We start from the raw sequence: 56,246 nt of genomic DNA on the forward strand, positions 1-56,246 counted from the left end.
ACCGAGGACCACGCCAGCAGGCGTACGGCCGAGCGCTGCCGCATGGCGAGCAGGTTGCCCACGGTCATGGTCAGCGCGGCGATGATCGCCATGATCGGGGCCCAGGTCGCGGCCTGGCCGGACAGGGCGGTGACCAGGACCAGGATCAGCCCGGCGAATCCGGCCGCTTTGGAGATGACCGAGAGAAGGGCGGCCACGGGGATGGGCGCGCCCTGGTAGACGTCGGCCGCCCAGGAGTGGAACGGCACCGCCGCGATCTTGAAGGCGAAGCCGGCCACCACGAGGACGACGCCGACCGTGACGACACTGGCCGTCAGGGCCACGCCCGGTGCCGGTACGGCGCCGGTGAACACCTCCGACAGGCGTGACAGGTAGACCGTGCCCGCGATGCCGTACAGGAGTGAGACGCCGAACAGCATGATCGCCGTGGAGACGACCGAGACGACGAAGAGCTTCACGGCGGCCTCGGAGGCGCGGCCGTCGTAGCGTTTCAGGGCAGTGAGGGCGAAGACCGGGAGTGAGACCAGTTCGAGCGCCACCACCAGCATGATCAAGTCGCGGGAGGCGGGCAGGGTGACGGCGCCGACGAGGGTGCAGAGGAGGAGGAAGTACCACTCTCCGACCGGAATGCCGCCGCCCGCCAGTTCGGTGAACGACATCGCGACCACGACGACGGCGGCCACCAGGACCAGGCCGGCGAACACCAGCGTGAATCTGTCCACGACGAACGAGCACAGTTGCTGGGGTTCGAGGTTGGGTGGGACACAGAACGTGGACCGTGTCCCACCCCTGACCGCCTGGGCGATGACGAAGCCGAGGGAGAGCACGATGCCGGCGAGGGTGATGGCGCCCAGAGCGGTCTTCGTGCGGGAGGCGGCGGGAAGGAACGCGTCGAGCAGCAGCACCAGGCCCGCGACCAGTGCGAGCGCCAGCGGGGGCGCTATCGCGAAATAGTCGATCTGCTGGATCATGAGAAGGCTCCCAGCAGGGTCTGCACGGACGGTGTGGTGAGCGACAGCAGCAGGCCGGGCCAGAGGCCGAAGAGCAGGGTCAGGATCACCAGGGGTGTCCAGGCGAGCAGTTCGTACTGTTTGATGTCCGTCGCGAAGGGGGGTGCCTTGACGGCGATGGCCGCGGACGGGCTTTCGTCCTGGGTGCGGCCGTGGGTGACGCGGGAGAGCATGACCAGGAAGTACGCCGCCGTCAGGACCGCGCCCAGTCCCCCGATCACCATGTACGTGAGGAACAGGCCGCGCGGCAGCCCGCCCGCCGGCTGGAACGCCCCGAACAGCGCCAGCATCTCGCCCCAGAACCCGGCCAGCCCCGGCAGCCCGAGCGAGGCGACGCAGGCGAACGTCAGCACCGAGCCCAGCCGGGGCAGCCTGGCCAGCAGGCCGCCGCCGAGCGAGGGCATGTCGGCGGTGTGGTAGCGCTCCTTGATGGCGCCGGCCAGGAAGAACAGCAGGCCGGTGATCAGGCCGTGGGCGACGTTCGCGAAGAGGGCGCCGTTGATGCCCACGGGGGTCAGCGTGGCGAAGCCGAGCAGGACGAAGCCCATGTGGCCGACGGACGAGTAGGCGATCATGCGTTTGAGGTCGCGCTGGGCCAGGCAGGCGAGGGCGCCGTACACGATGCCGACCACGGCGAACGCGCCCAGCCACGGCGCCACGGCCGCCGCGCCCTCGGGGAGGACGGGGATGGCGATCCTGGCGAAGCCGTACGTGCCCATTTTGAGCAGCACCCCGGCGAGCAGCACGGAGCCGACGGTGGGGGCCTCCGTGTGGGCGTCGGGCAGCCACGTGTGCAGGGGCCACATGGGCGTCTTCACCGCCAGGCCGATGCCGATCGCCACGAATGCCAGGATCTGTACGGACCTGGCCATGCCCGCGCCGTGAGCCGCGCTCAGCGCCACGATGTCGAGGGTGCCGGTCTGGGCCCAGACGAGCAGCAGGCCGAGCAGCATCACGACCGAGCCGAGCAGCGTGTAGAGGATGAACTTGATCGACGCCGCCCGGCGCCCTTCGCCGCCCCAGATGCCGATCAGGAAGTACATCGGGATGAGGACGATCTCGAAGAAGACGAAGAAGAGGAGGAGGTCGAGGGCGAGGAACGTACCGATCATGCCCACTTCGAGCACGAGCAGCGTGAACACGAGCGCCCGTGGCCTGCTCTGCCCGTCTTTGAACAGGTAGACGAAGCACAGGAACGTCAGCAGGGCCGTCAGCGCGATCAGGGGCAGCGAGATTCCGTCGACGCCGAGGTGGAAGCGCAGGCCGAGCCCGGGGATCCACGGCTGGTCGATCTCGAACTGCACGCGCGCGGGCGCGCCGTAGTCGAACGTCGCCAGCATCAGCAGGCTCAGCGCCAGGGTGAGGCCGGACAGGACGAGTCCGTACGCGCGGCTGAGCAACTGTGGGGCGAGGAGAAGCAGGAGCGCGCCGAGCAGTGGTACGGCGAGCAGCGCGGTGGGGAGCCAGCCCGTCACGAGAACACCACCGCCCCGATCACGATCAACAGGACACCGGCGAGCACGCCGCTCACGTAGAGCTGAACATTGCCGTTCTGGGCCAGTCGCAGCACTCCGGACAATCCGCGCGCAGATCTGCCCGAGCCGCGTACCGCGCCGTCCACGACCACGTCGTCGGTCCTGACCACGAGTCTGGCCAGGGCCAGCACCGGGCGTACGAACAGCGCGGCGTACAGCTCGTCCACGTAGAACGCCCGCTCGCAGGGCACTCTCAACGGGCCCAGGAAGCGGGCCGGGTCGGCGACGGGGTCCATGCGCCAGAACGCGTAGACCGCCCCGGCGCCCAGCAGCGCGAGCACGACGCTGATGGCCGCCACACCGAGGTCCAGGTGCGGCTCCACGGCGAAGCCCAGCAGCAGGGCGGGGACGGCGAGGAGGACGACGGGCACGAGCATCGTCCGCGGGGCCTCCCTGACGTCCACGACGTGGGCCATGCCGGGTTCGGGCTCCGGGAGCGCCACGACTCTGGCCTGGCCGAAGAAGGTGCGCAGCCAGGCTCTGGCGGCATAGGCGCCGGTGACGGCCACGGTCGCGAGCGCGCAGCCGTACAGGAGAAGGGCGGCCGCGTCCGTCAGGCCGCCGGTCGACAGCGCCTCGTCCATGGCCAGCAGGACCCCGTCCTTGCTGAAGAAACCGCTGGCCGGCGGGAGGCCCATGAGGGCGGCGAATCCGATCGTCATCGTGACGAACGTGACCGGCAGCTCGCGCCGCAGGCCGCCCATCTGGGTCATCAGGTTGGAGCCGACGTGGTGGATCACCGCGCCCGCGCAGAGGAACAGCAGTGCCTTGAACGCGCCGTGGGTCAGCAGGTGGAAGATGGCCGCCGTGTCGGAGCCCGCGGCCAGGCCGCCGGCCATGTAGGCGAGCTGGCTGACCGTGGAGTAGGCGAGCACGCGTTTCAGGTCGTCCTGCGCGAGCGCGGCCAGCGCGGCGCCGAGCATGCCGAGCGCGGCGATGACGGCCAGGACGTCGAGCGTGGCCGGGGCGCCGAGGAACGCGCCGAACAGTCTGGCCACGATGAAGATGCCGGCGGCGACCATGGTGGCGGCGTGGATCAGGGCGCTGATCGGTGTCGGGCCCGCCATGGCGTCGGGGAGCCAGGTGTGCAGCGGCACCTGGGCGCTCTTGCCCGCCACGCCGGCCAGCAGGAGCATCGTGGCCGTCACCAGGGTGGCCTGCGACATTTCCGGCACCTTGGCCAGAACTTCGGTGATGCTGAAGCTGCCGGCCGCCGTACCGAGGACGAAGATGCCGAACAGGAAGCCGACGTCGCCGAGGCGGGTGACGAGGAACGCCTTGACCGCCGCGCGTGAATTGCTCCGGTCTTCCCACCAGTGGCCGATGAGCAGGTAGGAGCACAGGCCCATGATCTCCCAGCCCACGTAGAGGACCAGGAGGTCGCCCGCGTAGATCACCAGGAGCATGGCGCTGGTGAACAGGCTGATGAACGCGCTGTAGGAGGGGTAGCGCGGGTCGCCTTTGAGATAGCCGACCGAATAGACCTGTACGGCCAGCGCCACGGCGGTCACCAGGACGCCGAGGATGGCGGACAGGTCGTCGGCCTGGATCGTCAGGGAGATCGGGATGCCGCCGGTGACGATCGTGCCGTAGGTCTGGCCCGTGGGGGGCGGCGCGGTCGTTTCTGTGAGATAGGCGAGGCCGTGGTGCCAGGCCAGGTATGTGGCCAGGATCGCTGAGGCCGCGGTGGGGAGGATCGCGATCCAGGCCGCTCTGGTGTTCGGCCGGCTTGTTCGCCGGCGGGAGAGGAGCAGGCCGGCGAAGGCGGCAATGAAAGGGAGGAGGACGGCCAGGAGCGGGAAGGTCGTCATAGCGTGCCACCTCGCTTGGCGGGCTGTTCGTCGCCGCGGCCTTCTTCGGTCTCCGCTCGCTTCGTCTGGTCTGGTGCTTTTGGCCTCCCCTGCCGGTTTTCGGCCGTTTCGGTCGGGGGATGTGGCTGATAGGTCAGGCCGTCGTTGGTGGTTTCGTCCGCCGGGGTGCTTGATGTGATGGCGGGTTCGGCCAGGTCGCGGAGGTGGTCGATGTCGACGGTGCGGCGGTTGCGGTAGAGCGCCAGCACGATGGCCAGGCCGAGGCCCACCTCGGCGGCCGCGATGACGATGACGAAGAGGGTCAGCACCTGGCCGCTGTGCAGGCGGTCTCCCAGCCAGACGTCGAACGCGACCAGGTTGAGGTTGACGGCGTTGAGCATCAGCTCCACCGACATCAGCACGAGGATCGTGTTGCGCCGGGCGAGCACGCCGTAGACGCCGATGGAGAAGAGGAGCGCGGAGACGACCGCCGGGTAGACGATGTGCACTAATGACCCCCGGTCTGGTCGGGCGGCGGGCCGCCCACGGTCCGGTCGGGTGATGCGGTGTTCCCCGGCTGGGGCTTTTCGGGGCGTGCGTTTCCGGCCCGCTCTGAGCTAGGCGCGTTTTCTAGTGCCGTGGTGGCTGCGGTTGTCGTGGGTGCTTCCGCGCTCCCGGTCGCGCCGTTGCCCGTCGTGGTGTTGTCGGCGCCGTTCGGGGAGCCGCTTGGGATGCCTGGGCGGGACGGGTCGTTCGGGGAGCCGCCCGGGATGTCGGTGCGGGACAGGACGATGGCGCCGATCAAGGCGGCCAGCAGGAGGACCGACAGCGCCTCGAACGGGAGCACCCAGGTGGCGAACACGCTGGCGCCGAGCTCCTTCGCGGCTCCCTGGCCGGGGGTGAGCGGGGTGTAGGCCGTACGGAAGCCGTCGATGACCACCGTGACCAGGATGGCCGCCGTCGCCACCGCCACCAGGGCCGAGACCGGTCTGTTGCCGCTGTCGAGGTCGGCGGAGCGGCCGATGGGGGCGCGGGTGAGCATGATGCCGAACAGCATCAGGACCACCACCGCGCCCACATAGATCAGGACCTGGACCCAGGCCACGAACTCCGCGGTCAGGACGAGATAGCCGCCGGCCAGGGCGCCGAAGCAGAGCACCAGCCAGAGGGCGGCGTGGACCAGTTGTTTGGTCGTGACGACGAGCAGCGCTGAACCAACCGCCACCGCACCCAGCAGCAAGAAGACGATCTCTTGCCCGGTGGGTGACAGGTAGGAGGGCACCGCCTCGGTCACGACTCCTCCTCGGACTCCCTCGTGTCATCAGGGCCGAGCCGCCCCGGCGGTCGGATGGACCGTGGATCGGCCATCTTTCGCCTGCGGGGGCTCGCGGCAGAAGTCTGCTCCTCCGCTTCGGGTTCCGGTTGCGGTTCGCCCGAGGCTGTGGACAACTTTTGTGGGGGCGGTCGTCCTGTGGATGAAGTCTGGCTCTGGGGCTGCTCTGGGGTCGGACCGGCGGCCGGCTCGTTGTCGGCGGGCGGGGTGGGGCCGGTCTCCGCGGTGGCGCCGGCATCTCCCTGGCCTGGCCCCGCGTCGCCGGCGTCCGGGCCGGTCTCTGTGGCGGCACCTTCATCGTCCGGGCGGGTCCCGACGGTGGTGTCAGCCTGGCCGGGCTCTGTGGGCTGGGTGTCTGTCGCGGGGGTGGGCTCGTCTCCTGGCTGTTGGGGCTCAGGAGTGGTGGCGGGGGCGTCGGGTGGGAGGGCTCCTGGGGGGCGGATTCCTCGGACGTTCGTCACGGCGCGGCGGGGGCGGCCCGGGGTGCGTGATGGCGTTGCGGGGCCGGTTTCCGGCGCCTCCGTGGTCGGGGACTCGGCTGCGGGCTTTGTCTCCAAGGTGCCGGGCGTGGTGTCCGGCGTTGGTTCCGCGGTGGGAGCCGGGGCGTCGGCGGGAGGGGCCGCTGGGGCGCTGTCCTGCTGCGTGGTGGTCTCTTTTGTGGCCGTACGGGGGCGGGGGGCGGCCGTACGGGCGGGGCGGTCTGCCGCTGGGCGGCGGGGGGCGGCCGTCAGTTCCTTGGGAGGCTCGGCGCCTGGGTCGTGGGGCGGAGGCACGGGGACCGTTTGGGTCCAGGTGGCGAGCTTGTCCTTTTCGTGGAGGAGGTTGCGGATGTCGCCTTCCGCGTACTCGAACTCCGGGGACCAGAAGAGGGCGTCGAAGGGGCAGACCTCGATGCAGATGCCGCAGTACATGCACAGCGCGAAGTCGATGGCGAACCGATCGAGGACGTTGCGCTGGCGGGCGCGGCCGCCTTCAGGGGCGGGGATCGTCTCCTTGTGGGAGTCGATGTAGATGCACCAGTCGGGACACTCTCGGGCACAGAGCATGCAAGAGGTGCAGTTTTCCTCAACCAGGGCGATAACGCCTCGACTGCGGGGCGGGAGGGTGGGCTTGACCTCGGGATATTGCTGCGTGACCGATTTGCGCAACATGTGGCGAAGGGTGATGGACAGCCCCTTTGCCAGTCCGACTCCCGGAATCCGCGCCATGGTTCAACATCATGACGTACTTGGCCGCGCAGGTGAATGAGCCAGGGCGTTGTCCCCAGTTTTTCCACAGTCATCCACAGGTTGGGGGGAGGTTATCCACAAGCTGTGTGCATAGCCGGTACGAAACTCGGCGGGGCGATAGTCTCTCGGCCATGCAGCACAGCCATCAGATCCGTCCCAGTGGCGGGGCGTGGGCGGCCGCGATCGTGTGGGCCATTCTGCCCCTGATCTCGTGCGGCCTGGCGACCCCGTTCACGATCGGGTTCGCGGGTTTCTGGCTGCGCAGCGTCTGGCAGATCATCGCCGCGTCCGCCTACCTGGTCGGCATCGGGTCGTTCGTGATCGCGGCTTTGGCGTACGACAACTTCGACGACATTCCTCAGCCTCTGTCCGGGCTCGTCTCGCTGGGGCTGGTGGTCAGCTGGATCGGCGGCGTGATCCACTCCGGGATTCTGGTGCCCTTCATGGTGAAGGCCCGGCTCAAGGCACCCGCGTACCCGCACCTGAATCCGCACCTGGATCCGCGGGTGGATCTGGGTCAGCGGACCACCGCGCCCACCCACCATCATCGGCCGCGGCCCGGGCAACTGGAGTGGATCGGGCACTATCGGGTGCTGCGGTCGCTGGGGCGCGGTGGACAAGGGGCGGTTTATCTGGCCATGGCGCCCAACGGGGTGCGGGTGGCCGTGAAGGTGCTGCACGATCTGGTCGATGAGACGGCGCGGGCGCGGTTCGCGCGGGAGGTGGAGACGGCCAGGCGGGTGGCGACGTTTTCCACAGCCCGGGTGCTGGACGTGAACATCAACGGGCAGCACGCGTACATCGTCAGCGAATATGTGGAAGGGCCGTCGCTCGAACAGCTCGTCAAGAAGCACGGGCCGCGGGATCAGGACGGGCTGACGCGGCTGGCGTTGTCCACAGCCGGGGCGTTGGCGGCCATCCACAAGGCGGGGATCGTGCATCGTGACTTCAAGCCGAGCAATGTGCTGATCGGGCACGACGGGCCGCGGGTGATCGACTTCGGGATCGCGCGGGCGCTTGATCAGGTGACGATGACGTCCGGGAAAATGGTGGGGACGCCGCCCTATATGTCGCCTGAGCAGTTGACCGGGGAGGCTGTGGGGCCGGCTTCCGATGTGTTCAGCTGGGCTGTGACGATGATGTTCGCGGCTACGGGGCGGCCGGCGTTCGGGGAGGACACGGTGCCCGCGGTGTTCAACCGGGTGCTCACCTTCCACCCGGACTTATCGCCGTTGCCGCCCGGTTTACGAGGGATTGTCGGGGCCTGTCTCAACAAGCGGCCTGATGAGCGGCCTTCAGCTTCGGAAGTGATGTTGGCGATCGTTCGCTGAGGTGGGGTGGGCGTTGGCCGCGGGGCTTGGCTCGTGCGGTTGAGGTTGCGGTACGGGGTGAGGCGGTGCCGAATCTGCGGGCGGGTGATGGCGTCGGTCTGCGGGTGGGTGATGGCCAGGCCTCGGGGTGGGTGGTGCCGCAGGTTTGCGGGTGAGCGTGGGACAGATCTGCGGGTGGATGGTGGCACAGGTCCACGGGTGGGTGGTGGCGCAGGTCTGCACGGTGGGCAGTCCCCTGTCGGCGCGGGGCGAGCCTGCGGCGGGCAGGCCCTTCGTAGGCGCGGGTGAGAGTGCGGCGGACGGGCCCTTCGTAGGCGCGAGGCCGTCGGTGGGCAGTCCCCGGTCGGCGCGGGGCGAGCCTGGGGCGGGCAGGCCCTTCGTAGGCGCGGGGCCGTCGGTGGGGCAGTCCCCTGTCGGCGCGGGAGAGGGTGAAGGCGAGCGGCACCTCCGTCGATGCGGGGAGAGGGTGGCGGCGGTCCTTTGTCGGCTCGGGCCGAGGGTGATGGCAGGCAGCGCCATTGTCGGCGTGGAGAGGGTGACGGTGGGCAGCCCCTCCGGTGGTGCGGGAGAGGGTGACGGTGGGCAGCCCCTTCGGTGGTGCGGGAGAGGGTGGCGGCTGGCGGTTCTTTTCGTTGGCGCGGGGTGAGAGTGGTGGGGAGGTGGTCTTTCCCATGGAGGTAGTTGGGAGGCTGTCTCTCTCCTTGAGCTGAGGTGGAGAGGCTCCTTGGGTTGGGGTGGAGAGGGTTAGGGGGTGGCGTCTTTGCTGCCCTTGGTGAGGGACAGGTATTCCTCGTGTGTTACCCGGTGTACGGCGAGCATGAGGCCGTGGCGGTCGGCGAAGCGGTTGGCTTCCTCTGGGGACCAGCGGCCGGGGAGGTGATGGAGGGAGCGGCCGAATCGGTCGAGGATTAGCAGGCCCGTCAGGTTTTCGTAGCTGTAGAGGAGCAGGCTGAACGCCTGGCCGTGGTTCTCACCTCGGTAGATTTCGGTAATGGCTTCGTTGCCGTACGTTATCTGGAGTTTGGTGGCGGATTTGGCGCTGAGATAAGGGCCGCCCGCAGGGCCGAGGACTGTGCCGCGTTTTCTGCGCCAGCGGTGGGCGCGGGCCATTGCGGGGCGGAGGAACAACAAGGCGGGGCTGAAGGCCACCACCAGCCATTTGGCTTCGAGGATGTCCAGGATCAGGCGGCCGATCGAGGACAGGCCGCGCCAGGCGGCCCACAGTCCGAGTGAGGCCAGGTACGCCATGACGACCACGCCCGCCACGGCCACGCCGATGGCTACGGGTTTGCGCCACTTGGCGATGGAAGGCAAGGGTAGGCCGCGAATGCGTTGCCAACCTGGGGCTCGGGCGGCCAGGACGGCTTTCATTTCGCCTGGTGAGCGGTCGCGGGCGTCCTCCAAGGGGAGGCCGGCCTTGAGAGCGAAGTCGCGCAGGTGGGGTGGGTACCAGTCGCCGGGTAAGTCGGCCAGGACCAGGCCGTCGGTGTCCAGGGCGGCGAGGCCCTCGGTGGAGTCGTGGCGGTAATGGTAAAGGCGTGATGGTGCCAGTCGTACGGATTCGCCGGTGACATTGTTCGTGACCGTCAGCGTGCGGTCATGGTCGCCGGACGTGAGTACGGTTTTCGGGCATGGGCTGTCTTTGGTCGCCCCTGCGCATGGATGGAGTTGATTCACGAGTCATTCCCCCTGAGCCCCGGGCCCCCTGCCCATGCTCAGAAGGACGAATAAGGCGGAATTAAAGTTTCAGGCTAGATGAGGACCTTGACGACGCCGGTGAGTGCCAACTGGACGAGCGCCAGAGGGACGAGTACGGCCCAGGCGAGTTTCTGGAGTTGGTCCTCGCGAAGCCGGGGATAGGTCACGCGCAGCCAGATCACGATGAACGCCAGCACGAAGACCTTGACCAGCGTCCAGAGCCAGCCGGGCAGGAAAGGACCCTGCCAGCCGCCCAGGAACAGCACCGTGGTCAGGAACGACAGGACGACGATTCCGGCGTACTCGGCGAGCATGAAGAGCGCGAAGCGCATGCCGGTGTATTCGGTCATCGGGCCCATGATGATCTCGGACTCGGCGATCGGCATGTCGAACGGCGGGCGCCGCAGCTCGGCCAGGCCCGCCAGGAAGAACACGACGCCGCCGATGGCCTGCCACGGCAGCCACCACCACTGCCACGCCGCGGCGATCCCGGGAAGCGACAGTGTGCCCGCCGCCATGGCCACCGACGAGGCGGCCAGGACCAGCGGCAGTTCGTACGACATGAGCTGAGCCGCCGACCGCATGCCGCCGAGCACGGAGTACTTGTTGGCCGACGCCCACCCCGCCATGATCGAGCCGAGCACCCCGATGCCCATGACGGCGAGGACGAAGAAGAGGCCGAGGTCGAGGTCCACGGCCACGAAGTCGCGGTCGAAGGGGATGGCGATCAGCACGACCAGGTACGGGACCAGCGCCACCCCAGGGGCGATCATGAAGATGCGGCGGTCGGCCGCGGCCGGGATGACGTCCTCCTTCTGCGCGAACTTCACCCCGTCGGCGATGAGCTGCGCCCAGCCGTGGAAGCCGCCCGCGTACATGGGCCCGAGGCGCGACTGCATGTGCGCCATGACCTTGTGCTCGGTCTGACCGATGATCAGCGGCAGGACCAGGAAGGCGACGAGGATGACGGCGAAGCTGAGGATGACGTCAAGCATCGGGCGGCCCCCAGTCGGCTGGTACTCCTGGCGGAAGCGTCTTGCGGCGGCTCGGCGAGCCGTGCCCGGACTCGCCGGGCTCCTTGGCGCCCGGCCACGGCTTGGCCACGCGGGCGGCCAGGATGAAATCCTTGCGGAGCGGGTGGCCCTCGAAGCCGTCGGGCAGGAGCAGCGGCACCAGGTGGGGATGCCCGTCGAAGATCACACCGAACATCTCGTACGTCTCGCGCTCGTGCCAGTTCGCCCCGCGATAGACGCCGACGGCGGTGGGCAGGTGCGGGTCCTCGCGCGGCACCCGGGTGCGCAGCAGCAGGCGCCGGCCGGCCTCCGGGTTGTAGACGTGGACCACGATCTGGAAGGACTCGGGCGGGTCGTCGACGCCGGTCAGCCAGTCGAAGAAGGTGTGGCCGAGGTCGTCGCGGACGTGGGTGAGCAGCTCGATCCAGTCGGCGGGGGCGACGTCGATGGTGGTGTCGCCGTACGACTCGGTGATCTGAGCACGCTCGCCGAACCGCTCGGCAACGCGGTCGGCGGCCGGGCCGGTCATGCCTGGTCCGTGTGGGTGCGGGACCAGACGTAGCGGTCGCTGAGCTTCTCGCCGGCGATCTTCTCCTGGAGTTTCATGATCCCGTACAGGAGCGCTTCGGGTCTGGGCGGGCAGCCGGGTACGTAGACGTCCACCGGGATGATCTGGTCCACGCCGTTGGTCACGCAGTAGGAGTCCCAGTAGGGGCCGCCGGTGTTGGAGCAGGCGCCGAACGAGATCACGTACTTGGGATCGGGCATCTGCTCGTAGAGGCGCTTGACGGCGGGGGCCATCTTGTCGGTGACCGTGCCCGAGACGATCATGAGGTCGGCCTGCCGCGGGCCGTTCGCGAACGGGATCACGCCGAAGCGGATGAAGTCGTGCCGGCTGGTCGAGGTCGCGATGAACTCGATGGCGCAGCAGGCCAGCCCGAAGTTGAAGACCCACAGGGAATAGCGGCGCCCCCAGTTGAGCACGAAGCGCATGGGCTTGGGTGCCAACCTGGAGATGGGGCCCACGGTGGGCATCGGGAGATCCGTTGCTGCCATGGGTCCATTCTGACGCGGATCACATGTCAGGCAAAGGAATCAGTGGTACAGGGCTGATTGGGCGTTTTCTCTGACCGTTCCGGCCACGCGCGCGGCGGGGGCTTCGAGCTCGTGCTCGACGGCCTCCGTCATGTGCACCCTGGCTTCCGGGTACGCCAGCAGCGCCACCCATTCCATCCGCAGGTACGTCGCCGGATGCGTCTGGTCCACCCGCAGCTCTTCCAGGCGGGCGGCGCGGCGGCGGCGTTCGTACTCGGAGTCGGGCACCTCGTTCACGGCCGCCCGCAGCGATGCCCACATGTCCTCGGGTTTCCTGAAATGGGCGCTCGTGCCCAGGAACCTGGCGGCGGAAATCGCCCTGGTGACCAGCCCGTCCAGCAGCGAGTGCATGGCAGGCGCGCCCGCCACCCGCGCGCCCATCTCGTCGGCCCGATATTCGGCACGCTGCGACGAGCGGTACAGCAGCAGTTCCATCACCAGGATGAGCCCGCGCACGGGCAACCCGAGCACCGCCAGCAGGGTCTCGGCGAAGAACCGGGCCACGCCGTCGCCCGATTCCCAGTCGAACCTCGTCACGTCGCGCAGCACGTGGAGCGAGTGCAGCGCGCCGCCCACGACGAGCCCGTGCCGGCCGTCGCCGTTGCTCGAATGGGCCATCTCGTGGGCCAGGAGCGCGACTCGTTCCTGCGGGGTGAGGATCAGCCACAGGGGGTAACCGATCTCGACCAAGCGCCGGCGCCGGCGGCCGTAGGTGCGGAACGAGGCGTTCACCGCGCCGCTGACGGCCACCACGTCGGTCCTGGGCGCTCCGACCTCGGCGCCGATCCGGTCGAGCAGGGCGAACAGGGACGGGGCGTCGTCGCGGGTGAGGCGCTCGGCGCCCTGCGGGAAGGGTACGGGGCGGGGGCGCAGCAGCCAGGCCAGGTCGAGGGCCACGATGGCGGGCAGGATGAGGAAGAGGGTCCAGCGGGTCAGGAGGTACAGGCCGAGGAGGAGGAAGGCGGGGGCGAGAAGGTGGACCAGCCAGGCTAGGGCGAGGCTCGCAACCCTGGCCGAACCCGCCGAAGGGGCGGCGAAAGGTGGGGTGGCGACAGGCAAGGGGGCATTGAGCGGGGAGGTAAAGGCCGGGGCGACAAGGGGCGGGCCGACGATGGGTGATTCGGCGGTGGGCGATTCCGCGCTGGGTGGGGCAACCGCAGGTGATTGCGGGGCGGGTGCGGGTGATTCCGTGGTGAGCCGGTGGGGGCCGGTGATGCTGGTGTGCAGGTCGCGGACGAGGCGGGCCTGGAAGCGGGACACAAGGGCCGACATACGGGACACGCGGACCGGCAGGTGGGACGGGCGCGCGAGTGAAGCGTCCTGGGAAGCGTCACGTGAGACGTCGCGTAAGACGTTCCAGTCGCAGGCTGGGCACCACGCGGGAAAACCAGGTTTGACGGAGTGGCCGCACTCGGGACAGGTGGACATGGCACATCAAGGTGCCAGAGCGCCAAAGCTCAAGTCCAGGTCAGGACCCGTTTGCGCCAGGCGTACACAATGCCCAGCGCGATGAACCCCAAAAAGACGAACATCTCCACCAGCGTCGTCACCCCGTAGCCGGGCGCGTCGAAGACGGTGGCCCAGGGGAACAGGAAGACGGCGTCCACCGCGAACACCACGTACAGGTACGTGAAGACGTAGTAGCGGATCTGTGACTGCGCCCAGCCGTCACCCACCGGATCGACCCCGCACTCGTACGTGGTCAGCTTCTCCGGCGTGGGCCGCGTCGGGCGGAGGAGGCGGTTGGCGAACAGGGCGCCGGCCACGATGGCGACACCGATGGCGAGCAGCGCGGCGACGAGCACGTACGACCCGAAGTAGCCGTCCATGAGAGCGATCGTAACCCAGCGCCGGGTACCCACCCAGGTCAAAGCCTCTGGACCCATCCCCCCAAATCGGGGTAAATAGAAAGATCAACCACATACCCTGACATCCATGCATAAATCGCGATTCTTCGCCGGAATCGCTCTGCTGGCCCTCTCGGCCTCGGGCTGCGGTCTGGCCGCCGCCGCCCCCGGGAGGGACGTCCTGGTCCCGGCAGAGCCGACGCTGATCGACTTCGTCGACCCGGCGACCGTCGTCGGCCTGTCCACCAGGACGCTCACCGAAGGCGACGCCTCCGGCAGCCGATACGTGCACATCAACTATCCCGAGCTGGCCGAGGCCCCCGCGCTCAACAAGGCCCTGCGCGCCCAGGCCGAACGCCAGCTCAAGGACTTCCGCGCCCGCACCAAGGGCGACGACCCCGTCCACCCCCGCCCAGAGCTGAACGTGGACTGGCAGCTCGCCGCCGCCTCCCCCCAGGCGGTCGCGGTACGGCTGCGCACCGGCGAGACCACCGGCGAGAACTGGGGCAACTCCACGCGTACGTACTGGTTCGACCCCCGCGAGGGCAAAGCGTTCGCCTCTACAGGCCTGCTCTCCGGCGAAAAGGCACAAGAACGGCTCGCGGAACTGGTCAAGGACCAGCTCAAGGAGCGCGGATCACAGGTCGAGCGGGACGGCCTGACGGCCGGCGGCGACGCGTTCGACTCGATGGCGTTCAACCGGCGCGGCGACCTGGTCGTCGAGTTCGACGACTGCCAGATCGGCCCCTGCTCGCTCGGCCGCCTCGCCGTGGCGGTGCCGGCCGCGAAAACCTTCCCCCTGCTCTCGGAGCCGGGCAGGCGGGCGCAGGAGAGCGTACGCGAGGCGGCCAAGGTGGCCGTCCCCGACGACACGCCCCACATCGCCCCCACGACCGGCCCCAAGGCCACCAGCAACCGGTCCGGCAGTGTGAACTGCGCCACCACCAAATGCGTGGCGCTGACCTTCGACGACGGCCCGGGACCGCATACCGGGAGATTGCTCGACCTCTTGCTGGAGAAGGAGGCGCGGGCCACGTTCTTCACCGTGGGCAGCAACGCCGCCGCCCAGCCCGGCCTGCTGCGCCGGATGAGCGCCGAGGGCCATCTGGTCGGCAACCACAGCTGGGCGCACCGGGACCTGTCGAAGCAGGCCAGCAGCAAGATCACCGACTCCCTCCAGCGCACCGAGGAGGCCGTGTCGGCCGCCATCGGCCAGACCCCCACGCTGGTCCGGCCGCCCTACGGCGCCGTGAGCCAGGAGTTGCGGGACGTCGCACGCGAAATGGGGCTTTCCCTGGTCACCTGGGACATCGACACCGAAGACCAGCACGGAGGCGACGCCTCTCACATCGCGGACCGGGCCGTGCGCTCGGCCCGTCCAGGTGCGATCATTCTTATGCACGACATTCATCGGGAAACCGTTGACGCTGTTCCGGACATCCTCAACAGGTTGCGCGGGAAGGGTTACAGCTTCGTCACCGTTCCTGAGTTGTACGGCTCTGCGGGGATGCAGGCCGGACGCCTGTACAGGTCAGGGAACGAGCTGCCGGGTAAGCAGCCCCTGACGTAGCGCACGTAGTGGGGGGACGTATAGTTGGCGCTCGTGACCCGAACCGTCCTGTTCGCCCGCCTGCATGTGGACCTCTGCAGGCTCGCGTCCGGGCTGTGTCGTCGTTCTCCCACCTCACCCTGACTGAACTCCGACCGCGTTTACCCGCTTTGCGCGGCGTACAAACGCGTGACCTTCCGAGGATCTAGCATGGATACAGAGAACGCGCCTAAGGCAACCGCGCACTGGCGCGTCGAGGAGGACTGAGCTGTGACAAAGCAGGTCCAGCAACTCGACCGCGTGATCATCAGATTCGCTGGAGACTCCGGCGACGGCATGCAGCTCACCGGCGACCGTTTTACCGCGGGCACGGCGGAGTTCGGCAACGACCTGTCGACTCTCCCCAACTTTCCCGCTGAGATCCGCGCACCCGCAGGCACCCTGCCCGGCGTGTCGAGTTTCCAGTTGCACTTCGCCGACCACGACATTTTGACACCCGGCGACGCGCCGAACGTGCTCGTGGCGATGAACCCGGCCGCGCTCAAGGCCAACCTGGGCGACCTGCCCAGGGGCGCGGACCTCATCGTGAACATCGACGAGTTCACCAAGCGCAACCTGCAGAAGGTCGGCTACGCGGCCAACCCGCTGGAGGACGACTCACTCAGCGAGTGGCGGGTGCACGCGGTCCCGCTGACCTCGCTCACCGTGAAGGCCCTCGAAGGTTTCGACCTGTCCAAAAAGGACGCGGAGCGGTCGAAGAACATGTTCGCCCTCGGCCTGCTGTCGTGGCTCTACCACCGGCCGACCGAGCAGACCATCAGGTTCCTCGAACAGAAGTTCGCCAAGAAGCCCGACCTCGCCAAGGCCAACGTCGCGGCCTTCCAGGCAGGCTGGAACTTCGGTGAGACGACCGAGTCCTTCTCCGTCTCGTACGAGGTCAAGCCCGCTCGCCTGACCCCGGGCGTCTACCGCAACATCTCCGGCAACCAGGCGCTCGCCTACGGCCTGATCGCCGCGAGCGTGCAGTCGAAGCTGCCGTTGTTCCTGGGCTCCTACCCGATCACTCCGGCCAGCGACATCCTGCACGAGCTGTCGAAGCACAAGCGGTTCGGCATCCGCACGTTTCAGGCCGAGGACGAGATCGCGGGTGTCGGCGCGGCGCTGGGGGCCGCGTTCGGCGGCGCGCTGGGCGTGACCACCACCAGCGGTCCCGGTGTGGCGCTGAAGGCCGAGACCGTCGGCCTGGCGGTCACCACCGAGCTGCCGCTGATCATCGTGGACGTGCAGCGGGCCGGGCCGAGCACCGGCATGCCGACCAAGACCGAGCAGACCGACCTGCTGATGGCCATGTTCGGCCGCAACGGCGAGTCCCCGCTGCCGATCGTGGCGCCGATGTCGCCGAGCGACTGCTTCGACTCGGCCGTCGAGGCGGTCCGGATCGCGGTGAAATATCGCACGCCGGTCATGCTGCTGTCCGACGGCTACCTGGCCAACGGCTCCGAGCCGTGGCGCCTGCCCGAGGTCGCTGAGCTGCCCGACATCTCGCAGGAGTTCACGACCGAGCCCAACGGCGCCGACGGCGAGTTCCTGCCGTTCAAGCGCGACACCGAGACCCTCGCCCGCCCGTGGGCCATCCCCGGCACGCCGGGGCTGGAGCACCGCATCGGCGGCATCGAGAAGGCCGACGGCACGGGCAACATCTCCTACGACCCGAACAACCACGACCTGATGGTGCGCACGCGGGCCGCCAAGATCGACGGCATCGACGTGCCCGACCTGGAGGTCGACGACCCCGACGGCGACGCCAGGGTGCTGGTCATCGGGTGGGGCTCGACGTACGGGCCGATCGCGGCGGCCGTCCGCCGCATCAGGAAGAGCGGCGGCAAGGTCGCCCAGGCCCACCTGCGCCACCTCAACCCGCTGCCCGCCAACACCGGCGAGGTCCTCAAGCGCTACGACAAGGTGCTGCTGCCCGAGATCAACCTGGGCCAGCTGGCCCTGCTGCTCCGGGCCCGCTACCTCGTCGACGTGATCAGCTACAACCGAGTGCGCGGGCTCCCGTTCAAGGCCGAGGAGCTGGCCGGAGTCATCCAGGACGTGATCGACAGTGACCAGTGAACCATTGGCCTCCGGCAAGACTCCTGTCAACGGGAAGGGCTTGTCGCTCGTCCCCAGGGCCGAGGGCAAGCAGACCCTGAAGGACTTCAAGTCCGACCAGGAGGTGCGCTGGTGCCCCGGGTGCGGTGACTACGCGATCCTGGCCGCGGTGCAGAGCTTCCTGCCCGAGTTGGGGCTCAAGCGCGAGAACATCGTGTTCGTGTCGGGCATCGGCTGCTCGTCGCGCTTCCCCTACTACCTCAACACCTACGGTTTCCACTCCATCCACGGGCGGGCGCCGGCGATCGCGACCGGGCTCGCGGCCAGCCGGCCCGACCTGAGCGTGTGGGTGATCACGGGTGACGGCGACGCGCTGTCGATCGGTGGCAACCACCTGATCCACGCGCTGCGCCGCAACGTCAACCTGAACATCCTGCTGTTCAACAACAGGATCTACGGTCTGACGAAGGGCCAGTACTCCCCCACCTCCGAGGTCGGCAAGATCACCAAGTCGACGCCGATGGGGTCGCTGGACAAGCCGTTCAACCCGATCTCGCTGGCCATCGGCGCCGAGGCGTCGTTCGTGGCCAGGACCATCGACTCCGACCGCAAGCACCTGCAGTCGGTGCTGCGCGAGGCGACCGCGCACCGCGGCACGTCGCTGGTGGAGATCTACCAAAACTGCAACATCTTCAACGACAACGCCTTCGAGCAGCTCAAGGACCCCGAGGTCCGCGACGACATCACGCTGCGCCTGGAGCACGGGCAGCCGATCGTGAGCAACACGAAGGCGGTCGTGCGCGCCGCGACCGGCGGCATCGAGGTGGTGGCCCGCGAGAGTGCGAGCGAGGACGAGATCCTCACGCACGACGCGCACAACCCCGACCCGTCGGTGGCCTTCGCGCTCAGCAGGCTCGACGAGCCGGCCTTCGAGCACGTGCCGATCGGCATCTTCCGCCAGGTCGACCGCCCGGCCTACGACGTGCTCATGGCCGAGCAGCTCGAAGAGGCCGTGGCGCAGAAGGGCCCAGGCGACCTGAGCGATCTGCTGCTCGGCGGGGACACCTGGCGCATCGGCTAGAACCTGTGACGGCGCCGCGAGGATCGCGGCGCCGTCATATGCGTGAGAGCACCTTGTCGCTCACGAAGCAGTGCATGCCGAACTCCCGGGCCCGCCGCCGCGCGAAGTCGCACAGCTCGTCGTTGTCGGCGTAGTCGAGGGCGTAGAGGTCGATGTCCAGCCCGAGCAGCCGCTCGGCGACCGTGGCGTGCACCTCCAGGACGTCGTCGGGCCACGGCTCGTAACGCTCCGTGCCCACCCAGCGGGCCGAGAACGACTCGAACAGGATGCCGTCGACCAGCTCCGCGATCTGCGGCAGCAGCCCGAACCCCCGGTTGGCCAGCAGGTACGCGGGCCTGGCCTCCTCCCTGATGGCCGCGATGAGGATGAGCAGGTGCGGCAGGTCCTCGGGAAAGGTCTGCTCGATGTTGAGCGTGTCAAGGAACAGCCCGCCGAACCCGCGCGCCATCGCGCCGGTCGCCTGGTCCACCACGTGCGCCACCCAGCGCGGATCCCCCGTGTGCACGAACGCGCCGCCCCAGTCGGGGTTGCGCACCGGGCGGTGCCAGGGGGCGGGCGGGCCCACGTCCTCGGTCAGCGACAGGTAGCCGAGGGTCTGGACGCCGCGCTCGCGCAGCAGGTCGAGCTCCTCCTCGGAGTAGAAGTCGGCCTGCAGCACGACCTTGTCGAACCTGGACAGCCGGTCCAGCTCCCCCGCCCCGTAGTAGAACGCGATGGGCTGCGTCATGGCGTCCACGACTCCCGATACCACTCGTACGTCCTGCGTACCCCCTCCTCCAGGGCCACCCGCGGCTCGAAACCGGTCAGCTCGCGCAGCAGCGTGAGGTCGGGGCAACGGCGGGCCACCGAGCCGGCGGGCGCGGGCACGTGCCGGATGGCGGGCGTGACCCCCGCGACGCGCAGGACGAGCTTGGCCAGGTCGCCGATGCCGGTCTCGGCGTCGTTGCCGATGTGCACGATGCGCCCGGCGGCCGCCGGTGTGGCCATCAGGCGCAGCACGGCCTCGACGGCGTCGTCCACGTAGCAGAACGCGCGGCTCTGGTCGGCGCCGTACAGGGTGAAGGGGTCCTCTCCGCGCGCCGCCCGCAGCGACAGCTCGGGGATGACGTGGTCGGCGCCCATGCGCGGCCCGTAGACGTTGTGGAAGCGGCCGATGACGGCCTCGAACCCCGTCGCCCGCGCCGCGTGCAGCACCGCGGCCTCGCCGAGCAGCTTGCTGATCGCGTACGTGTACCGCGGCGAGCCCACGTCCTCGATCACCAGCGGCACGCTCTCCGGCGTCGGCACGGGCACCAGGCCGGCGCTGACGCCGCCCGCGTAAGCCTCGCTGGTGGAGGCGAAGAACAGCCGGTCGTCCGGGCCGATCCAGTCGAGCAGGTGCATCAGCGCCAGCGTGTTGACCCTGATGACCCGGGCGGGCTCGGATTCGACGTTCCGCACGCCGACCACCGCGGCCAGCATGTGGATCTGGTCCCAGCCCCGCTCGATGGCGGCGTAGGCGGCCGGGTCGGTGAGGTCGGCCGAGCGCACCTCGACGGCCAGCTCGGCCAGCGCCCGGTCCCTGCGCCCGCGCGAGAAGTCGTCGACCACGGTGACGTCGTGCCCGTCGGCGCGCAGTCGCCGGGCCAGGTGCAGCCCGATGAACCCGGCCCCGCCCAGCAGCAGAACTCTCATTGCGCACTGTCCTTCGCCACGTAGCCGATGCCGGCGTAGCGGACGCCGTGCCGGGTGACCGCGGCCTCGTCGAGGATGCGCCAGGAGTCGAAGAGCACCCGCAGCCCGCCGAGCCGGTCCTCGACCTCGATGGCCCGGTAGTCGGGATGGTCGTTGACCACGATCATGGCGTCGGCGTCCGCGAACGCCTTGTCCAGGCTGACCGGCTCGCCGCCGTACTGGCGGATGACCTCGTCGGAGACCAGCGGGTCGTGCCCCATGACGACGAGACCGGCGGCGCGGAAGATCGGCATCATGTCGGCGATGGGGGTGCCGCGCATGTCGTCGGTGGCGGGCCAGCCCTTGTAGGCCCAGCCGAGCACCGACAGCCGGAGCCCCTCGGTGTGCCCGGCCGTCTCCCCGATCAGCTCGACCAGGCGCTCGGCGACGTGCCCGGGCAACCGCTCGTTGAGGCTCCTGGCCCGGTCCACCAGGTACGGCGGCCGCGGGGAGCTGGCGATCATCAGGTACGGGTCCTTCGACAGGCAACCACCGCCCACGTAACCCGGTTTGGCCAGGTCGGGCCGCGGATAGTCGAGGTTGGTGGCCCTGATGACCTCCAGCGGGTCGAGCCCGTGCTGCTCGGCGATGAGCGCCAGCTCGTTGCCGAAGGCGTAGATCACGTCGGTGTGGCAGTTGTTGGACAGCTTCACCATCTCGGCGGTCTCCAGGCTGGAGACGGGCACGATCTGGTCGGACAGGTCGCGGAACACCTCGACACCCGCCCGCAGGCTGCCGTCGTCGAGCCCGCCGATCACCTGGGGCAGCTCGACGATCTCGCGCAGCGCCTGGCCCTGGATCGTGCGTTCGGGCGCCATGACGAGCCGGACGCGGTCCCAGCGGGCGGTGAGCGCGGGCAGCACGATGGCGCGGCTGGCGCCGATGGGGACCGTGCTGCGCACGACGACCAGCGTGGCGGGGCGTTCGGCCACGTGTTCGGCGGCGGCCCGCAGGTTGCGCAGGTCGGGCACGCCCGTGGACAGGTCGACCGGGGTGGAGACGGACAGGATCGCGGCGTCCAGCGGCTCGTCGGGGAGGCGGTCGGAGATGCGGACGGTGGTCCCCAGATAGCGCGCGAACGCCTCCTGGACCCCCGGTTCGTAGAGGTGGATCCGCCCGTTGGACAGCGCCTCGACCACCCGGGGGCTGGCGTCCACGCCGTGGACGACGTATCCCTTGCGGGCCATGGCCGCCGCCAGCGTCAGGCCCACGTAACCCATGCCGACAACGCCGACTGTCTTCGGCATCTGGTGCTCCTTTCCTCATTCACAGGGGGGACTGACGCGGTCGAGGTCGACCACGGTGACGTTGCCCGCCAGGCCGTACCGGCGGTGGCGGGCGCAGGCGGCCGCGACGTTGGCGGGCCGCCTGGCGTAGTCGGTGGCGAGCACGATCTTGCCGAGCTCGCGCAGGGCCAGGGCGTCCTTCAGGTTCTCCCGGCACCAGGACTCGTCGCAGGGCTCGTCGGTGGCTCTGTAGAACAGCTCCTCCATGCCGATGCCGTCGATGGCCTGGACATATCCGGGCTGGTGGCGCAGCTCCGGCGAGTTCTGCGGCACGATCAGGAAGCCGGGGCGGGCGCGCCTGGCGTGCTCGCTGACGCGGACGATCAGGCCGGCCATCTTGCGCGCCAGCCCGGCGCGGGTCTCGCCGGGCACCCTGGCCAGGTCGATCTCCTCGTACGCGAGCGGCGTGTCCAGGTAGACCCCGTCGAACCCGGCCCGCAGCGCCTGGTCGATCCGGGGCCGGACGACCCGGTCCCACCACGCGGGCTCCCAGTAGCGCACGAAACGCTCGTCTGGCCAGTCCGGCCAGCGGTTGAGCACCAGGCCGCCGCCGCGCAGCGCGCGATACTCGGTCCTGAACGTCTCGATGGAGCCGATCTCGAAGTAGGCCAGCACCCGTTTGCCGCGCGCCCGCACCCGGGCGATCTCCCCGGCGGTGAAGTAGCCGGCGGTGGTGCCGTCCCTGGACAGGTCGATGATGGCGAGCGGGTGCGGGGCGCGCTCGACGGCGTCGAGGCGGCCGCCCGGGTAGCCCTGGAGGACGTAGGTGAACGTGGTGGTCTCGGCCAGCGGCGGAGGTGCGCAGGCCGACAGCAGGGTCAGCCCGAGGACCGAACGCATCAGGCCCCTCCTCACATCATCGCCTTGACCGAGTCGGCCAGCGGGATCGCGGGCCGCCAGCCCAGGACGCGCTCGATCCGGCCGGTGTCGGCCCGGCTCCAGCCGACCGCCCTGGACCTGGCGTGCTCGGGGACGGTTTCGCGGATCTCGCCGGTGAAGCCGGACTCGGCGGCCAGCAGGGCAACCGCCTCCCGGACCGGGACGGCCTGCCCGCTGCCCACGTTGAAGACCCGCTCGGGCAGGCCGCGGGCGAACGCGGCGCGGACGACCGCGGCGGCCACGTCGCGCACGTCCACGAAGTCCCGGTACGCGCCGAGCGGCCCCAGGTCGAGGTGCCCGGTGGCGGTCCTGAGCAGGTCTCTGGCCCGGCCCAGGACGCTGCCGGCGGACACACCGGGGCCGACCAGGTTGAAGATCCGCAGGGACGCGCCGTCCACCGGCGACCGTTCGACCAGGAGCGTCCCGGCCAGGTGGCTGATGCCGTACGGGCTGGTGGGGCGGGCCTGGTCGTCCTCATGCTGGGATCGTCCCGGCTCGGCGGGGCCGTACTCGGCGGCCGAGCCGAGACGCACGAACCGGGCCCGCGGCACCTCCGAGGCGATCGCCTCCAGCAGCACGGCGGTCGCGCCCGCGTTGCCGCGCAGCAGCTCGTCCTGACCGCCCGACATGCAGCCCGCGCAGTTGAGCACGACCGACGGCCGGGCCTCCCGCAGCAGCGCCGCCACGTCGGCGGGCGCCGCCGCGAACAGGTCCAGGTCGGCCCGTCCCGGGCAGAGCAGCCGCGACACCCGCGGATCCCCGGCCAGCAGCAGCCCGACCTGCCGGCCGAGGAAGCCGGTGGCACCGAACAGCAGAACGGTGCTCATCACACCCGTTCCCTCGTGGAGGGCGGCAGCAGCAGGGCCCGATACTCGTCGAAGCGGGCGTTGGCCTCGTCATAGTCGTCGGGCCGCCCGATGTCCAGCCAGTAGCCGTCGAACTCGTAGATGCCCGGCGGGGTGTCCCTGGCCAGCAGGTCGAGCACCAGCTCGTCGAAGCCGAACGGCATGCCCTCGGGGTAGTGCGCGATCGTCTGGCGGGACAGCGCGTAGACGCCCATGCTCACGTGGTAGCTGAGCAGCGGCTTCTCCCTGAATCCGACGATGCGGCCGCCCTTGGCCTCCAGGACACCGAAGTCGATCTTGACCACGCGCGGCGAGGTGGCCACCGTCAGCGGGACGTCGGCGCCGATGTGCGCGGCCAGCAGGTCCGCGTAGTTGATCGTGGTCAGGACGTCTCCGTTCATCACCAGGAAGTGCTCGGGCAGCCGGTCCCTGATCGGGAACAGCGGCCCGATCGTGGACAGCGGCGCGACCTCCTCGGTGTAGTCCACCTCCATGCCCCAGCGGGAGCCGTCGCCCACGAAGGCGCGGATGAGCGGGCTCAGGTGCCCGACCGCCAACGTGGCGCGCTTGAAGCCCTGGCTGGTGAGCTGCTGGAGGATGATGTCGAGGATCGCGTACTCCTCCCCGATCGGCACCAGGGGCTTCGGCAGCGCGGAGGTGAACGGGCGCAGACGGACCCCCTTGCCGCCCGCGAGAATGACGACGTGCATGAATTCCCTCCCAATGGATGATCAGCGGTACTGCTTGACGTCCCTGAGGCTGCGGCTCATCAGGGTGAGCAGGACCAGGAAGAACAGCAGGGCGGCGGCCAGGAACAGCAGGACGTCCGCCAGTGCCGAGTGGTCGGGCAGCACGAACCGCCCGAGTGGATGCACGGCCAGCGCGGCCCCCTGCGCCAGGCACAGGTGCACCACCTTGGCCTGGTTGGCCAGCAGGAAGGCCAGGAAGTAGGCGCCGCCGACGGTCACGTGGGCCGCGGCCATGGCCACGCTCGCCTCCGTCAGCGTGTGCGTGAAGTGCAGGAACGCCAGCGGCAGCGCGGTCAGGGTGGCCAGCGTGCCAAGGCAGATCAGCATGCCCTTGGCCAGCAGCCACCGGCTGCGCCTGGTGAAGTCGACCGGGTACACGACCTCCCTGATCGCGGCCCTGGTCTCGTCCTCGAACGTGTGCGCCCGGTACTCCAGGACGCCCATCCCGAGGACGAGCCCGGCGCCCGCTACGGCGATGTCGGTCCTGTCCAGCACGTACCGGGCCTCGGCCTGGAGCAGGAAGACCGCGGTCAGCGTGGCGTAGAGCAGCGACGGGAGCAGCGCGCGCACATCGGGGCGGACGAGCGTGCGCAGCGGCGGCTCGGCGGCGAGAGCGTCGTGGTCGTCGTGGGCATCGTGGGCGCCCGCCGCGAGGGTGAGCAGCAGGGCCGCGCCCACGATCCCGGCGATGCACACCACCCCGACGCAGACCGCCAGCAGACCCACCCAGCTGTCGCCGATGCCCATGTAGGCGATCCCGGCCACCACGGCGGGCATCATGATGACGCCGAGCCAGATCTCGCGCCGGTAGAACAGCAGGATGCCCGAGGCGAGCTGGAAGGCCATCTGCATGACGCAGAGGGCGACGAGCGCGACAGGGCCGTTCCTGACCAGCGCGATCACGCCGGCCATGAGCATGGCGGCCAGCACGCCGAGCAGCAGCCCGGTGCGCAGCGTGCGGCCCGCCGAACGCGGGAACCCGCGCCCGGCCAGCGAGTACGCCGTCTGCGCCGCCGCGCTCCCGAGCACCCAGCCGATCCCGGTGGTCAGGACCAGGCCGGGCATCAGCCACTGTGTGCCCACGAGCCCGGAGGCGGCCGGCAGCAGGGCGGCGGGCAGGCCGTACAGGAGCCCGTGCAGCATCTGGGCGAGCGGTCTGGCCCGCCGCAGGACCGTTCCCGCCGGTGGGCGTGGGGCGGTCATGGTGGAGATGTGCGTGTAGGCCGCCTCGGCGAGCGAGAAGACGTCGTCGTGGCCGTACTTCTCGCGGGCGATCTTGTCGTTGAGCCCCTGCGACTCCAGCATGGCGGCGACCTGGAGCGGCTCGACGGCGCGGAAGATGCCCGTGCCCATGGGCCGGATGAGGTCGTCCATGGAGAGGGGCTCGCCGCCGGAGGCCAGTGCGGTCATGGAGGCGCCTCCACGAGCTCCGCGTAGACCGAGCGGTAGTCGTCGAGGGACTGCCGCAGCGTGAAGCGTTCCAGGACGCGGTCGCGGGCGAGCGCGCTGAGCCGGCGGCGCAGCCCCGCGTCGCGCAGCAGGCGGACCGCGGCGTCGGCGGCGGCCACGTGGTCGCGCGGCGGCACCACGAGCCCGGCCTCGTCCACCGCCTCCGCGACCCCGCCGACGTTCGTGCAGACCACGGGCCTGCCGCAGGCCATGGCCTCCACCACGGTGTAGGGGAAGCCCTCGGAGATGCTGGTCAGGGCGATGACGTGGCCCGCGTGGTAGGCGTGCACCGGGGTGGAGACCCGGCCCTCGAACGTGGCGGCGCCCTCCAGGCCCAGCTCGCCGATGAGGTCGAGACAGCTCTGGTGGTAGGTCTCGTTGCCCGCGGGGACTCCGCCGAACATGCGCAGCCGGGCGTCCGGGATCTTGTCGCGAACGATCGCGAAGGCCCTGATCAGGGTGTGCAGGTCCTTCAGCGGGTCGACCCGGCCCATGAAGACGAGCGTCGGCTCGGCCGGCTCCGACTCGGCGCGGGGGAAGTCGTCGGGGTCCACGCCGTTGTACATGATCCGGATCCGGTCGGGGTCGGCGCCGTTGCGGACCTGCCAGCGCCGGTTGTACGACGAGTGCGGCGCGATCCGGTCGGCCGCGACGTAGGCGGCCGCGACCAGCCGCCTGAAGAAGCTGAGCAGCAGCACCCGCACGGCGTGCGAGACCGGCTCGTCCACGTACTGCAGGTAGCGCTCTCTGAGGTAGACGCCGTGCTCGGACAGCACTATCGGGGTGCCGTACTGCCATTTGGCGGTCATCGCCGGCAGGCTGCTCAGGCCGTTCATCGTGACGTGCACCAGGTCGGCGCGCGGTGGCGGCTCGGCCAGGGGGCGCAGCATGTGGCCCATCAGGTCGCCGGCGTTGATGGCGTCGGCGAGGGTGAGGCCGTCGGTCCTGTTCCAGTACCAGGCGTCCATGAGCTGGGTGAGGGAGTCGTTGGCGGTGAGCGCGCCCACGAGGTCGCCGCCGTCGTGGGCGAAGCGGTAGAGCGACTCCAGCACCAACAGGAACTCCTCGCTGCCCTCCCCCATGACGGCCGGCGTGAGCACCATCTCCAGGAACCGGCCGTAGATCTCGCCGAAGGCGGGCCCCGGCGTCCGCGAGGAGCGCCGGGGGCCCTTCTTCCACAGCGGCACGGACACGACCCGCCCCAGGTTGTCCGGCAGCTCCCAGACCGAACGCTCCGCGCCGTCGACCGTCAGCGCGTAGACCTCCCAGCGGTGGTCGGGCATGCCCCTGATGAGCTGGTCCATCCACACGCTGACGCCGCCCATGGCGAACGGGTAGGTGCCCTCCGACACGAAGGTCACCTTCACGGCCGCACGCTCGCGGACACGGTGACGGGGGTGCCGGCCGTGAGCGTCAGCCGGGCGATGAAGTCGGTGCCGTACGAGGTCGCGCCCGGTGCGGCGGCGTTGGTGGCGAAGACGGCGGCGTTGGAGGTGGCCTCGAACGTGATCGTGCCCGCGACCCGGTCGTAGACCGCGCTCACCGCGCCGAGCCCGGCGAAGTGGCCGGTCCGGTTCTCGACGTATTGAGCGAGCCCGCCCCAGTTGGGGGTGAGCAGCGGAACGTTGTAGTAGCCGTTGTACTTGGCCATCACGGCGTTCAGCCAGTCGAAGACCAGGTTCTTGTTCGCGCCGTAGTTGCGCAGGTTGCCCTGGTGGAACGTGTGCGTGTAGACCGATCCCGACATGACGTGCTGCATCGCCACGTCGCTCTCATGGCCCAGGATCTGGCCGTAGGTCTGGTTGACCGGCCAGTACGGGAACTTGCCGCCCGGCCCGTAGTAGGAGTTGTAGAACAGCGTCTCCTCGTCCGGGGTGGTCGTGTGGTAGGCGATGTTGGTCGGCCAGTCGGGCACGATCATGAGAGCGGGTTCCAGCGGATGGTCGATCCCGCAGTTGAAGCAGGACGGCTGGTGGCTGCCGAACGACATGTTGCCGTGCAGGTATTTCACGCCCAGGTCCTTGGCGGCCTGCAGCAGGCCGGTGTTGGAGGCGGCCAGGCCGAAGTCGGTGGGCGGGTCGATGTCGTTGGCCGGGTCGGGGTGGTAGACGCCCAGCCCTGAATATTCGCCGGTCTTGAGCACGGTCGGGTCCACGCTGAGGCCGAGCGCGGTGGCCCTGGTCAGGTTGTCCTGGATCTCGGCGCGGCTGGTGGCGTAGTCGGTGAAGTTCATCTTCGGGTGCGTGAACGTGTGGTTGATCCAGGTGAAGGAGGTGGCGCGGCAGCGCGAGTAGGTGGTGAGCGGGTCGGTTCCCCAGAACCGGGTGCAGGACGGCGGGGCGGTCAGGGGCGCGCCTTCGCCGTTGTAGGCCACGTTCAGCTTGAACTGGGCGGCCAGCGGGTTGAACAGGCGGAAGCTGTTCTGCTGCTCGTACGTGCTCACCGCGTCGCCCCTGGTCATCCGGTAGCCGGGGTCGGTTTCGAGGTGGCCGTCGGCGTAGAGGTGGTCGGTGGAGTTGAACCAGTCGTCCACGTCGGCGTTGAGGTAGTGGCGCTGCTCGCCGAGGAACAACCCCCTGGACGCCCAGCGGAACAGGCCGAAGGTGAGCAGGTCGGCCTGCGGCAGGTACTGGTTGGAGGTGAACGTCAGCGCCATGCGCTCGCGCCCGTCGGTGGACGTGCTGCGCACTCCGAGCACGTCGGAGCCGGTGGTCATGACGACGTCGGCCGAGCAGCCGGCGGCGACCTCACCGCGGTAGACGTAGGAGAGCGAGATCGGCACGTTGACGCCGCTCTTGAGGTAGTCGAAGACGCCCGCGCCCGTCGCGGTCAGCTCGGTCGAGATCGGGGTGTCGCCGACGCCGCCCTCGGTGCCGGCGCGCAGGCAGTAGTCCTCCGGCCAGGTGCCGTAGCCGGTGTAGAGCGAGACCTGGCGCACGCCGTAGTCACGCTCGTACGCCCATAGAACGTTCCATTCGGTTCCATCGAGCCCGCTGACGTAGCCGGAACCGTCGTGGTAGAGCAGGGAGTTGTTGGTGAGCAGGATCGCGTTGTACTTGCCGGTGCCGTCGGCCTGGATCAGGTCGCCCGCGGCCAGCGGCTGGGCCCTGCTGTAGAGGATGTCGTAGGGGGCGCCGACCCGGTTGAGCACGGATCGCCACGTCGCGACGCCCCAGTCGTCGGGGGCGACGGCGACGATCAGAGCGCGTAATTGGACCCGGTCGTTCGCCGCGGCGGCGGAGGCGGCGAAGGAGCTCGTTCGGCTGACCGGAACGGTGCCTTTCTTTTTGGGCAGGGGCCCCAACTTGTCCACTTTTGGACGTGCAACAGGGGCACGGATGGGGGTGGCGTGACCGTGCGGGTCCTTGGGCCTGGATACGGCGGCGTCCGATTCAGGGATGGGGAGACCGAAACCCATGATGATCACGCCCACCAGGGCGATCATCCACTTCGAGGGCTTGACAGACATCTGAGGAAATTGCCGAAAAGAACCCACCATACCCCCCATTTGGCGCTTTTTGCCGCGCTTGTGCTGAAGGTCGACATGGGCATCATCGACCAGCCTTGAGTGTGCGTACGCCCCGTTTCACTTGCGTTTCAGCATGATTTCCCAGGCGCCATTTGGCGGAGCGATCTAAAGTCTTATCCTCGATCGACGGGCGAAAGTCGGACACGCGCAGGGGGGGAGACCCATGCAGTTCGGCATTCTGGGCGCACTGGAAGTTACAGACGGTAACCGTCAATTACCTTTGCGCTCGATCAAGCAACGCAGCCTGCTGGCCATGCTGCTGTGCCACCACGGGGCGGTCGCGCACAGTGACATCCTGATCGACGCGCTGTGGGGCGCGGAGGCCGGCCAGGCCGGTAACCAGCGCCTGCGGCTGCAGTTGCATCGCCTGAGACGTACGCTCGGCGCCGCCACGGTCATCGAGCACCAGTCGACCGGCTACCAGCTCCGCGTGCCGCCCGACTCGGTGGACGCGTGGCGGTTCGAGCGGCTCGTGCGCGAAGGCCGTCAGGCGCTGGAGTCGAAGAGCCTGGTCCGGGGCAGTGACCTGCTGCGGGCCGCGCTCGACATGTGGCGCGGGCCGGCGCTGTCCGGGCTGGACGACATCTCGTTCCTGCACCGCCAGGCCACCCGGCTGGACGAGCAGCGGCTGGCCGCCCTCGCCGACCGGATCGACGCCGACCTGCGGCTGCGCCGGCATGCCCAGCTCGTCGGCGAGCTGTCCGCGCTGGTCCGCGAGCACCCGCTGCGCGAGAGGTTCCGCGGTCAGCTCATGCTGGCGCTCTACCGGGGCGGACGGCAGGCGGAGGCCCTGGAGGTCTACCGCGACGGCCGCCGCATCCTTTCCAAGGATCTCGGTTTGGAACCTTCCCTTGAGCTGCGCCGGTTACAGGCGGCCATCCTGACCAGCGACTCCTCCCTGGGCGCGGGCCTGACCGGCGCCAACGGCCACGCCGTGCACCGGCGTCACGACCATCGGCATGCCGGAGGGTGCCCGCACTGCTCCAAACGGGCGCGCTGACGACGGGGTAACGCCGCTTCGCGATGGACCGATACATCTCGGAATGCGTCGGAGGACTCGCGGGGGGCTGCTGAGTGGCCGGAGCAAGCGCGTTACCCACAGATTCCGGCTCTTCCCGGGCCAACGCCTTCAACCTGCTGCGGCTTCTGGGAGCGCTCGCCGTCGTCGTGGAGCACAGTTGGGTGCTCTCCGGGCACGGCACCCCGCTGACCCCGGCCAGCGGGATCGGCGCCGGTGGCATCGGCGTCGGCGTCTTCTTCCTCATCAGCGGCTACCTGATCAGCGCGAGCTGGCTGTCCGACCCGTCGCCCGCCCGCTACACGCTCCGCAGGGTGTTACGGATCTATCCCGCGTACGCCCTGGTCGTCGTCCTGACGGCGCTGCTGCTCGGGCCGCTGGTGAGCACGTTGCCGGCGGCCGACTACTTCGCCGCGTCCGGCACCTGGGGCCACATCGTGCGCGGGCTGCTCATCCAGCCGGTGAGCTACACGCTGCCCGGCGTCTTCGAGGGGCTGCCCTATGCGGGCGCGGTCAACGGGTCATTGTGGACGATCTGGGTCGAGGTGCTCTGTTACGCGGGCGTGGCCGTCATGGGGCTGCTCGGGCTGCTGCGCCGCCGGGCGGTGCTGGCCGGGCTGGTCGTGGTCGCGCTGGCCGCCACCACGGTCATCCACCTCACCGGGTACGCCGGTCCGCTCGTCCCGCTGGTCGTCTCGGCCTTCGCCGCGCAGCCGCTGGCCTTCTTCGCGCTCGGCATGCTGATCAGGGAGCTGCGCTGGGTGCCGCCGGTGTGGCTGACGGCGGTTCTGCTGGTGGTGTGGCCGCTGCTGTGGGGGACGCCGCCGGCCAACCTCGGGGCGATCGCGGCGATCACCTGCGTGACGTTCCTCGTCGCCTTCCGCGCGCCGGCGGCGCTGCACCGGCCCACCGGCTCCTACGACCTGTCGTACGGCGCGTACCTGCTGGCCTTCCCGGCCCAGCAGGTGCTGGTCCTGCTCGGGCTCCGTGAGCCGTGGCTGGTGCTGCTGGCCACGACCGCCATCGTGCTGCCGCTGGCCGCGCTGAGCTGGCGCCTGGTCGAGGCCCCCGCCCTCCGGCTGCGCCGGCGCAAACCGGTGGCGGTCCCGCCTTAGACGATCTCCGCCTGCGCCAGCAGTCGTTGCAGGTGCAGGCCGCGGTGGACGTCGATGGGATGCGGTACGCCCGTGCGCACGGCCTGGGCGAACTCCGCGCGCAGGTTGGCCCTGGTCGGCGCCGAGTCTTCTGGGAGCTTGGTGAAGTCGAGCACCAGTGTCCCCTGCGGGCCGTACACCTCGTAGTGCGTGCGGCGGCCCGGCGGGACCCGGCCGCAGATCGTGAGCTGGCTGACCGCGCCGCTCTCATGCCGGCAGGTCAGCGCGAGGAAGCCGTCCTTGTTGCCCATGCCGGTGATCTCCTCGATGTGGCCCAGGGCCGCGTCGAGCAGATCGATTCCGTGCGGCCCGGTGTTGTAGAGCACGCCCGCCGTCGCGCGCCACGGGCTGTCCGCGTACGTGCCGTCGAGGAACTCACCGGTGAGCTGGCAGCCGCGCGCCCCGATCACCGGGAAGTCCCGCAACCGGTCCAAGAAGTCGCGGATGACGGGCCGGTAGCGGTGGGTGAGCACGACCTGGGTGGGCACGCCGGTGGCCTCGACCGCCGCGGTCAATGCCGCCGCCTCGGGCACCGACAGCGCGATCGGCTTCTCCAGGAGGAGGGCGCGGCCGGCGTGGGCGGCCCGGGTCGCCAGGGTGGCCTGGACGTCGGGCGGCACCGCGAACACGACGCCTTCGCAGGCGCTCAGAAGGTCCTCGTACGAGCGGAAGGCGGTCACGCCGTACTCGCCCGCCAGTTCCTCGGCGGCCGCATGCCGTCTGCTCCAGACCCCGGCGAGCCTGGTCTCCGGGCCGGCGGCGAACGTGGGCGCGTGGAAACGCCGCGCCCACGGACCGGCGCCGGCCAGCCCGACCGTCACCGGCTCGCTCATGGCGTGATCCGGTAGACGTGGTAGCTGTCCGGCCGCTCGAACGTGTCGGTGAAGGCGCCGTCGCGGACGGGGACGGTCCGGTTCTCGAACATGACCTCCACGTTCCCGGCCGTCGCGAGGCCCTCGGGGAGCCGCAGCGTCTGCGGGCCCGGCGCGGTGGCCTCCCCCACCATGGCGAACACGTAATAGGAGCCGTCATGCCCCTTGAGCATGGTGTCCAGCTCGGGGTTGAAGGAGTGGACGTAGGACTGGGTGTTGAGCACCGGCGCCAGCGAGCGGATCCTGCCGTTCAGCTCGGTCACGGCCGCCCTGATGTCCTTGGCGCACGGCTCGCGCAGCACGTGCTGGGTGGGGCAGGGGCCGGCGAAGCTGTGGTTGAAGTAGATGATGCCGCGGGCCTCGTGGATGAGCGAGTTCATCACCGCTCCGGCGACCTCGTCGGGGGTGATGGAGCGCAGGCCGTTCGTGCCCGGCCAGCCCAGTTCGACGAAGGCGTAGACGGGCTGGCGGCGGCCGTCCAGGGCGTCGAGCCGCCTGCCCCGGTCGACGACCCGGCCGTAGTTGGCCGCGCGCGGGCAGCGGTCCGAGGTCAGCTTGATGAAGTTCGCCGCCTCCGGGCAGATGCCGGTGTCGGTGTACCAATAGACGTCCGTCGACATGATGTCGGTGTAGCCGTTGACGAACCGGTCCGCCTCCGCGTCGGACTCCCACATGGCGATGCCCTTGCCGTAGTTGGCGTAGTGCATCCGCCCGTCGTTCTTGGGGAGTTTGTCCTTGAGCGTGCGCATCGCGGTGTAGCCGCAGGGCGGTTTGTCGGGCAGGCACACCTGTCCTTCGCCGCCGTACTTGCCGCTCCAGACGCCGTCGCCCGGCCCGGCGAACATGTCGGCCTCGTCGGCGATCATCCAGCCCACCGTCTCGCCGCCCGCGCCGGGCAGGGGCTTGCTGGTGATGGCGGACATGCCGTTCGAGCGGACCAGGCCCATGTTGCTGTTGGCGGTCAGCTCGACGTAGGTGTTGAGCCCGGCCTCCTTGTCCAGCCGCACGTCGCGCTCCTCGACGACCGACTCGAACCAGACCCCGATCGGGAAGAAGTCCGGCTTCGTCCAGCCCGCGTCCGCCGCCGCGCCGAACCTGGCGTAGTAGGCGGGGCCGCCCTCCCAGGTGACCCGTGGCAGGTCGAAGCGCTCCGCGCTCGCCCGTACCTGTGCGACGACCCACCCCACGCCGATCAGCAACACCAGCGCGACCAGCAACAACCGCTTGGGCACCTTCCGGGTAGCCATTTCCCTCCCAGCTAGGGGGTTATCCGATAGACGTGGTACGCGTGCTCCGCCTCGAAGGTCGCGGTGAAGCGCCCCTCCCTGTCGACCTCGATGGGACGGCGGGTCAGGAGATCCTCGATCCGGCCGCTCTTCGACAGGTTCGCCGGAACCGTGAGCGGGTACGCCCCCGCCGGTCTGCCGCGCCCGAGCATGGCGAACAGGTAGAAGGAGCCGTCGTGCCGCTTGACCATCGTGTCCAGGTCGGGCGCAAAGTCGTAGGCGTAGGACTGGGTGTTCAGGATGGGCGCGAACCGCTCGATCAGGCCGTCGATGTCCGTCACGGCCTTCCTGATCGCCTGACCGCAGGCGCTGCGGAGCAGGTTGCCGCTCTTGCAGCGCGGGCCCGGGTCGTGGGCGTCGTAGACGATGCCACGCGCGCCGTGGATCAGCGAGCTCATCACCGCGCCGCCCACCTGCGGCGGCGTCAGCCCGGCGAGCGAGATGACGGCGAAGACCGGTTTCCTGCGGCCGTCGGCGGCGTCCAGCTCCCGCACCCGGTCCACGGTCTCGCCGTAGTTGGCGGCCAGGCGGCACTGGGCGGCCGGGAGCTGCCGCCAGCGGGTGGCCTCGGCGCAGATGTTCGGGTCGTTGTACCAGGAGACGTCCACTCCGACGAGGTCGGCGTAGTCGTTGACGAACTTGAGCCCCTGCTGGTCGGTGGCCCAGTGGGTGACGCCCTTGCCGAAGGCGGCGTAGCGCGGCCGGGAGTCGCCGGGCAGCCGGCCGGCAAGCGTTTGCATCACCGTGTAGCCGCAGGCCAGGAGGGCGGGCTTGCACGGGGGCGGGGACGCGGCGACCGAGCCGGTCCAGTCGGCGTCGCCGATGCCCGCCCATACGTCGGCCTTGTCGGCCAGCGTCCAGCCCACCGTCTCCGCGCCCGCGCCGGGCAGCCGCTTGGCGGTCAGTGCGCTCATCCCGGCCTTCCGGAGCGGTTCCGGCCTGCTGTCGGCGGTCAGCTCGACGTAGGTGTTGATGCCCATGGAGCGGTCCGTGGCGGCCTGGTCGTCGCGCCGGACCGTGGCGAACCACAGCCCGACGGGGAAGAAGGAGGGCTTTGTCCAGCCCGCGCTCACCGCTTCCGGCCAGGCGTCGTAGGCTGCCGGGCCGCCCTCCCAGGGGATGGGGCGCAGCGACATGGTCGCGGCCGTCATCGACCCCGGCGCGGGGGCCGCCGGGTGGGCGCGCAACCAGGTGAACCCGGCGACCGCCACCACGGCCGCCATCACGACCGTCCCCGCCTTGGCCAGCGTGAGCAGCCTCACGACGTCCCCCTGCCCGTCATTCCGGCGCGTTCGGCGGACGTTCGGCCAGGGCCGCCAGGTCGGCGGCGCGGCCCGTCCACGACGCGTTCGCCAGCGACGCGCGCAGCGCCGCCGGCGGCTGCGGCGGGCCCTCCGCCAGGCTCACCTTGATCGCCGCGATGAACTCCTCCGGGGCCGCCGCCGCCCTCACCCGGCCGGCGTAGTGGGCCAGCTCGTCGAACTCGGTGCTGACCACCGGCAGGCCGAGCGCGAGGAACTCCTTGAGCTTGATCGGGTTCGCGTGCCTGATCCAGTCGTTGTCCAGCCAGGGCATGATCGCGACGTCGAAGCCCGAGCCGTAGGCGGGGATGACCGAGTACGGGCGGAACCCGAGCCAGTGCACGTTGGGATGCTTGGTGAGCCGCTCGATGTCGCCGTTCGCGTCGCCGATCAGGACGAGCGAGGCGCGGGGCAGCTCCACGGCCACCCGTTCGAGCAACTCGAAGTCGACCACGAAGTCGTCGAGCGCGCCGAAGAAGCCGATCCGGGGCCCGGGGATGGCCAGCAGGTCGCCGGGCTGCTCCGCGGCCGGGACCGGGGTGAAATGCCGCAGGTCGACCCCATGGTCGAGGAAGTGGGCCCGGGTCCCGGTCAGCGGCGCCTCCTCGGCCATCAGGGCGCGACTGGCGTAGACGACGCGATCGGCACGTTCCAGGAGGCGGCGTTCCAGGGCCTCGATCGTGGCCTTGTCCGACTCGGGGAAGGCCGAGTGGCGGTCGGAGCGGTTGAACACCAGGGCGCGGCGGCTCATCGGGCGTACCGCGTCCCAGGCGGTCGGGATGGTCACCACGATCACCGGGCGGCGCAGGCCCAGCAGCGCGCAGACGGCCCGTACCTGGGTCCTGATCAGCCAGGCGTTCAGCGCCCGGCCCCGCGACGTGCGGTAGAGGGGTAAGGGGAGCGGGGACATCACCCATAATCGGGGCTCCACCCGGCGGACGAGCTTGGCCACGCTGCGGAGCTTCCTGGCGATGCGCCTGGCCACGAACGTGCTCCGGCCGGGCATCGGCATGCGCATGCCGATGCTGTTGACGATCAGGACCTTGCGCGACGCGGCGAGGTGGCGCATGAGCTGGAAGTCGGAGTGCGCCCGGTTGTGATACCACCAGTCCTGGGCGGAGAAGCAGACATAAGGCGGCGGGGCGCCGGGCGGCTCCGGCCACTCCGGCATCGTGGCCAGCTCGCGCAGGGCCCGCCGGTGGCGTTCGCCGTCCTGTTTCCCCCGGCGGACGGCGCGCAGGGCCTCGTTCAGCGCCACCGCCAGCCTCATGAGCGCGCCACGGGCCCGGCCGTGGCGCTCACGGTGCAGGCGGACGCGGTTGAGCGCGGCCAGCGTCCAGAGCGGGCTGGAGTTGGCCTGATCGCCGCCGAGGTGGACGGCGCGCGCCCGCGGCTCGTAGGCGATGGCGAAGCCGTGGTCGCGGGCTCTCAGCATGTACTCGGTCTCTTCCGAGTACAGGAAGTAGCGTTCGTCGAGGGGTCCCAGGGCGTCCAGGCAGGGGCGAGAGATCAGCCAGGCCGCGCCGGTCGCCCAGTCGGGCGTGCACGGCTTGTCGTAGGCGCGGGGGTCGACGACCAGTTCGCCGAGGGGGGCGTACATGCCGGCCGTGAGCCCGCCGAGCAGGGCCTCGCCGAGGGCGCGCAGCACGGTGGGGCGGCGGCGCAGCGACAGTTGGAGCTTGCCGTCGCCGTACGCCAGCCGGGGCACCGCGATGCCGATGCCGGGATCGCCCAGCCGCTCGCGGAGCAGCCGTACGGAGCCCGGCTTGAGCCTGATGTCGGCGTTCAACACGAGAACGTCGCAGCCGGGCGCGGCGGCGATGCCCGCGTTCACGCCGGCCGAGAACCCGCCATTACGGCCGGTCCTGATCAGCTCGACGCCCGGCCCGGCGGCGAGCACCCTGGCCACCGTGTCGTCGCGTGAGTCGTTGTCCACCACGATGGTCCTGGCGGCTCCCGCCCCGCGCAGCGCCGGCTCCAGACTGGCCAGGCACTCCTCGATGATCTGGCCGCTGTTATAAGTGACGATGACGACGGCAAGCGTGGGGACGTCGGTCACGGGCACGCTCATCAGCGATAGCCAATCTGTGGGGAGTCAGGGACGGCGGTCCGTGGTCAGGCGCCGCCATGCGGCTCCGGCCAGCAGACCGAACGCGAAGGGCAGATCGTCGCGCAGGTAGCGGCGCACCAGGCGGCGGGGCTCCAGCGCGAGCCTGAAGAGCCATTCACCGCCCACGTGCTGCAGGGCGCGGGGGGCTCGCCTGAAGTGCCCGGCCGCCATCGGGATGCCGGCCCCGCAGCCCAGATACCAGGCGTGCGGGAGTCCTGGGCGGAGGGCGGCTATGACGCGTTCCTGCTTGGGGAAGCCGAGTCCCACCAGGACCAGGTCGGGCGCGGCCGTACGGACCGTCACCACGGTCTTCTCCATGCCGCCCGGGTCCTGGTCGAAGCCGAAGGGCGGCGCGTACGACCCCGCCACCCGCAGGCCGGGATAGCGCGCGGCCAGCACCTCGCCGGCCATCTGGGCGACTCCGGGCTCGCCGCCGAGCAGGAAGACCGAGCGCCCTTCGCGGGCGGCGCGCTCGGTGAGGGTGAAGACCAGGGAGGCGCCGGTGACACGGTCGGGCATGCGCAGGCCGGCGATCCTGGCGGCCCACACGACCGGCATGCCGTCCGCCACCACCAGTTCGGCGCCGGCCACCAGCTCGGCGAGCCGAGGGTCGCGGGTCGCGGCCCGGACGATGTCCACGTTGGCGGTCACGATCGAGCCACCCGTACCGTCCTGCCAGCCTCGCGTGACGTGGTCGGCGACGTCGGCCTCGCTCAGGGCCATGACCTGGACGGCGCCTACACGCGCGGAATCGGCTTCGTTCGGGGAGTGGTCCACCGGAATGTCCTCACCCCTCCTCGGACCCGCGCCGCCAGTCCTTCCTTTTTGTCATCGGAGGGGAGCTTTATCCGTTACATACTGGTCGCCCGAGTCGCCAGCGGCCAGGATGGCCCACATGAGAGTGGAGCGCGGCCCACTGGCCGGGACACTGCTGTTCATCCCCACCCCCCACCTGGACGAGCGCGGCCTGTTCACCAGGACGTTCGACGCCGCGATCGCCAGGGAGCACGGGCTGGACCCGGCCGCCTTCATCCAGGACAGCCAGTCGCGCACGGTCGCCGGCGCGATCAGGGCCCTGCACGGCAGGTCGGGACGCGGCGAGGCCAAGCTGGTCAGATGCGCGCGCGGCGCGGTGTTCGACGTGCTTGTCGACGCGCGGCCCGGCTCTCCCACGTTCGGCGAGCGGATGACGGTCGTGCTCGACGACCAGACCTTCACTCACCTGTACGTGCCCCCGGGCCTGCTCCACGGCTACCAGGCGTTGAGCGAGGCGGACGTCTGCTACCGGATCGACCGGGAACACGACCCGTCCGAGGACATCTCCGTACGTTACGACGACCCCGACCTGGCCATCGCCTGGCCGCTGCCGGTCACCGCGATCAGCGCGCGGGATCTGGCGGCGGGCTCGTGGAAGCAGGCCCGGCAGCGTCTGGAGCCGTGACGTCGTGGCGCGCCGTCCGCAGCAGCGCGCCGGCCAGCCCGATCAGCAGGAACGCCAGCGAGTTCGCGGTGCTGAAGGAGTTGAGGTCGAATGTGGCGCAGCCGATCAGCGGCACCGCCAGGCAGGCCGCCAGCGCCAGCCCCAGATCCTTGGTACGCGCGTCCGTACTGACCCTCCTGGCCCGCAGCGCCGCCCACATCCCGATCACGAACAACCCGGCGAACGCCACCAGCCCGAAGATCCCGCCCTGCACGGCGGTGAGCAGATACTGGTTGTCGAAGACCGGATGATGCGGCGGAAACCAGGTCCCGTTCCCCCGGCCGAGCCAGGGATGCTGGGCGAACTCGGTGAACGCGGTGCTGTAGTCGTTGGTCCGCCAGCGCAGGCTCTCGTCGTTGTCCAGGTTGGTGAACAGCCCGAAGATCGCCCCGAGCAGCCCGGGAACGAACAACCTCAGCAGCACGAGGAACCCGAGCAGCCCGGCGCCCGCCCTGAGCCGCCGGGCGTTGTTCCAGCCCGCCAGCAGCACCGCGCCCGAGGACGCCAGCCCCAGCACCGTCGAGCGCGAGGCCGAGAACGCCATCCCCAGGGCGACCAGCGCGCACAGGATCCACCAGCGCAGCGAGGGCACCTTGCGCTCCCAGGCGTCGAACGCGTAGTGCAGGGCCAGCGGCAGCACCATCGCGGACACCACGCCGAACTCGATGGGATGCCCTGCCGTCGAGGCCACCCTGTTGACGCCGTTGCGCTGCAGGATCGTCTCCTCGACCGCCCGCACGCGCGATCCGGGGACCTGCATGTACTGGGTGATGTCGAACGACAGCAGGAACTGGATCCCGCCGATCACCCCCATGATGGCGCCGGCCACGACGAGGGTCTTCAGCACCAGGTCGACACGGTCGCGGCCGGACACCCCGTCCACCGCGAGCAGCGCCATCCCGACGATCCCGACCGTGATGACCAGGATGTGGTCGGACAGCTCCAGCTCGTAGGAGGGCAGGTAGCCGGCGGCCGTGTACGCGTAGGTGATCAGGAAGGCGAACACGTAGAAGTAGATGCCGTACCGCACCGGATTCGGGCCCTTGGCGGCGCCGAGCGTGCTGGTCAGGTGCGCGCAGAACCACCAGACGGCCGCGAACAGCCCGATGGCCTCCGCGTACGTCAGGTCGAACGGCAGCCCGCCGATCACCTGACGGGCGGGCACCAGGATGAGGACCACCACGAAGAACGCGCACAGGGTCGCGCCATCGGCGCCGCGGGTGGCCGGCAGAGGACGTACCGCGACGTTCAACGCTGCAACACCGCTTCCTCGCTCGGCGTCTCGGAGTCCTGAGGTGGCGCCTCCCGCCTCCGCTGCCGCAGCCCGGTCATGATGCTCTCGGCGGCGAACGAGGAACCCAGGGCCGCCATGACGCCCAGCGCGAACACGGCCGCCGCGGTGCGGGTCTTGCCGCCCCGCTCGGCCGCCGGCTCCGTCGGCGCGACCATCTCGTTCAGGTTGATGAACGTCTCCTGCGGCGCGTTCAGGAGCTGCTGCCGCCGCTTCAGCTCGATCTTCGCCCGCTCGGCGACCCGCTGGACGATCGCCTTGGCGTCCTGCGGCGACCGGCTCGTGCCCTCGATGACCACGAAAGGCGCGCTGATCAGCAGCTCGGGGTTGGGGTGGCCGTTGTTGACCTTGTACGTGGTCGTGGAGTCCGGCCGCACCCCGATCTGACCCGCCACCTCGGGGCCGTTGAGGATCTGGACCAGGATCGAGGCCGTCATGTTCAGCCCGCCGTCGAAGTTCAGCAGCGGGTTGACCAGCGGGTTGGGGTCGGTGGGGTTCGGCGGCCGGTAGGAGCCGCTCGTCGGCACCGTGAGCACCATGAGCGCGGTCGAGGAGTACTGCGTGGGGATCGTGCTGTAGATGCCGTAGGCGGCGGTGAAGGTCAGCAGCAGCGCGGGGAGGGCGACGTACCAGCGGCGCAGGAGAACGGTGATCGCTTTCCAGAAGTCCACCACAGCCCCCCAGCCACGAATCACCCCTTGTCCTGGCAATCGGCAGAAACGCGAAAGGCGTTACTTATCTTCTGTAACGTGCCAAAGTCCGGCGTCGATAGAAACATCGCCATGAAGACGCTGTCGGTGGTTACTCCGAGTTATGGTCCTGACCTCGCTCACTTCGACGATCTACACCGTTCGGTGCTCGAATTCACCTCTTCCGACACGGTGCACCACGTGTTCGTGCCCAGTCATGACTGGAGTCTGTTCGCGCCGTACGAGGGGCCGCGCTGCCGGGTCTGGCTGGTGAACGGCCAACTGCCCAGGCGCTACGTCAAGGTGCCTCGCATGGGCCTGTGGATCAACCTGCTCCGGCCGTGGCCGCCGGTGCGCGGCTGGGTGCTGCAGCAGATCGTCAAGCTCGCCGCCACCGGGGACATGCGCACCGACGTGGCGCTGGTGGCCGACTCCGACGTGGTCCTCGTCCGGCCGGTGACGGCCGAGCGAGCGTTGATCGACGGCCGCGTGCTGCTGCACCGGCTGGAGAACGGCGTGCATCCGCTCATGACGCGGCACGTCCTGTGGCATCACGTGGCCCGCGACCTGCTCAAGCTCCCGCCGCCGCCGGAGCCGCCGCTGCCCGACTACATGAGCCCGCTGACCTTCTGGGAGCCGGCCACCGTGCGGAAGCTGCAGGAGCGGCTGCGGGAGACCACCGGACGGCACTGGGTGGACGCGTTCGGCTCCCGGCTGCACGTGTCGGAGTTCATGCTCTACGGCATCTACGTGGACGAGGTGCTCAGCGCCACGGACGGGCGGCCGCCTTCGGACACCGCGATCTGCCACAAGAGCCCCGACGAGTCGCCGATGGACCTGCGCACCGCGCTGGACTTCGCCGAGCGGCTGGGCCCGGACGCGATCGGCATGATGATCTCCTCCAAGTCCGGCACCCCGCACGACGTACGGCGGGCGGCCATCCGCCACGGCACCGAGGTCGCCCGCCGGACGGCCTGAGGCGCCTCACGGACGGGGCGCGGCCTCGTCCTGCTCTTTCAGCGGCACCCGCCCGTTGACGGAGCCGCCCTCCGGCGGCGCGGGTTCCGCCTCCTCCGACGCGGGGGCGGGGGCGGGGGCGGGGCGGGGGAAGAGCCCGCGGACCAGCACCCCGTACGCGCCGGCGAAGCCGAGGAGCAGCGTGCCGATCAGCGTCCCCAGGGCGAGCTGGGTCTTCCCTGAGCCGTCGTACTCGGGCGGCAGCAGCGCCACCGTGTTGATGGCGATGAAGGTGCTCTTCGGCGCGCCGAGCGTGGTCTGATACTTGACCAGCTCCGCGTTCAGCCGCTGGTGTGCCCGCTCCAGGATGAGCTTGGCGGTGTCGGGCGAGTCGCTCTCGACCATGACGTGCAGGAACGGCCCCAGCGTCACGACGCCGAGCAGGTCGGAGTTGGACCGCCCGTCGTCGATCACGATCTCGGTGCCGCCGCCCTCCTCGACGCCCAGCTTGCGCAGCTCTTCCTTGCTGTTGAGCGCGACGATCAGGATGCCCGCCACGGTCCGCAGCCCGTCGTTGTACTGCAGCAGCGGGTTGGTCAGGCCGACCGGCTTGGTCGGGTCCATGGACAGGGTGCCGCCGCTCGGCGGGGCGGTCAGGATGAGGGACGACTCCGTCTTGTAGCGCGACGGGCCGAGAAAGAAGGCGACTAACGCGAGGACGAGGCCGAGGGCGAGGATCGGGAGCGCGATGTTCCTTCGTCGAAGAAGGCCCAACAGATCGTTCCAAAAAGCCATTATCCCGACCAACCCCCCGCCAGTACGGGCTTGCCTCGCTAAATGCGATACAGATGGCTTATCGCCTTCAGAAGGTGGGATGTTACGAATAGTCCGAGCGTCTTGCCGATCGACAATCTTCGCGAGACCATTTGGGCCGCACGGCTTCCCCCTGTCGAAGACTCCTCCAGAAGAGGTCGCCGGATGACGCCCCGATCGCCGCAAGAACGTTCCACGACGTCGCTGATCGGCCGGGCCGAACCGCCGATCGGCGTGGGCATGCCGGTCTACAACGGCGAGCCGTACCTGGCCGGGGCGCTGCGGTCGGTGCTCGCGCAGAAGGACGCCGACTTCGAGCTGGTGATCGCGGACAACTGCTCGACCGACGGCACCGAGGAGCTGTGCCGCGAGGCCGCCAGAACCGATTCGCGGGTCCGCTACATCCGCCGGGACCGGAACATCGGCGTCACGGCCAACCACAACGCTCTCATGCACGAGACCCGGGGCGAGTTCTTCTCCTACGCCACCTCCGACGACGAATACCGCGAGGACCGGCTGGCGCTGCTCTCGGCGGCGTTGCGTCGGCATCCCGAGGCGGCCCTGGCCCTTTCCGGCGTCGAGGAGATCGACGAGAACGGCCAGGTCATCGGCCATTGGCGGGACGAGTCGCCGACCGTCCAGCCCGACCCGGTGGCGCGGCTGCGGCATCGGCTGGTCAACTACGACGACACCATGCACTTCTACGGGCTCATCCGGCGCGAGACGCTGCTGCGGGCCAGGCCGCTCGAACCGATTCTGCCCGCCGATCGGGTGATCATCGCGGGCTGGGCGCTGTTCGGGCCACTCGTCGTGGTGGACGAGCTGCTGCTGCGGCACCGCAACCACGCGGGCAGCGACAGCAAGGTCAACCACGCCCGCCTGTTCCGGGCCCGCGAGGTGCCCGGTGACCAGCGCTTCTACCTGCCCAACGTGGAGGAGGGCAGGGCGCTGCTGCGCATGATCCACGCCGCGCCGCTCGGCTTCGGGCAGCGGTTGCGCGCCTATGCCGCGCTGCGCCCCTGGCTGCGCAGGAACGCCGTACCGATGGCGCGCAACGTGGCCCACTCCGCGATCGACGTGACCAGGAACCGGCGGCCACGCCGATGAAACACCTCAGCTCATCACGACGTCACGCAGTTGCTTGAGCCGGTCGCGCGAGATCCCGATCGCCACGTACACGGCGAAACCGGCCGCGCCCGCCGCGCAGAGCCGCACGAACACGATGGTGTCCGCGGTCCACGCCGCCACCAGCCAGGCCGTCACGCCGCACGCCAGGCCGCCGAGCAGCAGCCGCGCGACCGGCGGCCCGATCGGCCCGAGCACCACCCCCGACCTGCGCAGTTGCCAGGCCGCCGCGGGCAGCCCGACCAGGAACGCGGCCACCACGTGCCCAATCGCCACGCCCCGGATGCCGTCGATCCGCGCGCCCAGGTAGAGCGCGGGCAGCAGGGCCGCCGCCCAGCTCAGGTTCATCCACACGATGCGCCGGGTGGCTCCCAGCGAGGTGAGGATGTCGAAGGCCAGCGCGGTGAGCATGCGTACCGTCATCAGCGCCATCAGGAACGACAGGGCAGCGGCGGCGGGCAGCCAGCGCGGTTCGTACAGCAGGGTCACGAGCTGTGGCGCCAGCACGCCGATCAGCACCGCGGTCGGCGTCACCAGCGTGACCAGCATGGGCACGATCTGCTGCACACGGTCCGAGAACGCCGCCGGGTTCTCGTCGGCGACCCGGGAGAAGCCGGGCAGCGTGACGTGCCGCAGGGCCTCGCCGACCACGCCGGGCACCCAGCTCGACACGTTCATGGCGAGCATGTAGTAGCCGAGCATGGTGAGGCCGAGCGTGTTGCCGATGATGATCGCGTCGGCGTTGAGCACCAGCGCCTCCAGCCCCAGGCTGCCGGCCAGCGGCACGCCGAAGCGCAGCAGCCGGCCCGCGATGGCCCGGTCGAAGCCGAGCCGGTAGGGGACCTTGGCCCAGAAGAGCACCAGGATGCCGCTGACCAGGGAGTTGGCCACCGCGCCGACGGCGAAGCTGTAGACGCCCGCGCCGAGGGACGCCAGCGTGATCGCCAGCGGCACCTGGACGGCGATGCCCGCCATGTTCGCCTTGGCGATCTTGTCCTGCTGGAAGCCGCGCAGCATGATCGCGCTGCGCACGTTGACGAAGCCGTCGATGACGATGATCACGGTGAGCAGCCGCACCACGGGCGTGGCGGAGGCGCTGCCCGCCAGGGTCGTGAAGAACGGCGCGGTGAACCAGAACAGCGCGTAGACGCTCACGCTGATCGTCAGCACCACGGTGGTGGCGGTGGCCACCATGTCCTCCAGCCTGCCCCGCCACTGCACGACCGCCGACACGATCCCGGCGTCGTTGATGTAGAAGAGGAACTGGTTGGCGGCCAGCGCGACCGCGTAGAGACCGAAGTCCTCCGCGGCGAGCAGGCGGGCCAGCACCAGGCTCATGCCGAAGGTGGCCAGCTTGGAGACGCCCCTGGCGGCCAGTCCCCAGCGCAGGCCCCGGCCCGCCGACCCGGCCCGGGTGCTCTCGCCGGGCTCACCCACCGTCCGTGACCCGTTCCAGCCAGATCTCCCGCCAGAACGGGAAGAACTCGCGCGGGCAGTTGAGCGAGTGCACGCCCGCGCACACCACGTCTTCGAGCACGATGCAGGGCGTCTTCATCTCCAGCAGCCGCCCGGTCCGCTCGTCCAGGCACCGGTCGACCCGGGCGCGCACGCGGGCGGTCTGGCCGCAGTAGCGCGCCAGCTCGGCGTCGAAGTTCATGCCGCGGTTCGCCAAATCCTCGTTGACGGTGTCGAGAATGTCCTGCTTGGACTTGATCCGGACGAGCTCACCGGGCCGCAGGTCGAGGGTCGTGACCGGGGTACGGCCGCGCACGGTGCCCGTCATGTGCCCCCACGGCCTGCCCTTGTTGATCAGGAGCGCCTTCGGCAGCCTCGTCCTCGTCACATGCTGAAACCGGTTGTACAAACCGATGGCGACGGCCCGCAGCGTCGCGCCGAGGCCGGCGTTGCGGGTGCGCACGTCGGTCACGAACTGCGTCAGGTCGGCCATCGGCAGCGGCTTCGGCGCGGCGCGCAGCAGCTCGGTCGCCTGGCAGGAGTAGCGCTCGGAGCCGTCCTCGCCCGCCGGTTTGCGGGTGTTGACCTCCAGGAGCGGCAGCAGCCGGGAGTCCGGCACGCCGTCCGACGGCAGGTCGGCGGGATCGACCCGCTTGATCCAGGCCTCCTTCCAGTACAGGGAGCAGGCCGTCTGGCACCCGCCGTGATCCGCGCCGTCACAGCGCGCGCCGAGCAGGTGGACGGCGCTGTCCATGCGGCGCAGGCCCGTCTTGTACAGCGTGTCGCACAGCTTGTGCGCCACCTTGTGCACGGTGAGGCGCTGGCCGCAGAACTTCAGCATCTCCGGCATGAACGGCAGGCCCTCCAGCTCGCCCCGCTCGTCCAGCGTCGCCAGGATCTCGGCCTCGCTGCGGACCTCCACCAGGTCACCGGCCCGCAGGCTCATCGTGTCCATTCCGCCACCAGTTTCGCCTCTCGTAGACTCTCCGCCGCCTCGGCGACCGCGGCGAACGGCAGGCCGGATCGCCGGGCGATGTCGAGCAGCGTGTTGTCCCCGTCGGAAAGGTTCAGGACCCAGAGCATCGCCATCTGCGCCCGCTGGGTGTCGCTGCGGCCGCCCAGCGCCCCGTACAGGCCGCGCCGGCCGAGCTGGGGCTCGCCGTACGGGCTGAGGTTGGCGTAGCGCCGGTTGGCCTCGATCACCTGGAGCACCTCCCAGCAGGTCTCCAGCGTGTCCTCCAGCGACTCGGGCAGCACGAAGGCCGGGTCGTCGCCGGAGGTGTGGTATTCGGGGTAGCTCGCGTAGGTCGACCGGGTCAGGCAGCCGACCGGCAGGTTGAAGCCGGGTGAGCCGTACTGGCGCTCGTCGTAGCCGTACGGCGAGAAGTCGAGCGTGCGGTGCGGCCGTCCTGACGACTCCAGCACGTACGCCACCGCCCGGTCGATCTCGGCGTCACCGCGCCTGCTCCGCTTGTAGGTGAGCGCGCCGGCGTCTCCCGCGCACGCCAGCACCAGCCCGTGCCTGATCCGCTCGACCACGTCCCGGTTCCGCGCGAGCCAGGTGATCGACCCGATGGTGCCCGGCGCGAACAGGAACCGGTAGGTGTAGCGCCGCTCGCCCTCCGCCAGCCGCCGGGCCAGCCAGACGGCGACCGCGATGCCCGCCAGGTTGTCGTTGGCCAGCGACGGATGGCAGACGTGGCACGAGATGAGCACCTCCTCCTCGCCGCCCGGCACGACGTGCTCGGCGTAGGTGAGGTGCCCGTCGGCCAGCGTGGAGTCGATGACGACCTCGTAGTCGCCGTCCTCCATGCCGTCCAGCGTCTCCTGACGCAGGCAGAAGCCCCAGTTCTCGGCCCAGTAGCTGGTCCGGTAGGGGATGAGGCCGGGCAGCGTGTGCAGGTGGTCGCGCAGCTCACTCAGCGGCATCGTCGCGGACACGGGCGTGCTGTAGCCCACGACGTGCAGGTTGGACTCGGCGAAGTCGATCACCTTGCGCCCGGCCGGATCCCGCACGTACGCGTCCCTGATGTTCCATTCGCGCGGCACGTGCCAGTCGAGCACCGGCGTCCCGGTCGGCACCTCGTGCACCGTCAGCGGTATGTGCTCACCGACGACGTCGAGGGTGGCCCGGACGCCGTCCCCCGTGATGCTCCTGCACAGCGGGTAGAGCCGGGTCACCAGGTCGTGCATCTCCTTGCCGCTCATCGGGGGCGCAGCTCCCCGCCCACCGTGCCGGCCGCCTGCCGGTCGGCCAGCCGGGCGAGCCTGGTGAAGCGCCGCTCGAACGCCTCCCTGGTGAGCCCGTGACGGCGGTAGGCGTCGATCAGCTCGACCGCGCCCTCCTTCACCGACCGGCGGGCCTCGCATCCCGGCAGCGCGGCCCGCAGCCGGGAGAAGTCCACCCGGTACGAGCGCGGGTCCGCGCCGGTCTGCCCGGTGATGAGCAGCGTCGAGCCGGGCACCGCCTCGACCACGGTGGCGGCGATCTCGGCCACGGTGACGTTGTTGCGCTCGGTGCCCACGTTGAACGCCCGCGCGTGCACGGCCTCCCTGGGGGCGGTCAGCACGGCGGTGAACGCGTCGGCGATGTCCAGCGCGTGCACCAGCGGCCGCCACGGCGTGCCATCGGACAGCACCTTGACCTCGCCGGACAGGTGCGCGTGCCCCACCAGGTTGTTGAGCACGATGTCGGCGCGCAGCCGGGGCGAGAAGCCGAAGGCGGTGGCGTTGCGCAGGAAGACGGGGGTGAAGTCGGCGTCGGCCAGCTCCAGCAGCTCGTCCTCGACGCGCACCTTGGACTCGGCGTACGGCGTCAGCGGCCGCAGCGGCGCGTCCTCCGTCACCGGCTCGTCCCCGGAGGCCCCGTAGACCGAGCAGGTGGAGGCGTACAGGAAGCGCCGCACCCCCGCCTCCCGCGCCAGCCGGGCCAGCCGCACGGAGGCGTGGTAGTTGATGTCGTAGGTCAGCTCGGGCGCCAGCGAGCCCAGCGGGTCGTTCGACAGCGCGGCCAGATGGATCACCGCGTCGAATCCGGCCAGCGCCTCGGCGGGCACGTCGCGCAGGTCGACGGCCAGCCCCTCGGGGTCGGGTGGCGTCGGGCCGAGCACGCAGTCGGCGAACAGGCCCGAGTCGAGGCCGGTCACCTCGTGCCCGGCCGCGGCCAGTACGGGAGCCATGACGGTGCCCAGGTAGCCCTGGTGTCCGGTCAGGAGTACACGCATGTCCGGCTAGCCTCCTGCTGCGAGGTCGAGGATGAGTTTGCTGGCGTGGAAGGCCTCGGCGTATTTCGCGCCGCACTCGATGCCGCGGATGCGGGCCAGGCCGAGGAACGCCTCCCGGTCGTACCAGGGGCGCCGCCGTTGCGAGGGATAGTGGCGCTGGAGCAGGGAGACCTTCTCCTCCGCCACCTCGGGCCGCAGCGGCTGGTAGACGGAGGGACGGCCGAGGTCGCCGTCCCATTTGACGATCTCGTAGCCGAGCGTCAGGTGGTCGCGGAAGGCCGTGGGCACGAGCTCGGCCAGGCCGCGGTGGTCCTGGTGGGCGTCGCCCCGGTGCGGGGCGAGGATCACGTGGGGCCGGGTCTCGGCGCGCAGCTCCTCCAGCGCCTCCTTGGCCTCCTGCCAGTGCGCGGGCAGGCGGCCGTCGGGCAGCTTGAGCACGGTCAGCCGCAGGTCGGCGCCCGGGCAGAAGGCGGTGAGCGCCGCGCGCTCCTCCTCCTCGCGCTCCGTCCCGCCGCCGGACAGCACCAGCGCGTCGATCCGCAGCCCAGGACGGGCGGCGCAGAGGGTGAGCAGCGTGCCGCCCGCGCCGATGGCGAGGTCGTCGCAGTGCGCGCCGAGCGCGACGACCGCGCCCAGCCGCGTCGCGGTCAGCCCGATCATGTCTCCCACAGCGCCCATGGCCGGTCACCGCGCGAGTACGCCTCGTCCAGTTCGATGCGCTGGTTGACGGTGTCGGTCGGCCGCCAGTAGCCGCGGTGCCGGTAGGCCATCAGCCGGCCGCGCTTGGACAGCTCCACGCAGGCGTCGCCGACCAGGTCGCCGTTCTCGGGGAGGTGGTCGAAGATCTCCTGGCGCAGCACGAAGTAGCCGCCGTTGACCCAGATCGGCATCTCGCTGACCGGGACGATGTCACGTGCCAGCCCGTCGTCGGTGATGTCGATGCAGTGGAAGGTGCCCGGCGGCGGCACCACCATCATCGACGCGCCCGCGTCCATGCCGGTGAACGTGTCGATGATCTCGGGCAGCGGGGCGTCGGTGAGCACGTCCGCGTAGTTGGCCAGGAAGATCTCCTCGCCCTCCAGGTACGGCCGCACGCGGCGCAGCCGCTCACCGATCGGCGACTGGATCCCGGTCTGGACGAAGGAGATCGACCAGTCGGAGGTGTCCTGCGACAACATCTCGACCTCGCCTTTGCGGAGCACGAAGTCGTTAGAGACGGTTTCCTGATAATTCAGGAAAAATTCGGTTATGTGCTGCGCCCCGTAACCGAGGCAGAGCACGAAGTCGGTGTGCCCGAAGTGCGCGTAATAGCGCATCACATGCCATAAAAGCGGACGCGGACCAACGAGCTGCATCGGCTTGGGAACCTCCCCCGGCACTCCGATGCGCATCCGGGTGCCATAACCGCCGCAGAAGAGCACGACCTTCATGGTGCGACCTCCAAGGACGGAATGGGGAAGACCAGCCGCCCGCCCCACTCGCGGACGTACGACAACTGTTCGATCAGCTCGTCGCGCAGGTTCCAGGGCAGGACCAGCACGTAGTCGGGCCGGTCCTCGGCGATCTTGCCCGGCGGCAGGATCGGGATGCGGCTCCCCGGCGTGAATCGGCCGTGCTTGTACGGGTTGCGGTCCACCGTGTACGCGAGCAGATCGGCCCGGACGCCACAGTGGTTGAGCAGCGTGTTGCCCTTGCCCGGCGCCCCGTAGCCGACCACCGTCTTGCCCGCCTCGGCCGCGTCGATGAGGAAGCGCAGCAGGTCACGGCGCACCTTGGCCACCCGCTCACCGAACTCGGAATATCCGCCGATCTCCTCCAGCCCGGCGCCCTTCTCCCGGTCGAGCACGTCGGCCACCGCCCGGCTCGGCGTGCCACCGGCGACCTCGACCGGCCTGGCCCACAGGCGGATGGAGCCACCGTGCGTCGGCAGCAGCTCGACGTCCACCAGGGCGAGCCCGCCGGAGGCCAGCGCCCGCTGGGCCGAGGCGACCGTGTAGTACTGGAAGTGCTCGTGGTAGATCGTGTCGTACTGGTTCAGCTCCATGAGCGTGAGCAGGTGCTGCACCTCGATGGAGACCCAGCCGTCGTCGGCGACGAGCGCGCGCAGCCCCTGGGTGAAGCCGGTGATGTCCGGCACGTGCGCGTAGACGTTGTTGGCCACGACCAGGTCGGCGGGCCCGTGCTCGGCCCTGATCGCCGCCCCGGTCGCCGGGTCGAGGAACGCGGTGCGGGTGGGCACGCCCTTGTCGATGGCGGCCTGGCCCACGTTCGCGGACGGTTCGACGCCCAGGCAGCGCACGCCTCGCGCGACGACGTGCTGGAGCAGGTAGCCGTCGTTGCTGGCCACCTCGACCACGAAGCCCGGGTTCAGGCGGTCGAGGGCGTCATCGGCGAAGCGCCGCGCGTGCTCGACCCAGGAGGTCGCGTACGAGGAGAAGTAGGCGTATTCGGTGAACGTGTCCTCCGGCCTGATCAGCGGAGGGAGCTGGGCGAGCCAGCAGCTCGTGCAGACCCGCAGGTGCAGGGGGTAGGTGGGTTCGGGTTCGTCGAGCCGTTCCGTGGTGAGGAACAGCTCGCACGGGGGCGTGGCGCCCAGATCGACCACGCTCGCCAGACTGCTGGAGCCGCATAACCGGCAATGTTTCACCGGCATCGACCTCTATCACACGGGTTCTGACAAGCCATGGTCTCTCCCCAATGATGAGATTTACTGGTTTAAGCGGTTTGGCGCCTGGCGCGCTCCAATGGAGCCCCCGGGAGGACAATTCGGAGCTTTCATCCCATGTGTTACAGGCCCTAGTCGGAAAGTTCCGGCTATGTCATGATCCGCCCCATGGACCCGCTTGATCTGGTTGGTGCATCTCTGCTCACCCCGCGTATCCACGGCGACCACCGCGGGGCGTTCCTCGAATGGTTCAGAAAAGACGAACTCGACCACCCCATGGAGGTGGCGCAGGCCAACTGCTCGATCTCGGCCAGGGGCACGCTGCGCGGCGTGCACTTCTCCGACGTCCCGCCCGGTCAGGCCAAGTACGTGACCTGCGTGTCCGGGAGCATCCTCGACGTCGTCGTGGACGTGCGCACCGGCTCGCCCACCTTCGGCCGCTCCGTGGCCGTCGAACTCGACGACCGGAACCGGCGCGCGCTCCACCTCGCCGAAGGGCTGGGCCACGCGTTCTTCGCGCTGAGCGAGTCGGCCACGGTCATTTACCTGTGCTCCACGCCGTACGCGCCGCGGCGCGAACACGGTGTCCACCCGCTCGACCCGGCCCTGGGCATCGACTGGCCGGCGGGCATCGAGCCCATCCTGTCCGAGAAGGACGCCGCGGCGCCCACGCTGGCGGAAGCAGCCGAACAAGGTCTACTGCCTTCCTACGCCGACTGCCTGGCCCACTACGGATCCCCAGCCGGACAGCAGGTGCGGCCAGGCCGCGTCTAGGGCCGAGTTCCAGTCGCGCATCGGCGGCAGCGGCCGCCAGGCGTCGTGGCCCAGCACGCTGTAGGCGGGACGGGTGGCGGGCCTGGGGAAGGCGGCCGTGGTGACCGGCTCCACCAGCCCAGGATCGGCGCCGGCCAGGGCGTAGATCCGCTTGGCGAAGTCGTACCAGCTCGTCCGGCCCGCGTTGGTCGCGTGGTAGACGCCGGGCGGCGCCTGGCCGGCACCGAGCAGGAGGAGCCGCTCGGCCAGGTCGGCGGTCCAGGTGGGCTGGCCGACCTGGTCGGTGACCACCCGCACCGGCTTGCCCGCCGCCGCCAGCGTGGCCATCGTCCGCGCGAAGCTGCGCCCGTGCGCGCCGTACAGCCATTCCGTACGCACCACATAGTGCCCCTGGGCCGCCCGCTCGCCCGCCAGTTTGGTCCTGCCGTAGGCGTTGAGCGGCCCCGTCGGCGCGTCCTCCGGGTACGGCGCCCGCGCCGCGCCGTCGAAGACGTAGTCGGTCGAGATCTGCAGCAGCCGCGCGCCCCGCTCCGCGCTCGCCCGGGCCAGCCCGGCCACGGCCGTGCCGTTGACCGCCATGGCCCGCGCCTCGTCCGACTCGGCGCCGTCCACGTCCGTCCAGCCCGCGCAGTTGACCACCACGTCCGGCGCCACCACGCGCACCGCCCCCGCCACCGCCGCCGCGTCGCACAGGTCGAGCTCCGCCCTGGTGAACGCGTGCACCCGCACGCCCGGCGTGGCCCGGAGTAATCGCGTCAGGTCGCGGCCGAGCATGCCGCCCGCGCCCGTCACCAGCCACCTCATGTCCACCACTCCCGGTTCTCGGCGTACCACCGGACCGTCTCCTTCAGCCCCTGCTCGAACGGGATCCGCGGCCGGTAGCCGAGCGCGCGCAGTTTCCGGTCGTCGAGCGAGTACCGGCGGTCATGTCCCTTACGGTCCTCGACGTGCTCGACCAGGTCCCAGTCACGGCCGCAGGCTTCGAGCAGGCGGGCGGTCAGCTCCCTGTTGGTCAGCTCAGCCGTACCGGCGATGTGGTAGACCTCGCCGGGCTCGCCCAGCTCAGCGACGAGGCGGATGCCCGCGCAGTGGTCGCCGACGTGGATCCAGTCGCGGACGTTGCCGCCGTCGCCGTAGAGCGGCACCTTCCGGCCGCGCAGCAGGTTCGTGATGAACAGCGGGATGACCTTCTCCGGATACTGCCGGGGGCCGTAGTTGTTGCCGCAGCGGGTGATGGAGACGTTCAGGCCGTGGGTGATGGCGTAGGAGAGGACGATCAGGTCGCCGCCCGCCTTCGAGGCCGCGTACGGCGACCGCGGCCGCAGCGGCGCGGACTCGTCCCAGGAGCCGGCGTCGATCGACCCGTAGACCTCGTCGGTCGAGACGTGCACGACCTTGGGCACGCCCGCCTCCAGGCACGCCTGCAGCAGCGTCTGGGTGCCGAGCACGTTGGTGCGCACGAACTCCGCCGCACCCTCGATCGACCGGTCCACGTGCGACTCGGCGGCGAAGTTGACCACCAGGTCGTGCCCGGGCACGACCTGGTGGAGCACATCGGGGTCACAGATATCGCCCTGCGTGAACGCGTGCGGCACGCCGCCGAGATTGGCCCGGTTGCCCGCGTAGGTGAGCTTGTCCAGCACCGTCACTTCCGCGTCCCGCAGCCCATGGACGAAGTGGGATCCGATGAATCCCGCGCCCCCTGTTACCAGAATCCGCTTCATGTACCGATCTGCACCTTGCTGTGATCGCCCAGCACGAGACGGTGGGCTTTGGGAGTGTTGACCGAGGCGGTCACCTCGACGTGGTGGCCGATCAGCGAGGACTCGATCCTGCCCACCCCCTTGATGGAGGATTCGGGCAGGACGATCGAGTAGTCCAGCTCGCTGCCGGTGACGACGCAGCCGGCGCCGACGGACGTGAACGGGCCGACGTAGCTGTCCTGGATGCGCGTGCCCGCGCCGATGATCACCGGGCCGACCACGCGGGAGCGCTCGACCACCGCCCCGGGCTCGACCACCACCCGGCCGACCAGCTCGCTGGCCTCGTCGACCAGGCCGTCGATCCGCGGTTCGAGCGATTCGAGCACCAGCCTGTTGACCTCCAGCATGTCGGTGACGTTGCCGGTGTCCTTCCAGTAGCCGGAGATCTCCGAGGACTCGACGTTCATCCCCGCCTCGATCAGCCACTGTATGGCGTCGGTGATCTCCAGCTCGCCCCGCCACGACGGCTTCAGCTCCGCGACCGCCTTGTGCACGGCCGGGCTGAACAGGTAGACGCCGACCAGGGCCAGGTCGCTCTTGGGCCGCGCCGGTTTCTCCTCCAGGCCGATCACCCGGCCCGCGGTGTCGAGTTCGGCCACGCCGAACTGCGTGGGGTCGCCGACCTTGGTGAGCAGGATCTGCGCGGCCGGCCGCCGGGCGGCGAACCTGTCCACCAGGTCGTTGATCCCGCCGACGATGAAGTTGTCGCCCAGGTACATGACGAAGTCCTCGTCGCCCAGGAAGTCACGCGCGATCAGTACGCCGTGCGCCAGCCCGAGCGGCGCCTGCTGGCGCAGATAGGTGACCTGGAGCCCGAACGCGGAGCCGTCGCCGACCGCGGCCTCGATCTCCTCGTGGGTGTCGCCGACCACCAGGCCGACCTCCTGGATGCCGGTCTCCGCGATGGCCTCCAGGCCGTAGAACAGCACCGGTTTGTTCGCGACGGGCACGAGTTGTTTGGCCGAGGTGTGGGTGATGGGCCGAAGCCGTGTGCCCGACCCTCCGGCGAGCACGAGTGCCTTCACAGCTAGTAAGCCCCTTCTCCACGGGTGACGACGGACCAGGTCTTCCACAGGATCTGCAGGTCGAGGATGAGCGACCAGTTCTCCACGTAACGCAGGTCGAGCCGGACCGACTCCTCCCAGCTCAGGTCGGATCGGCCGCTGACCTGCCAGAGCCCGGTCATGCCCGGCTTGACCACCAGGCGGCGGCGTACGTCGGTGCCGTACTTGGCGACCTCTTCGAGCAGCGGCGGCCGCGGGCCGACGAGCGACATCTCGCCGCGGATCACATTGAGCAGTTGCGGGAGCTCGTCCACGGAATATTTCCGCAGGAAAGCGCCTACCCGCGTGATCCGTGGATCGTTCCGCATCTTGAAGAGCACGCCGTCGAACTCGTTGGCCACCAGAAGGGTGTCCTTGAGCCGCTCCGCATCCACCACCATGGTCCGAAATTTCACGACCCTGAACTCTCTGCCGCCCTTGCCGACCCTGGTCTGCCGAAACAGCGCGGGCCCCTTGCTGGTGAGGCGGATCACCAATCCGACCAGCAGCAGCGGCAGCGCCAGCAGCAACAGGGCCACGCCCGCGACCAGCCGGTCGAAGACCGACTTCACGAACTGCCTGGCGCCGTTGAACTCCGGATGTTCCACGTGCATCAGCGGCATCCCGGCCACCGGCGTGATGCTGATGCGCGGGCCCGCCACGTCGAGCAGCGCCGGGGCCACGAACAGGTCGGTCCTGCTCGTCTCCAGGCTCCACGCCATCCGGCGTAGCGCCGCCCCGTCCAGCTCAGGACAGGCCAGCACGGCCACCGCGTCGGCGCGGGCGTCCGCGACCACGTGCGCCACGTCGCCGAACGAGCCCATCACCGGGATCCCGTCGAGGTCGACGTTAGGGTCACCGGAGGGCAGACAGGCCCCCACGACCAGCATGCCGTGGTGGGGCTGACGGCGGAACTGCACCACCAGGTCGAGGATGGAGTCTCGATGGCCGACGGCGATGACCTCGCGCATATAGTCACCGACGGCTCTTCGCCGGTGCAGGTATTTACGCATTCGGTAGCGATAGTAGAGCGTGGACAGCAAGGCCAGCGGCAGCATCGCCATGACGAAGCTGCGCGCGACGGAGGTTTGCGTGGCATAGGCGCCTATGGCCACCGCCGCCATCAAACCGATGCCGCCGTTGAAAACGGCCTTGAACTCCTCCGTGCCCTCGCCGTTGGCTCGCTGCCGGTAGGCGCCGCCCAGTGCGAGCGCGGCCGGCCAGACCAGCACCAGAGCGAATCCGAGCACGAACTCGACGGTTGGGACGTACGCGCCGGACAGCAGCCGGCTTCCCATCACGCACGCGCATGCGAAGAGCGCGCCCATTGTGTCGCCGAGTAACAGGAGCCGTAAGTAGGCCCGTGTCCAAATGCTGGATTCATGGCGCGGTACGGCCTCAAGGAGCACGACAGCGGACTCCCTAGTCCCCACCCTCATAGATACCACCCTGATGACTCCGTACACCGCTGTAACTTGACGTTTCTTGAGCCACATGGGTTGACAGGGCCCATGCACAATCAAGGGCGGCGGCCCCCACTAAAGAGTAAAGATCCATTCGGGGCGGGGAAATACCAGCAAATGTCCACAAGCGGACGAAAGTTACTGGAGATAGGGGGTTGACGGAACGGTCCACGAATGCACCCGGCACAAGGGAAGGGCGGCCTCGTTAACACGGTATTTCGGGAGGTCGCCGCCGTGTGAACTTAGTCGTACTCCAGGTCGGGCAGCGCCGACGGCGGGTCGGGGCTGCGCCATACGACCACCACGCCGTCGCGGGCGGAATCCGCCGCCACATGGAGCCGGTCCAGGTCGAAATCCGGCAGATATCGGAGGCGGGCGAGAAAGGTGGCGTCTGTCGCGCTGCGCGGAACCACGCAGCCCTCACCGTCACGGTCGAGCAGGATGAAGTTCACGTCCTCGCCGGTCTCGGCGACGACACGGACCTCGACCACGTCCTCCCACGCGAGGGCTTCGACGCTCCCGTCCGCGTAGTGACGGGTGACGCCCTCTTCCGTGACGTACACGTAAGAGTCCGGCATCGGGTTGCCGTGCATGGCCGCGATTCTTGCGAGTCACGGGCTTGTCCCGCAAGAGTTCGAGCACAATGGCGCTCACGTTCGGTTGGTCTCGCGTCCCCAGGAGTGGCTGAGATGGGCGGTGACCGCG

Annotated in this window: 52 protein-coding genes and 1 pseudogene (2 of these 53 running past the window's edge); 11 read left to right on the forward strand and 42 right to left on the reverse strand. The window is 69.7% G+C overall.

The genetic code is table 11. From position 1 onward, the window contains the following. The 6 genes and pseudogenes from C4V41_RS15750 to C4V41_RS15775 all read right to left on the reverse strand — a co-directional run. Nucleotides 1–971: the 5' portion of an NADH-quinone oxidoreductase subunit N gene (locus tag C4V41_RS15750; RefSeq protein WP_103956641.1), read on the reverse strand. It extends 529 nt beyond the left edge of the window; only the first 971 of its 1,500 coding nucleotides appear in the window; its start codon is at nucleotides 969–971; its stop codon lies beyond the left edge, outside the window. Next, nucleotides 968–2,485: a complex I subunit 4 family protein gene (locus tag C4V41_RS15755; protein ID WP_103956642.1), complete on the reverse strand. Its 1,518-nt coding sequence runs from the start codon at nucleotides 2,483–2,485 to the stop codon at nucleotides 968–970. The genes C4V41_RS15750 and C4V41_RS15755 overlap by 4 nt, the downstream gene beginning before the upstream one ends. Then, nucleotides 2,482–4,356: an NADH-quinone oxidoreductase subunit 5 family protein gene (locus C4V41_RS15760; protein WP_103956643.1), complete on the reverse strand. Its 1,875-nt coding sequence runs from the start codon at nucleotides 4,354–4,356 to the stop codon at nucleotides 2,482–2,484. The genes C4V41_RS15755 and C4V41_RS15760 overlap by 4 nt, the downstream gene beginning before the upstream one ends. A gap of 206 nt (nucleotides 4,357–4,562) precedes the next feature. Beyond that, a pseudogene (nuoK, locus tag C4V41_RS66110) lies at nucleotides 4,563–4,844 on the reverse strand (NADH-quinone oxidoreductase subunit NuoK); the annotation flags it as partial. Then, nucleotides 4,844–5,629, reverse strand: coding sequence for an NADH-quinone oxidoreductase subunit J family protein (locus C4V41_RS15770; protein ID WP_235030150.1), 786 nt, complete (start codon nucleotides 5,627–5,629; stop codon nucleotides 4,844–4,846). The gene C4V41_RS15770 and the pseudogene nuoK, both read right to left, overlap by 1 nt. Further along, nucleotides 5,626–6,876, reverse strand: coding sequence for a NuoI/complex I 23 kDa subunit family protein (locus C4V41_RS15775; RefSeq protein WP_103956645.1), 1,251 nt, complete (start codon nucleotides 6,874–6,876; stop codon nucleotides 5,626–5,628). The genes C4V41_RS15770 and C4V41_RS15775 overlap by 4 nt, the downstream gene beginning before the upstream one ends. Nucleotides 6,877–7,028: 152 nt before the next feature. Between C4V41_RS15775 and C4V41_RS15780 the strand changes: the two genes are divergently transcribed. After that, entirely contained in the window at nucleotides 7,029–8,228 is a 1,200-nt protein-coding gene (locus C4V41_RS15780; protein ID WP_160150294.1) for a serine/threonine-protein kinase, read from the forward strand. 744 nt (nucleotides 8,229–8,972) lie between these two features. Here C4V41_RS15780 and C4V41_RS60705 read toward each other — a convergent pair. From C4V41_RS60705 to C4V41_RS15810, 6 genes are all read right to left on the reverse strand, one after another. After that, nucleotides 8,973–9,905: a hypothetical protein gene (locus C4V41_RS60705; protein WP_146103670.1), complete on the reverse strand. Its 933-nt coding sequence runs from the start codon at nucleotides 9,903–9,905 to the stop codon at nucleotides 8,973–8,975. A gap of 74 nt (nucleotides 9,906–9,979) precedes the next feature. Next, nucleotides 9,980–10,921: an NADH-quinone oxidoreductase subunit NuoH gene (nuoH, locus tag C4V41_RS15790; RefSeq protein ID WP_103956648.1), complete on the reverse strand. Its 942-nt coding sequence runs from the start codon at nucleotides 10,919–10,921 to the stop codon at nucleotides 9,980–9,982. Then, nucleotides 10,914–11,468, reverse strand: coding sequence for an NADH-quinone oxidoreductase subunit C (locus C4V41_RS15795; protein ID WP_103956649.1), 555 nt, complete (start codon nucleotides 11,466–11,468; stop codon nucleotides 10,914–10,916). Before C4V41_RS15795 ends, nuoH begins: the two co-directional genes overlap by 8 nt. Continuing rightward, nucleotides 11,465–11,995, reverse strand: coding sequence for an NADH-quinone oxidoreductase subunit B (locus C4V41_RS15800; protein WP_103956650.1), 531 nt, complete (start codon nucleotides 11,993–11,995; stop codon nucleotides 11,465–11,467). Before C4V41_RS15800 ends, C4V41_RS15795 begins: the two co-directional genes overlap by 4 nt. Before the next feature lie 39 nt (nucleotides 11,996–12,034). Next, nucleotides 12,035–13,093, reverse strand: coding sequence for a M48 family metallopeptidase (locus C4V41_RS15805; RefSeq protein ID WP_103956651.1), 1,059 nt, complete (start codon nucleotides 13,091–13,093; stop codon nucleotides 12,035–12,037). Nucleotides 13,094–13,491: 398 nt separating this feature from the next. Further along, nucleotides 13,492–13,863, reverse strand: coding sequence for an NADH-quinone oxidoreductase subunit A (locus tag C4V41_RS15810; protein ID WP_103956652.1), 372 nt, complete (start codon nucleotides 13,861–13,863; stop codon nucleotides 13,492–13,494). 106 nt (nucleotides 13,864–13,969) lie between these two features. Here C4V41_RS15810 and C4V41_RS15815 point away from each other — a divergent pair, with 106 nt between their 5' ends. The 4 genes from C4V41_RS15815 (at nucleotide 13,970) to C4V41_RS15825 (ending at nucleotide 18,608) form a co-directional block, all read left to right on the forward strand. Then, nucleotides 13,970–15,451, forward strand: a complete 1,482-nt coding sequence (locus tag C4V41_RS15815; RefSeq protein WP_103956653.1) for a polysaccharide deacetylase family protein — start codon at nucleotides 13,970–13,972, stop codon at nucleotides 15,449–15,451. Between the two features lie 33 nt (nucleotides 15,452–15,484). Further along, a complete protein-coding gene (locus tag C4V41_RS66115; protein ID WP_311132193.1) occupies nucleotides 15,485–15,574 on the forward strand; it encodes a putative leader peptide in 90 nt (29 codons plus the stop codon). 126 nt (nucleotides 15,575–15,700) lie between these two features. Continuing rightward, nucleotides 15,701–17,548, forward strand: a complete 1,848-nt coding sequence (locus C4V41_RS15820) for a 2-oxoacid:acceptor oxidoreductase subunit alpha (RefSeq protein WP_103956654.1) — start codon at nucleotides 15,701–15,703, stop codon at nucleotides 17,546–17,548. A gap of 4 nt (nucleotides 17,549–17,552) precedes the next feature. Continuing rightward, on the forward strand, nucleotides 17,553–18,608 hold the full coding sequence (locus C4V41_RS15825) for a 2-oxoacid:ferredoxin oxidoreductase subunit beta (protein WP_103956655.1): 1,056 nt from the start codon (nucleotides 17,553–17,555) through the stop codon (nucleotides 18,606–18,608). A gap of 34 nt (nucleotides 18,609–18,642) precedes the next feature. Here the strand turns inward: C4V41_RS15825 and C4V41_RS15830 are convergent, their stop codons facing one another. From C4V41_RS15830 to C4V41_RS15870, 9 genes are read right to left on the reverse strand one after another with little or no spacing between them, the layout of a single operon-like run. Then, a complete protein-coding gene (locus C4V41_RS15830; protein WP_103957308.1) occupies nucleotides 18,643–19,335 on the reverse strand; it encodes a hypothetical protein in 693 nt (230 codons plus the stop codon). Next, a complete protein-coding gene (locus tag C4V41_RS15835) occupies nucleotides 19,332–20,282 on the reverse strand; it encodes an NAD-dependent epimerase/dehydratase family protein (protein ID WP_103956656.1) in 951 nt (316 codons plus the stop codon). Before C4V41_RS15835 ends, C4V41_RS15830 begins: the two co-directional genes overlap by 4 nt. Further along, nucleotides 20,279–21,568 (reverse strand): nucleotide sugar dehydrogenase, encoded by a 1,290-nt coding sequence (locus C4V41_RS15840; protein WP_103956657.1) that lies wholly within the window; start codon nucleotides 21,566–21,568, stop codon nucleotides 20,279–20,281. The genes C4V41_RS15835 and C4V41_RS15840 overlap by 4 nt, the downstream gene beginning before the upstream one ends. A gap of 15 nt (nucleotides 21,569–21,583) precedes the next feature. Beyond that, entirely contained in the window at nucleotides 21,584–22,447 is an 864-nt protein-coding gene (locus C4V41_RS15845) for an endo alpha-1,4 polygalactosaminidase (protein WP_103956658.1), read from the reverse strand. Between the two features lie 11 nt (nucleotides 22,448–22,458). Beyond that, nucleotides 22,459–23,313 carry an NAD-dependent epimerase/dehydratase family protein gene (locus C4V41_RS15850; RefSeq protein WP_103956659.1) on the reverse strand — a complete coding sequence of 285 codons (855 nt, stop codon included), beginning with the start codon at nucleotides 23,311–23,313 and terminating at the stop codon, nucleotides 22,459–22,461. Beyond that, the gene (locus C4V41_RS15855) at nucleotides 23,313–24,041 is read right to left on the reverse strand and encodes a sugar phosphate nucleotidyltransferase (protein WP_103956660.1); all 729 of its coding nucleotides are present in this window, start codon (nucleotides 24,039–24,041) and stop codon (nucleotides 23,313–23,315) included. The genes C4V41_RS15850 and C4V41_RS15855 overlap by 1 nt, the downstream gene beginning before the upstream one ends. A 21-nt stretch (nucleotides 24,042–24,062) precedes the next feature. Next, entirely contained in the window at nucleotides 24,063–25,490 is a 1,428-nt protein-coding gene (locus C4V41_RS15860) for a hypothetical protein (protein WP_103956661.1), read from the reverse strand. After that, a complete protein-coding gene (gene pelF, locus C4V41_RS15865; RefSeq protein WP_103956662.1) occupies nucleotides 25,487–26,896 on the reverse strand; it encodes a GT4 family glycosyltransferase PelF in 1,410 nt (469 codons plus the stop codon). The genes C4V41_RS15860 and pelF overlap by 4 nt, the downstream gene beginning before the upstream one ends. Beyond that, entirely contained in the window at nucleotides 26,893–28,842 is a 1,950-nt protein-coding gene (locus C4V41_RS15870) for an Agd3-related carbohydrate deacetylase (RefSeq protein WP_146103671.1), read from the reverse strand. Before C4V41_RS15870 ends, pelF begins: the two co-directional genes overlap by 4 nt. A gap of 436 nt (nucleotides 28,843–29,278) precedes the next feature. Here C4V41_RS15870 and C4V41_RS15875 point away from each other — a divergent pair, with 436 nt between their 5' ends. Then, entirely contained in the window at nucleotides 29,279–30,058 is a 780-nt protein-coding gene (locus C4V41_RS15875) for an AfsR/SARP family transcriptional regulator (RefSeq protein ID WP_160150295.1), read from the forward strand. A 74-nt stretch (nucleotides 30,059–30,132) separates the two neighbouring features. Continuing rightward, entirely contained in the window at nucleotides 30,133–31,191 is a 1,059-nt protein-coding gene (locus C4V41_RS15880) for an acyltransferase family protein (protein WP_103956665.1), read from the forward strand. On the opposite strand, the gene C4V41_RS15885 is transcribed toward C4V41_RS15880, so the two are convergent. Genes C4V41_RS15885 through C4V41_RS15905 form a run of 5 tightly spaced genes read right to left on the reverse strand, consistent with a single transcriptional unit; the run spans nucleotide 31,188 to nucleotide 37,522 of the window. Continuing rightward, nucleotides 31,188–32,063, reverse strand: a complete 876-nt coding sequence (locus tag C4V41_RS15885; protein ID WP_103956666.1) for a Gfo/Idh/MocA family protein — start codon at nucleotides 32,061–32,063, stop codon at nucleotides 31,188–31,190. The genes C4V41_RS15880 and C4V41_RS15885 overlap by 4 nt on opposite strands. After that, nucleotides 32,060–33,349 carry a hypothetical protein gene (locus tag C4V41_RS15890; RefSeq protein WP_146103672.1) on the reverse strand — a complete coding sequence of 430 codons (1,290 nt, stop codon included), beginning with the start codon at nucleotides 33,347–33,349 and terminating at the stop codon, nucleotides 32,060–32,062. The genes C4V41_RS15885 and C4V41_RS15890 overlap by 4 nt, the downstream gene beginning before the upstream one ends. Nucleotides 33,350–33,360: 11 nt before the next feature. Then, nucleotides 33,361–34,650, reverse strand: coding sequence for a hypothetical protein (locus C4V41_RS15895; protein ID WP_103956668.1), 1,290 nt, complete (start codon nucleotides 34,648–34,650; stop codon nucleotides 33,361–33,363). Between the two features lie 16 nt (nucleotides 34,651–34,666). Beyond that, complete coding sequence (locus C4V41_RS15900) at nucleotides 34,667–36,760, reverse strand: glycosyltransferase (RefSeq protein ID WP_103956669.1); 2,094 nt, start codon at nucleotides 36,758–36,760, stop codon at nucleotides 34,667–34,669. Nucleotides 36,761–36,784: 24 nt separating this feature from the next. Further along, nucleotides 36,785–37,522 (reverse strand): WecB/TagA/CpsF family glycosyltransferase, encoded by a 738-nt coding sequence (locus C4V41_RS15905; protein ID WP_103957309.1) that lies wholly within the window; start codon nucleotides 37,520–37,522, stop codon nucleotides 36,785–36,787. 172 nt (nucleotides 37,523–37,694) lie between these two features. Between C4V41_RS15905 and C4V41_RS15910 the strand changes: the two genes are divergently transcribed. Then, entirely contained in the window at nucleotides 37,695–38,240 is a 546-nt protein-coding gene (locus C4V41_RS15910) for a dTDP-4-dehydrorhamnose 3,5-epimerase family protein (RefSeq protein WP_103956670.1), read from the forward strand. Here C4V41_RS15910 and C4V41_RS15915 read toward each other — a convergent pair. Both C4V41_RS15915 and C4V41_RS15920 read right to left on the reverse strand, forming a co-directional pair. Continuing rightward, nucleotides 38,179–39,531: an O-antigen ligase family protein gene (locus tag C4V41_RS15915; protein WP_103956671.1), complete on the reverse strand. Its 1,353-nt coding sequence runs from the start codon at nucleotides 39,529–39,531 to the stop codon at nucleotides 38,179–38,181. The genes C4V41_RS15910 and C4V41_RS15915 overlap by 62 nt on opposite strands. Next, complete coding sequence (locus C4V41_RS15920) at nucleotides 39,528–40,241, reverse strand: hypothetical protein (RefSeq protein WP_146103673.1); 714 nt, start codon at nucleotides 40,239–40,241, stop codon at nucleotides 39,528–39,530. Before C4V41_RS15920 ends, C4V41_RS15915 begins: the two co-directional genes overlap by 4 nt. Before the next feature lie 111 nt (nucleotides 40,242–40,352). Between C4V41_RS15920 and C4V41_RS15925 the strand changes: the two genes are divergently transcribed. Further along, the gene (locus C4V41_RS15925; RefSeq protein WP_268808607.1) at nucleotides 40,353–41,237 is read left to right on the forward strand and encodes a DUF6492 family protein; all 885 of its coding nucleotides are present in this window, start codon (nucleotides 40,353–40,355) and stop codon (nucleotides 41,235–41,237) included. Nucleotides 41,238–41,243: 6 nt separating this feature from the next. On the opposite strand, the gene C4V41_RS15930 is transcribed toward C4V41_RS15925, so the two are convergent. After that, entirely contained in the window at nucleotides 41,244–41,990 is a 747-nt protein-coding gene (locus tag C4V41_RS15930; protein ID WP_103956674.1) for a hypothetical protein, read from the reverse strand. A 204-nt stretch (nucleotides 41,991–42,194) separates the two neighbouring features. Here C4V41_RS15930 and C4V41_RS15935 point away from each other — a divergent pair, with 204 nt between their 5' ends. Beyond that, nucleotides 42,195–43,136, forward strand: coding sequence for a glycosyltransferase family 2 protein (locus tag C4V41_RS15935; RefSeq protein ID WP_160150296.1), 942 nt, complete (start codon nucleotides 42,195–42,197; stop codon nucleotides 43,134–43,136). Between the two features lie 6 nt (nucleotides 43,137–43,142). Here the strand turns inward: C4V41_RS15935 and C4V41_RS15940 are convergent, their stop codons facing one another. The 7 genes from C4V41_RS15940 to C4V41_RS15970 are packed head-to-tail and all read right to left on the reverse strand — an operon-like array spanning nucleotide 43,143 to nucleotide 50,486. Continuing rightward, a complete protein-coding gene (locus C4V41_RS15940) occupies nucleotides 43,143–44,591 on the reverse strand; it encodes an oligosaccharide flippase family protein (protein WP_103956676.1) in 1,449 nt (482 codons plus the stop codon). Then, nucleotides 44,584–45,564, reverse strand: coding sequence for a hypothetical protein (locus C4V41_RS15945; protein WP_235030153.1), 981 nt, complete (start codon nucleotides 45,562–45,564; stop codon nucleotides 44,584–44,586). Before C4V41_RS15945 ends, C4V41_RS15940 begins: the two co-directional genes overlap by 8 nt. Further along, nucleotides 45,552–46,817, reverse strand: a complete 1,266-nt coding sequence (locus C4V41_RS15950; protein ID WP_200824018.1) for a DUF4910 domain-containing protein — start codon at nucleotides 46,815–46,817, stop codon at nucleotides 45,552–45,554. The genes C4V41_RS15945 and C4V41_RS15950 overlap by 13 nt, the downstream gene beginning before the upstream one ends. After that, nucleotides 46,814–47,833: an NAD-dependent epimerase/dehydratase family protein gene (locus C4V41_RS15955; protein WP_103956677.1), complete on the reverse strand. Its 1,020-nt coding sequence runs from the start codon at nucleotides 47,831–47,833 to the stop codon at nucleotides 46,814–46,816. The genes C4V41_RS15950 and C4V41_RS15955 overlap by 4 nt, the downstream gene beginning before the upstream one ends. Before the next feature lie 6 nt (nucleotides 47,834–47,839). Beyond that, on the reverse strand, nucleotides 47,840–48,511 hold the full coding sequence (locus C4V41_RS15960; protein WP_235030154.1) for a PIG-L deacetylase family protein: 672 nt from the start codon (nucleotides 48,509–48,511) through the stop codon (nucleotides 47,840–47,842). Further along, nucleotides 48,490–49,263: a glycosyltransferase family protein gene (locus tag C4V41_RS15965; RefSeq protein ID WP_103956679.1), complete on the reverse strand. Its 774-nt coding sequence runs from the start codon at nucleotides 49,261–49,263 to the stop codon at nucleotides 48,490–48,492. The genes C4V41_RS15960 and C4V41_RS15965 overlap by 22 nt, the downstream gene beginning before the upstream one ends. Further along, nucleotides 49,260–50,486 carry a class I SAM-dependent methyltransferase gene (locus C4V41_RS15970; protein ID WP_268808608.1) on the reverse strand — a complete coding sequence of 409 codons (1,227 nt, stop codon included), beginning with the start codon at nucleotides 50,484–50,486 and terminating at the stop codon, nucleotides 49,260–49,262. The genes C4V41_RS15965 and C4V41_RS15970 overlap by 4 nt, the downstream gene beginning before the upstream one ends. A 180-nt stretch (nucleotides 50,487–50,666) precedes the next feature. Between C4V41_RS15970 and C4V41_RS15975 the strand changes: the two genes are divergently transcribed. Further along, complete coding sequence (locus C4V41_RS15975; protein ID WP_103956680.1) at nucleotides 50,667–51,272, forward strand: dTDP-4-dehydrorhamnose 3,5-epimerase family protein; 606 nt, start codon at nucleotides 50,667–50,669, stop codon at nucleotides 51,270–51,272. Here the strand turns inward: C4V41_RS15975 and rfbD are convergent. The 6 genes from rfbD to C4V41_RS16005 form a co-directional block, all read right to left on the reverse strand. Continuing rightward, nucleotides 51,195–52,076 carry a dTDP-4-dehydrorhamnose reductase gene (gene rfbD, locus C4V41_RS15980; RefSeq protein WP_200824019.1) on the reverse strand — a complete coding sequence of 294 codons (882 nt, stop codon included), beginning with the start codon at nucleotides 52,074–52,076 and terminating at the stop codon, nucleotides 51,195–51,197. The genes C4V41_RS15975 and rfbD overlap by 78 nt on opposite strands. Further along, nucleotides 52,073–52,996: a dTDP-glucose 4,6-dehydratase gene (gene rfbB, locus C4V41_RS15985; protein ID WP_103956681.1), complete on the reverse strand. Its 924-nt coding sequence runs from the start codon at nucleotides 52,994–52,996 to the stop codon at nucleotides 52,073–52,075. Before rfbB ends, rfbD begins: the two co-directional genes overlap by 4 nt. Then, nucleotides 52,993–54,060 (reverse strand): glucose-1-phosphate thymidylyltransferase, encoded by a 1,068-nt coding sequence (locus C4V41_RS15990; protein ID WP_103956682.1) that lies wholly within the window; start codon nucleotides 54,058–54,060, stop codon nucleotides 52,993–52,995. The genes rfbB and C4V41_RS15990 overlap by 4 nt, the downstream gene beginning before the upstream one ends. A gap of 2 nt (nucleotides 54,061–54,062) precedes the next feature. Next, nucleotides 54,063–55,517 carry a sugar transferase gene (locus C4V41_RS15995; RefSeq protein ID WP_103956683.1) on the reverse strand — a complete coding sequence of 485 codons (1,455 nt, stop codon included), beginning with the start codon at nucleotides 55,515–55,517 and terminating at the stop codon, nucleotides 54,063–54,065. A gap of 266 nt (nucleotides 55,518–55,783) precedes the next feature. Then, complete coding sequence (locus C4V41_RS16000; protein ID WP_103956684.1) at nucleotides 55,784–56,134, reverse strand: hypothetical protein; 351 nt, start codon at nucleotides 56,132–56,134, stop codon at nucleotides 55,784–55,786. A gap of 57 nt (nucleotides 56,135–56,191) precedes the next feature. Further along, on the reverse strand, nucleotides 56,192–56,246 hold the final stretch of the coding sequence (locus C4V41_RS16005; RefSeq protein ID WP_103956685.1) for a GntR family transcriptional regulator. The gene runs 581 nt beyond the window's last position; only the last 55 of its 636 coding nucleotides appear in the window; its start codon lies beyond the right edge, outside the window; the stop codon is at nucleotides 56,192–56,194.

Source organism: Nonomuraea solani (assembly GCF_900108335.1).
Taxonomy (GTDB): domain Bacteria; phylum Actinomycetota; class Actinomycetes; order Streptosporangiales; family Streptosporangiaceae; genus Nonomuraea; species Nonomuraea solani.

Coding starts and splice junctions, on each gene's coding strand:
- C4V41_RS15760 (WP_103956643.1), bottom strand. CDS start 4,356: ATGACGACCTTCCCGCTCCTGGCCGTCCTCCTCCCTTTCATTGCCGCC.
- C4V41_RS15775 (WP_103956645.1), bottom strand. CDS start 6,876: ATGGCGCGGATTCCGGGAGTCGGACTGGCAAAGGGGCTGTCCATCACC.
- C4V41_RS15780 (WP_160150294.1), top strand. CDS start 7,029: ATGCAGCACAGCCATCAGATCCGTCCCAGTGGCGGGGCGTGGGCGGCC.
- nuoH (WP_103956648.1), bottom strand. CDS start 10,921: ATGCTTGACGTCATCCTCAGCTTCGCCGTCATCCTCGTCGCCTTCCTG.
- C4V41_RS15795 (WP_103956649.1), bottom strand. CDS start 11,468: ATGACCGGCCCGGCCGCCGACCGCGTTGCCGAGCGGTTCGGCGAGCGT.
- C4V41_RS15800 (WP_103956650.1), bottom strand. CDS start 11,995: ATGGCAGCAACGGATCTCCCGATGCCCACCGTGGGCCCCATCTCCAGG.
- C4V41_RS15810 (WP_103956652.1), bottom strand. CDS start 13,863: ATGGACGGCTACTTCGGGTCGTACGTGCTCGTCGCCGCGCTGCTCGCC.
- C4V41_RS15815 (WP_103956653.1), top strand. CDS start 13,970: ATGCATAAATCGCGATTCTTCGCCGGAATCGCTCTGCTGGCCCTCTCG.
- C4V41_RS15830 (WP_103957308.1), bottom strand. CDS start 19,335: ATGACGCAGCCCATCGCGTTCTACTACGGGGCGGGGGAGCTGGACCGG.
- C4V41_RS15835 (WP_103956656.1), bottom strand. CDS start 20,282: ATGAGAGTTCTGCTGCTGGGCGGGGCCGGGTTCATCGGGCTGCACCTG.
- C4V41_RS15840 (WP_103956657.1), bottom strand. CDS start 21,568: ATGCCGAAGACAGTCGGCGTTGTCGGCATGGGTTACGTGGGCCTGACG.
- C4V41_RS15845 (WP_103956658.1), bottom strand. CDS start 22,447: ATGCGTTCGGTCCTCGGGCTGACCCTGCTGTCGGCCTGCGCACCTCCG.
- C4V41_RS15850 (WP_103956659.1), bottom strand. CDS start 23,313: ATGAGCACCGTTCTGCTGTTCGGTGCCACCGGCTTCCTCGGCCGGCAG.
- C4V41_RS15855 (WP_103956660.1), bottom strand. CDS start 24,041: ATGCACGTCGTCATTCTCGCGGGCGGCAAGGGGGTCCGTCTGCGCCCG.
- C4V41_RS15860 (WP_103956661.1), bottom strand. CDS start 25,490: ATGACCGCACTGGCCTCCGGCGGCGAGCCCCTCTCCATGGACGACCTC.
- C4V41_RS15885 (WP_103956666.1), bottom strand. CDS start 32,063: ATGAGCGAGCCGGTGACGGTCGGGCTGGCCGGCGCCGGTCCGTGGGCG.
- C4V41_RS15890 (WP_146103672.1), bottom strand. CDS start 33,349: ATGGCTACCCGGAAGGTGCCCAAGCGGTTGTTGCTGGTCGCGCTGGTG.
- C4V41_RS15900 (WP_103956669.1), bottom strand. CDS start 36,760: ATGAGCGTGCCCGTGACCGACGTCCCCACGCTTGCCGTCGTCATCGTC.
- C4V41_RS15905 (WP_103957309.1), bottom strand. CDS start 37,522: ATGGCCCTGAGCGAGGCCGACGTCGCCGACCACGTCACGCGAGGCTGG.
- C4V41_RS15910 (WP_103956670.1), top strand. CDS start 37,695: ATGAGAGTGGAGCGCGGCCCACTGGCCGGGACACTGCTGTTCATCCCC.
- C4V41_RS15925 (WP_268808607.1), top strand. CDS start 40,353: ATGAAGACGCTGTCGGTGGTTACTCCGAGTTATGGTCCTGACCTCGCT.
- C4V41_RS15935 (WP_160150296.1), top strand. CDS start 42,195: ATGACGCCCCGATCGCCGCAAGAACGTTCCACGACGTCGCTGATCGGC.
- C4V41_RS15945 (WP_235030153.1), bottom strand. CDS start 45,564: ATGGACACGATGAGCCTGCGGGCCGGTGACCTGGTGGAGGTCCGCAGC.
- C4V41_RS15950 (WP_200824018.1), bottom strand. CDS start 46,817: ATGAGCGGCAAGGAGATGCACGACCTGGTGACCCGGCTCTACCCGCTG.
- C4V41_RS15955 (WP_103956677.1), bottom strand. CDS start 47,833: ATGCGTGTACTCCTGACCGGACACCAGGGCTACCTGGGCACCGTCATG.
- C4V41_RS15960 (WP_235030154.1), bottom strand. CDS start 48,511: ATGGGCGCTGTGGGAGACATGATCGGGCTGACCGCGACGCGGCTGGGC.
- C4V41_RS15965 (WP_103956679.1), bottom strand. CDS start 49,263: ATGAAGGTCGTGCTCTTCTGCGGCGGTTATGGCACCCGGATGCGCATC.
- C4V41_RS15970 (WP_268808608.1), bottom strand. CDS start 50,486: ATGCCGGTGAAACATTGCCGGTTATGCGGCTCCAGCAGTCTGGCGAGC.
- C4V41_RS15975 (WP_103956680.1), top strand. CDS start 50,667: ATGGACCCGCTTGATCTGGTTGGTGCATCTCTGCTCACCCCGCGTATC.
- rfbD (WP_200824019.1), bottom strand. CDS start 52,076: ATGAGGTGGCTGGTGACGGGCGCGGGCGGCATGCTCGGCCGCGACCTG.
- rfbB (WP_103956681.1), bottom strand. CDS start 52,996: ATGAAGCGGATTCTGGTAACAGGGGGCGCGGGATTCATCGGATCCCAC.
- C4V41_RS15995 (WP_103956683.1), bottom strand. CDS start 55,517: ATGAGGGTGGGGACTAGGGAGTCCGCTGTCGTGCTCCTTGAGGCCGTA.
- C4V41_RS16000 (WP_103956684.1), bottom strand. CDS start 56,134: ATGCACGGCAACCCGATGCCGGACTCTTACGTGTACGTCACGGAAGAG.